The sequence below is a fragment of the Alteromonas sp. OM2203 genome (assembly GCF_048517045.1).
Taxonomy (GTDB): Bacteria; Pseudomonadota; Gammaproteobacteria; order Enterobacterales; family Alteromonadaceae; genus Alteromonas; species Alteromonas gracilis.
The window spans coordinates 2,304,893-2,362,563 of the sequence record NZ_CP183209.1 but is presented as its reverse complement, the minus strand read 5'-3'; the positions used below and the strand labels follow the sequence as shown (position 1 = coordinate 2,362,563).

Annotated in this window: 42 protein-coding genes (1 of these 42 cut by a window edge); 12 read left to right on the top strand and 30 right to left on the bottom strand. The window is 43.4% G+C overall.

Annotation, left to right across the window (positions count from 1 at the left end):
• Positions 1-41: 41 nt before the first annotated feature.
• From pyrD to ACM0P2_RS10390, 23 genes are all read right to left on the bottom strand, one after another.
• Entirely contained in the window at positions 42-1,049 is a 1,008-nt protein-coding gene (gene pyrD, locus ACM0P2_RS10500; RefSeq protein WP_159118964.1) for a quinone-dependent dihydroorotate dehydrogenase, read from the bottom strand.
• A gap of 165 nt (positions 1,050-1,214) precedes the next feature.
• Positions 1,215-6,053, bottom strand: a complete 4,839-nt coding sequence (locus ACM0P2_RS10495) for an NAD-glutamate dehydrogenase (RefSeq protein ID WP_159118962.1) — start codon at positions 6,051-6,053, stop codon at positions 1,215-1,217.
• A gap of 196 nt (positions 6,054-6,249) precedes the next feature.
• Positions 6,250-8,568 (bottom strand): efflux RND transporter permease subunit, encoded by a 2,319-nt coding sequence (locus ACM0P2_RS10490; RefSeq protein ID WP_159118960.1) that lies wholly within the window; start codon positions 8,566-8,568, stop codon positions 6,250-6,252.
• 15 nt (positions 8,569-8,583) lie between these two features.
• Complete coding sequence (locus ACM0P2_RS10485) at positions 8,584-9,630, bottom strand: WD40/YVTN/BNR-like repeat-containing protein (protein ID WP_159118958.1); 1,047 nt, start codon at positions 9,628-9,630, stop codon at positions 8,584-8,586.
• Positions 9,631-9,709: 79 nt separating this feature from the next.
• A complete protein-coding gene (locus tag ACM0P2_RS10480) occupies positions 9,710-11,077 on the bottom strand; it encodes a DUF1329 domain-containing protein (RefSeq protein WP_159118956.1) in 1,368 nt (455 codons plus the stop codon).
• Between the two features lie 11 nt (positions 11,078-11,088).
• Entirely contained in the window at positions 11,089-13,149 is a 2,061-nt protein-coding gene (locus tag ACM0P2_RS10475; RefSeq protein ID WP_159118954.1) for a DUF1302 domain-containing protein, read from the bottom strand.
• 333 nt (positions 13,150-13,482) lie between these two features.
• A complete protein-coding gene (locus tag ACM0P2_RS10470) occupies positions 13,483-13,725 on the bottom strand; it encodes a DUF2835 family protein (RefSeq protein ID WP_105931322.1) in 243 nt (80 codons plus the stop codon).
• Positions 13,712-16,321: an aminopeptidase N gene (gene pepN / locus ACM0P2_RS10465; protein ID WP_159118952.1), complete on the bottom strand. Its 2,610-nt coding sequence runs from the start codon at positions 16,319-16,321 to the stop codon at positions 13,712-13,714. The genes ACM0P2_RS10470 and pepN overlap by 14 nt, the downstream gene beginning before the upstream one ends.
• 47 nt (positions 16,322-16,368) lie before the next feature.
• Positions 16,369-17,844: a Na+/H+ antiporter NhaC gene (nhaC, locus tag ACM0P2_RS10460; protein ID WP_159118950.1), complete on the bottom strand. Its 1,476-nt coding sequence runs from the start codon at positions 17,842-17,844 to the stop codon at positions 16,369-16,371.
• Between the two features lie 71 nt (positions 17,845-17,915).
• Positions 17,916-19,250, bottom strand: coding sequence for a sodium-dependent transporter (locus ACM0P2_RS10455; protein WP_159118947.1), 1,335 nt, complete (start codon positions 19,248-19,250; stop codon positions 17,916-17,918).
• Between the two features lie 82 nt (positions 19,251-19,332).
• Positions 19,333-21,375 (bottom strand): carboxy terminal-processing peptidase, encoded by a 2,043-nt coding sequence (gene prc / locus ACM0P2_RS10450; RefSeq protein ID WP_159118946.1) that lies wholly within the window; start codon positions 21,373-21,375, stop codon positions 19,333-19,335.
• A gap of 3 nt (positions 21,376-21,378) precedes the next feature.
• Complete coding sequence (gene proQ, locus ACM0P2_RS10445; protein WP_105931317.1) at positions 21,379-22,047, bottom strand: RNA chaperone ProQ; 669 nt, start codon at positions 22,045-22,047, stop codon at positions 21,379-21,381.
• A gap of 16 nt (positions 22,048-22,063) precedes the next feature.
• Positions 22,064-22,354, bottom strand: coding sequence for a hypothetical protein (locus tag ACM0P2_RS10440; protein WP_025255289.1), 291 nt, complete (start codon positions 22,352-22,354; stop codon positions 22,064-22,066).
• 2 nt (positions 22,355-22,356) lie between these two features.
• Entirely contained in the window at positions 22,357-22,812 is a 456-nt protein-coding gene (locus ACM0P2_RS10435; RefSeq protein ID WP_120959238.1) for a GAF domain-containing protein, read from the bottom strand.
• Positions 22,813-22,824: 12 nt separating this feature from the next.
• Entirely contained in the window at positions 22,825-23,526 is a 702-nt protein-coding gene (locus ACM0P2_RS10430; protein WP_159118944.1) for an SIMPL domain-containing protein, read from the bottom strand.
• Positions 23,527-23,814: 288 nt separating this feature from the next.
• Entirely contained in the window at positions 23,815-24,936 is a 1,122-nt protein-coding gene (locus ACM0P2_RS10425; RefSeq protein ID WP_236547120.1) for a pyridoxal-phosphate-dependent aminotransferase family protein, read from the bottom strand.
• A 499-nt stretch (positions 24,937-25,435) separates the two neighbouring features.
• Positions 25,436-25,960 (bottom strand): gamma carbonic anhydrase family protein, encoded by a 525-nt coding sequence (locus ACM0P2_RS10420; RefSeq protein ID WP_159118934.1) that lies wholly within the window; start codon positions 25,958-25,960, stop codon positions 25,436-25,438.
• A 10-nt stretch (positions 25,961-25,970) separates the two neighbouring features.
• Positions 25,971-26,831, bottom strand: coding sequence for an acyl-CoA thioesterase II (tesB, locus tag ACM0P2_RS10415; RefSeq protein WP_120959242.1), 861 nt, complete (start codon positions 26,829-26,831; stop codon positions 25,971-25,973).
• Positions 26,824-28,698 carry a protein kinase domain-containing protein gene (locus ACM0P2_RS10410; protein ID WP_159118932.1) on the bottom strand — a complete coding sequence of 625 codons (1,875 nt, stop codon included), beginning with the start codon at positions 28,696-28,698 and terminating at the stop codon, positions 26,824-26,826. The genes tesB and ACM0P2_RS10410 overlap by 8 nt, the downstream gene beginning before the upstream one ends.
• Before the next feature lie 83 nt (positions 28,699-28,781).
• Entirely contained in the window at positions 28,782-29,672 is an 891-nt protein-coding gene (locus tag ACM0P2_RS10405) for a 23S rRNA (adenine(2030)-N(6))-methyltransferase RlmJ (protein ID WP_159118930.1), read from the bottom strand.
• Positions 29,673-29,886: 214 nt separating this feature from the next.
• Positions 29,887-31,563, bottom strand: a complete 1,677-nt coding sequence (locus ACM0P2_RS10400; RefSeq protein WP_159118928.1) for a dihydrolipoyllysine-residue acetyltransferase — start codon at positions 31,561-31,563, stop codon at positions 29,887-29,889.
• Between the two features lie 17 nt (positions 31,564-31,580).
• On the bottom strand, positions 31,581-32,558 hold the full coding sequence (locus ACM0P2_RS10395) for an alpha-ketoacid dehydrogenase subunit beta (protein ID WP_159118926.1): 978 nt from the start codon (positions 32,556-32,558) through the stop codon (positions 31,581-31,583).
• Positions 32,558-33,745, bottom strand: coding sequence for a thiamine pyrophosphate-dependent dehydrogenase E1 component subunit alpha (locus ACM0P2_RS10390; protein WP_159118924.1), 1,188 nt, complete (start codon positions 33,743-33,745; stop codon positions 32,558-32,560). The genes ACM0P2_RS10395 and ACM0P2_RS10390 overlap by 1 nt, the downstream gene beginning before the upstream one ends.
• A 523-nt stretch (positions 33,746-34,268) precedes the next feature.
• On the opposite strand from ACM0P2_RS10390, the gene ACM0P2_RS10385 reads away from it, so the two are divergent.
• Positions 34,269-38,237: a S8 family serine peptidase gene (locus ACM0P2_RS10385; RefSeq protein WP_159118922.1), complete on the top strand. Its 3,969-nt coding sequence runs from the start codon at positions 34,269-34,271 to the stop codon at positions 38,235-38,237.
• A gap of 43 nt (positions 38,238-38,280) precedes the next feature.
• Here ACM0P2_RS10385 and rmuC read toward each other — a convergent pair whose 3' ends face one another.
• Both rmuC and ACM0P2_RS10375 read right to left on the bottom strand, forming a co-directional pair.
• Positions 38,281-39,570 (bottom strand): DNA recombination protein RmuC, encoded by a 1,290-nt coding sequence (gene rmuC, locus ACM0P2_RS10380; RefSeq protein ID WP_159118920.1) that lies wholly within the window; start codon positions 39,568-39,570, stop codon positions 38,281-38,283.
• Positions 39,571-39,817: 247 nt separating this feature from the next.
• Entirely contained in the window at positions 39,818-41,347 is a 1,530-nt protein-coding gene (locus ACM0P2_RS10375) for a fumarate hydratase (protein WP_159118918.1), read from the bottom strand.
• Between the two features lie 315 nt (positions 41,348-41,662).
• Between ACM0P2_RS10375 and pabB the strand changes: the two genes are divergently transcribed.
• The 3 genes from pabB (at position 41,663) to ACM0P2_RS10360 (ending at position 45,278) form a co-directional block, all read left to right on the top strand.
• Positions 41,663-43,102: an aminodeoxychorismate synthase component I gene (pabB, locus tag ACM0P2_RS10370; RefSeq protein WP_159118916.1), complete on the top strand. Its 1,440-nt coding sequence runs from the start codon at positions 41,663-41,665 to the stop codon at positions 43,100-43,102.
• Positions 43,103-43,147: 45 nt separating this feature from the next.
• Positions 43,148-43,720, top strand: a complete 573-nt coding sequence (locus tag ACM0P2_RS10365) for a CoA pyrophosphatase (RefSeq protein WP_159118914.1) — start codon at positions 43,148-43,150, stop codon at positions 43,718-43,720.
• Between the two features lie 184 nt (positions 43,721-43,904).
• Positions 43,905-45,278 carry an L-serine ammonia-lyase gene (locus tag ACM0P2_RS10360; RefSeq protein WP_159118912.1) on the top strand — a complete coding sequence of 458 codons (1,374 nt, stop codon included), beginning with the start codon at positions 43,905-43,907 and terminating at the stop codon, positions 45,276-45,278.
• A gap of 118 nt (positions 45,279-45,396) precedes the next feature.
• Here ACM0P2_RS10360 and cysB read toward each other — a convergent pair whose 3' ends face one another.
• Positions 45,397-46,371 carry an HTH-type transcriptional regulator CysB gene (cysB, locus tag ACM0P2_RS10355; RefSeq protein WP_105931301.1) on the bottom strand — a complete coding sequence of 325 codons (975 nt, stop codon included), beginning with the start codon at positions 46,369-46,371 and terminating at the stop codon, positions 45,397-45,399.
• 211 nt (positions 46,372-46,582) lie between these two features.
• On the opposite strand from cysB, the gene ACM0P2_RS10350 reads away from it, so the two are divergent.
• Complete coding sequence (locus ACM0P2_RS10350) at positions 46,583-47,287, top strand: sensor histidine kinase (protein WP_159118906.1); 705 nt, start codon at positions 46,583-46,585, stop codon at positions 47,285-47,287.
• 96 nt (positions 47,288-47,383) lie between these two features.
• Positions 47,384-48,142 carry a hypothetical protein gene (locus ACM0P2_RS10345; protein WP_159118904.1) on the top strand — a complete coding sequence of 253 codons (759 nt, stop codon included), beginning with the start codon at positions 47,384-47,386 and terminating at the stop codon, positions 48,140-48,142.
• 44 nt (positions 48,143-48,186) lie between these two features.
• Here the strand turns inward: ACM0P2_RS10345 and ACM0P2_RS10340 are convergent, their stop codons facing one another.
• Positions 48,187-49,071 (bottom strand): LysR family transcriptional regulator, encoded by an 885-nt coding sequence (locus tag ACM0P2_RS10340; protein WP_159118902.1) that lies wholly within the window; start codon positions 49,069-49,071, stop codon positions 48,187-48,189.
• Positions 49,072-49,191: 120 nt separating this feature from the next.
• On the opposite strand from ACM0P2_RS10340, the gene ACM0P2_RS10335 reads away from it, so the two are divergent.
• From ACM0P2_RS10335 to ACM0P2_RS10320, 4 genes are all read left to right on the top strand, one after another.
• Positions 49,192-49,899 carry a CoA transferase subunit A gene (locus ACM0P2_RS10335; RefSeq protein WP_105931297.1) on the top strand — a complete coding sequence of 236 codons (708 nt, stop codon included), beginning with the start codon at positions 49,192-49,194 and terminating at the stop codon, positions 49,897-49,899.
• Positions 49,899-50,552, top strand: a complete 654-nt coding sequence (locus ACM0P2_RS10330; RefSeq protein WP_419226575.1) for a CoA transferase subunit B — start codon at positions 49,899-49,901, stop codon at positions 50,550-50,552. Before ACM0P2_RS10335 ends, ACM0P2_RS10330 begins: the two co-directional genes overlap by 1 nt.
• A gap of 373 nt (positions 50,553-50,925) precedes the next feature.
• On the top strand, positions 50,926-52,254 hold the full coding sequence (locus ACM0P2_RS10325; RefSeq protein WP_159118900.1) for a DEAD/DEAH box helicase: 1,329 nt from the start codon (positions 50,926-50,928) through the stop codon (positions 52,252-52,254).
• A gap of 236 nt (positions 52,255-52,490) precedes the next feature.
• Complete coding sequence (locus tag ACM0P2_RS10320; protein ID WP_159118898.1) at positions 52,491-53,024, top strand: hypothetical protein; 534 nt, start codon at positions 52,491-52,493, stop codon at positions 53,022-53,024.
• A 132-nt stretch (positions 53,025-53,156) separates the two neighbouring features.
• On the opposite strand, the gene ACM0P2_RS10315 is transcribed toward ACM0P2_RS10320, so the two are convergent.
• From ACM0P2_RS10315 to ACM0P2_RS10305, 3 genes are all read right to left on the bottom strand, one after another.
• Positions 53,157-53,405 (bottom strand): EF-hand domain-containing protein, encoded by a 249-nt coding sequence (locus ACM0P2_RS10315; protein ID WP_105931294.1) that lies wholly within the window; start codon positions 53,403-53,405, stop codon positions 53,157-53,159.
• 53 nt (positions 53,406-53,458) lie between these two features.
• Complete coding sequence (locus ACM0P2_RS10310; protein ID WP_419226574.1) at positions 53,459-54,454, bottom strand: rhodanese-related sulfurtransferase; 996 nt, start codon at positions 54,452-54,454, stop codon at positions 53,459-53,461.
• A gap of 156 nt (positions 54,455-54,610) precedes the next feature.
• Positions 54,611-55,165, bottom strand: coding sequence for a VC2046/SO_2500 family protein (locus ACM0P2_RS10305; protein ID WP_159118894.1), 555 nt, complete (start codon positions 55,163-55,165; stop codon positions 54,611-54,613).
• 121 nt (positions 55,166-55,286) lie between these two features.
• On the opposite strand from ACM0P2_RS10305, the gene ACM0P2_RS10300 reads away from it, so the two are divergent.
• Positions 55,287-56,927 carry a response regulator gene (locus ACM0P2_RS10300; protein WP_419226573.1) on the top strand — a complete coding sequence of 547 codons (1,641 nt, stop codon included), beginning with the start codon at positions 55,287-55,289 and terminating at the stop codon, positions 56,925-56,927.
• Between the two features lie 245 nt (positions 56,928-57,172).
• Positions 57,173-57,671, top strand: the start of a protein-coding gene (locus ACM0P2_RS10295; RefSeq protein WP_159118890.1) for a putative DNA modification/repair radical SAM protein. Its footprint extends 743 nt past the window's final position; 499 of the gene's 1,242 nt are visible here — the first part of the coding sequence; the start codon lies at positions 57,173-57,175; its stop codon lies beyond the right edge, outside the window.

Genomic DNA, 57,671 nt, shown 5'->3' with positions numbered 1-57,671 from the left:
TACAATTGAGCATGCACACAAGAGATTATTTTTCAGATGTATTATAACGCGTTTACGATGCGTTTAACGAGGTTCGGACCTTGATAAATAAAAGCCGAATAGATTTGAACGAGAGATGCGCCAGCATTGAGCCTTTCTTTGGCCGTCGTAGGTGAATCTATTCCGCCTACACCAATTATTGGAATCGCGCGGTCAAGTGCTTTGCTCAACTTGCGCGTAACTTCAAGACTCATGTCAGTCATGACCGAACCACTCAAACCACCCATTTCGTCCGCATATTTCAGCCCAGCAACAGCATCCCGAGAAAGTGTTGTATTTGTCGCAATTACGCCGTCCATTTTACTGTTTAAAAGAGATGCCGCAATGCTGTCGATTTCAACATCACTTAAATCAGGCGCGATTTTAATAAATAGCGGTACGTATTTTCCGTGAGTTTGCGTCAGCGTTTCTTGTGCTGCTTTGAGACCTACCAATAATTTATCAAGAGCTTCACCGTATTGAAGGTTTCTAAGACCTGGCGTGTTTGGCGAAGAAATATTTATAGTCACATAGCTGGCGTAAGGGTATACCTTATTGAAGCATGTTAGATAGTCGTCGAGGGCGTTAGCTTCTTCAGTATCTTTGTTTTTACCAATATTAATCCCAATAGGCCCTTTAAACTGCGCCTTTTTCACCTGTTCAACGAGATGATCAACGCCTTTGTTATTAAAGCCCATGCGATTGATAATGGCGTGCTTTTCAGGAATTCGAAACAAGCGAGGTTTAGGATTTCCAGGTTGAGGGCGCGGCGTAACCGTACCAATTTCAACAAAACCAAATCCCATACTGGCAAAAGCATCGATGCAGTCGCCGTTTTTATCAAGTCCTGCTGCAAGTCCCACTGGATTATCGAAGGTCATTCCAGCGACGGTCACTGGTTTTTTGATTGTGGGAGTGCTGTACATCCATTTCAGCGGTGTGTGTTGTGTCTTGTTTAACCAGTTAATGGTGAAATCGTGACTTTTTTCAGGTTCGCACTGAAGTAAGAATTTTTGCACTAAAGATTGCATGGCTAATTTTAACGCTCGCTTATTAAGGGTCTGTTGATCGCTAACATTGATAGGTTTGCGTTAAGAATGTTGATCCTAACACTGGAACTAAATTATACAGCAACGATCACTCGGCCAATAAAAAGCCCTGATAAACAGGGCTTAAATTATTAAGGTGCGTGTATTCTAATGGTTAGACTTCACGCTTAAAAGCATCAATTCACGTAAAGCGACAGAAAATTTAGCAAATTCGTGAGTTGTACTCGTCTTAAACTCTGACATCATGTGATACCAACGCTTGAGCAGTACCTGATTACTTTCAATCCATTCATCTAAAATTTGGTCAGCATTACTGATATCTTCACGTGATGCCAGCAGATTCGCGGCAATTGAACGCTGCTGCCAATCTAACTCCTCACGGTAAGATGCACGTGCAAGTGCTTGCCAGTGGTTGCTTACCGCTTGATTGTTAATTTGATCTAAGAACCAATGCAGCTCTAAACGAGAACCTAATTGATAATAAAGCTTAGCAACAACATCGGTATCGTGTTTGTCCGCTTCTACAATCTGCGCCAAATCGAAGCTTGAGAACATGTTTGAGAAGCTTGCCACTTGATACGCGATGTCTTGCGGGACACCTTTATCAATGTATTTTTGAGTCGCTGCTTCAAGCTGCACATATTCACTTTCAACAAGGTAGTGTTGTAGGTTTTTCGACAGAGTATCAAACGTTCCGCGGTAGCTAGCGATGGCTTCCTCTATGCTCTGCGCTTTGTTACCGTGGCGTATATACCAGCGTGCAGCGCGGCGCATGATTCTACGGGCTTCATCTAGCATCTTAAGCTGCAACTTCGCAGGGATAATATTATCGAGCTCTTCAATGCGAGCCCACAGCGTTTTCATATTGAAAATACCGTGCACAATCGCGTAGGCATCTGCGATTTCGCTAACACTTGCGCCTGTCTCTTCCTGCATTCTGAAAACAAAATTAAGGCCCATATCATTAACCATGTTATTGGTTAACTTAGTGGCAATAATTTCGCTTCGAAGTGGATGCTGCTGCATGTGCGTAGCAAACTTTTCGCGAAGGATTGATGGGAACGCTTCTACAAGTAACTTTCCGTGATAAGGGTTATCAGTAATTTCAGGAATATTAAGCGCGTCTTTCAACACCATCTTACCGTAGGCGATGAGTACGCTTAGCTCTGGACGAGTCAACCCTTGATCTGAAGCCACGCGATCTGAAATTTCATCATCGCTTGGGATAAATTCCAGTTCACGATTTAGTTGCCCTTCTCGCTCAAGACCGTGAATAAAGCGCAGCTGCTCTTTGAGTTGTTTAACACCAGCAAGCTCCGTGATAGAGATTGATTGAGTTTGACGATAGCAGTCCTCGAGTACAATGCGACTTACATCGTCGGTCATATCGTAAAGTAATTTATTACGTTGCTTGAGTGTTAATTCACCGTCGTTCACTAGGCTGTTAAGTAAGATTTTGATATTTACTTCATTATCCGAACAGTCCACACCACCCACGTTATCAATAAAGTCAGTGTTAACCCGGCCGCCATTGGATGCATATTCAATTCGTCCCAGTTGCGTTAAGCCTAAGTTACCGCCCTCGCCCACAATTTTGGCTTGAACGTCACGACCATTAACTCGTAAGTCATCGTTAGCACGGTCCCCAACATCTGAGTGAGATTCTTTTTTGCTCTTAATATACGTACCGATACCGCCATTCCAAAGAAGATCGACAGGCATTTTCAATATATTATGAATAAGCTCGTTTGGTGTCATCGTTAGCTGACGGGTACCCAACCACTTCTTCATTTCAGGCGTAAGCTTAATTGACTTAGACGCGCGGCTAAATACACCACCGCCTTTTGAGATGAGCTTACTGTCGTAGTCTTCCCAGCTAAGGCTTGGATTTTCAAACAGGCGCTGACGCTCTTTATAGCTCGCTGCTGCATCAGGGCTAGGGTCAAAGAAAATATGCAAATGGTTAAATGCCGCGATTAACCGCGTGTGCTCTGAAAGCAACATACCGTTACCGAATACGTCACCTGCCATGTCACCTACACCTACACATGTAAAATCTGTGGATTGACAGTCGATGCCAATTTCTCTGAAGTGACGCTTGACAGATTCCCAACCGCCGCGAGCGGTTATGCCCATTTTTTTATGGTCGTAACCTATACTTCCGCCAGATGCAAATGCATCGCCTAGCCAAAAACCAAATTCTTCTGCAATACCGTTGGCAATGTCAGAGAAGGTTGCAGTGCCTTTATCTGCAGCTACAACCAAGTACGGGTCGTCATCATCAAGGCGAACCACATCTTTAGGCGGTACTATCTCGCCATTGACAATGTTATCGGTAATATCAAGTAAACTAGTAATGAAAATTCGGTAACAGGCTTGACCTTCTGCCTGAATAGCTGCACGTCCTTCGCCTACCGGTAAGTTTTTACAAACAAATCCACCTTTTGCGCCAACCGGAACGATAACCGTATTTTTAACCTGCTGCGCCTTAACTAGCCCTAGTACTTCCGTTCTAAAGTCTTCCTGGCGGTCCGACCAACGCAAACCACCGCGTGCAACTTTACCGCCTCGTAAATGCACACCTTCTACTCGTGGGCTGTAGACGAATATTTCGAACTTCGGCAGCGGAAGCGGCATCTCAGGAATAAGCTCCGGCAGCATTTTAAACGAAACATAAGACTTTTCGTTGCCAGCGTCATCGGGTTGATAGAAGTTAGTGCGCAAGGTCGCTGACATCATGTCAAGATAACGGCGGATAATACGGTCATCATCCAAGTTGCTTACATTATCCAACTGCGCCTTGATATCTTCTAGCAGCGCTTCTTCCTTCTTCACGTTACGCTTTTTCTTAGGGTTGAAGCGAAGGTCAAAGAAATCAACCAGTAGACGGGCGATATTTGGATAGTTTGATAGCGTGTTTGCGATGTAATCTCGGCTGAACGAACTGCCTGTCTGACGCATGTATTTTGCATAGGCACGCAATATTGTAACTTTTCGGCCTGTCATGTTTGCGCCAAGAATTAGGCGGTTGAAAGCGTCATCCTCTAGTGTCTTGGTCCACACTTTAGCGAAGGCGTCTTGGAACAACAGTTGAGCCTTCTCCATGTCGAAATGCTGGCCGCTTTTGTGAAGCATGGTGAAGTCCATCACCCAGTTACGCTCACCCTCTGAACACGTTATTTTATAGGGGCTTTCATCGATTACGCGTAACCCAAAATTCTCCAGCATGGGCAGTACGTCAGACAAATGGATAGGTTCAGCTCGATGGAAAAGTTTAAGCTTAACCACTTGGCTGTCAGCGTCTTCTTCTTGAGGGCGGTAGAACAGCATGTCGAGGGTGTGATTGTCGTCAAGCATCTCTAACTTGCCGATATCGACAAGCGCTGCCGACGGGAGGTTGTGCTCCATATAGCTTCGAGAAAACGCGTTATTGTATTTACGCTCAAGCGCTTTGCCCGATGCCTCACCGTGCGCAGCAGAAATTGAAGACGCTAGTCTGTCGTTCCACGTTTTGGTCAACTCAATTATATTTTGCTCTATTTCCTTCACATCGAATTCCGCGTTGTTATCGTTGACTCTTGCAATGTAGTGCGTGCGTGCATACACAGACTCTGAGAAAAATGTCGTGAACTCTACTTCTTCCGCCGCACCGAGTGATGCCTTTAAAAGCGCTTGCGTCTCTTTTCTTAACTGGGTGTTATAGCGCTCTCTTGGCACAAACACCATGCATGAGAAAAAGCGCCCAAAGATATCTTTACGGATGAACAAGCGAGAGATACCTCTTTCTTGCATTTGAAAGATACCCATGACGATTTGCGCTAGCTCTTCAGCAGGGGTCTGAAGCAGCTCGTCACGAGGATAGGTTTCTATGATGTTTGCGAACGCTTTGTAAGCATGCGTGCCAGGCTCAAAACCTGATAGTTCACAAATACGTTTAATCTTCTCTCGTAAAATCGGAAGTTGAGTTACGCTGTTATTGTAAAACGATGCTGAATATAAGCCTAAGAAGCGATGTTCACCTACAACCTGCCCGTCTTTATTAAATACCTTCACGCCGACATAATCCATATAGGCTGGACGATGCACACGAGCACGAGAATTAGTCTTCGTTAATATTAGGGGATTTTTGCTTAATGCTTCGGCTCTTGCAGAAGCAGGTAAACGAGACAACAAGCGCTCGCGGTCGTTAATCGAGTTTTTCAACAAACCCAGGCTCGTGTCGTTTTGAGGTATCCATCTATGGTCACCTTCAATCGCTTTGACGTCATAGTAACGGTAACCCATCATGGTGAAGTTATGATCGCCCAGCCACTCAAGATAAGCTTTTGTTTGGTTTTTCGCTTCTGCCGATACCGGCCAATTAAATTTAGCGTTATTTTTAATAACATCCTGCAAGGTGTTGGTCATCCCCTGCCAGTCTTGTACCGCTAACGACACCTCATCGACAACTGAATGAAGCTCTTTGGTTAACGCATCAATATCCTTTTTTGATGTCTGTGTATCAATTTCTATGAAAATAACCGTTTCTTTTTTAGCGCCTTCTATAGTTTTTCCAGGCTCAACAAATGCCTGCACTTTATTCGTGCTGTCTCTCTTGATACCAATAGGGCTGTGGAGAAACAAGTGCGCAGTAATGTTTAATCTGTTAAGCAACATGCGCACTGAGTCAACCAAAAACGGCATGTCAGAGACGATAATCTCGACGATAGTGTGGCTTGAATGCCAACCGTGTTTCGCTATTTCTGGATTGAAAACGCGTATATAGGGCGCATTATTGTCAAATTTTGCTAGACCATTCCATAAGCTGAGTGTTGCACCATAAAGGTCGCTGTCGTTTCGGTTTTCTAAGTCATCGCTAGAAATATTTTTATACAACAGACGTCCGAATTGCTGCACAAGAGACTTCTGCTTGGTATCTACTTTCTTGTCGATAAGTGCAAATACGTTGTCTAGCAGTACTGAGTGTCGCTGTGAGGTGACTGTCATTTGTTAACCTTTTTTGAATGTCGTAATACCAATCCAACTTGGTATAAGTGTCGAGTACCAAACTATTTTCTCTAATAAATGACGCTAATGAAAGCCCATTTTTAACCTTATATTAACAGCATAGATAACTATGCAGAAAACACCCAAAAAAAAGGGCCAAAAGGCCCTTTTTTATGCGTAGCTATGCAAAAATATTTTATGCACCAGGGTCGTTTTTATTCCACCACAAGAATCGTGCAAGCGCAGGCAGTACAATTATTGCACCAAGCATGTTCACAACGAACATGAATGTCAGCAATATTCCCATGTCCATTTGGAACTTCAGAGAAGAGAACACCCACGTGCTCACGCCAATTGCTAGCGTTATGCCAGTAAACAACACTGCGCTGCCACGCTCTTTCAGGGCTGCAAAATAGGCCTCTTGAACGGTCGCGCCTTTTTTCAGCATTAGGCTCTTGGTAGAGAGAATATAAATACCATAGTCAACGCCAATACCCACGCCAAGTGCGATTACCGGTAACGTAGATACGGTGAGACCTATTTGCAGGTATGTCATTAGCGCTTGGGCCAAGACCGAAACCACGTAAAGTGGAATAACGACAACCAGCGTAGCGCGAATAGAGCGGAAGCTGATAAGACACAGCGCGATAACCGCGCCGAATACGTATAGCATCATTGGGTCTTGAGCTGCGCTTACTGCTTCATTCGTCGCTGCCATTACGCCTACTGGGCCAGACGCCAGACTAAATTTCATGTCATCAGTCTGATACTCGTCGCGATAGGCTTTCACCGCATCAACCACGCGAGAAATGGTTTCTGCCTTGTGATCTTCCATAAACAAAATGATGGGCATCACCGAACAGTCACCGTTCAACAAACCCGATGAGGTAGGTACGCGAGAAATAGCTTGCACTAACGTTTGTTGGTTGCGCGGAAGTACTTGCCACTTCACATTCCCTTCGTTGTATCCAGCGTTTACAATTTTTGCAACAGAGGCAAGAGACACGGCTGACTGTACGCCCTGCACGTTCTCCATTTTCCACTGAAAATCATCCATAGCTTTCATTACGCTGTGTGATGTACACGCTTCCGGAGTGGTCTCTACCAGTATGGAAATATAATCGACCGTTACTTCGTACTTGTCTGTAATAAGGAACGTGTCTTGGTTGTAGCGCGATGTCTCATGTAGCGCAGGTGCACCAGCATGAAGATCGCCTATTTTCATATTTTGGGCCTGGAAGTGACCGAAAACAAATAGAATAGCTGTTACGGCAAGAATAATCGCTGCTGGCTTCTTGCGTGAACAGGCTGCAATAACTTCCCAAAATCGAGAATTTGCATTTTCCTTGCCTGCAAATTTTTCTACATACTTCTCGTCAAGCTTCAAGAAGCTCATTAGCACAGGGAGAAGTAACAAGTTAGTCAGGATTATTACAGCTACACCCATACTTGCTGTAATAGCAAGTTCTCTGATGATACCGATATCGATAACAAGCAGCGTCATGAAGCCTACCGTGTCAGAAAGCAATGCAATACCACCAGGTACTAACAAATTCCTGAAGGCCGCCATAGATGCGCGCTTAGCGCCGATGCCGGTGACAGCCTGCTTTTCAACTGCATTGATCATTTGCACGCCGTGGCTCACACCAATGGCAAATACAAGAAATGGCACAAGAATCGACATGGGATCCATACCAAAACCAATAGAAGTTAGAAGGCCTAACTGCCAGACAACCGCAATTATTGAGCAAACTAAAGGAAGCAATGTCAGCATAATGCTGCGCGAGAAGAAATACACCATTACTGCCGTAATAGCGATAGCAATGGCGAAGAACAGTAGAACGTCTTTTGCACCATTTGCCACGTCCCCTATCATTTTCGCGAAGCCGATGATATGGATAGACGTATTTTCATTTTCGTATTGGCCACGAAGCTGCTCTTCGAGCTCTGCAGCTAATGCAAGCGTATCTAGGGGCTCGCCAGTCTGAGGGTCAATATCCAATAGTTGAGCCGTTACCATTGCACAGCTGTAATCGCTAGATACTTGTCTACCAACAATGTTGGCTTTTTCTACGTTGGCAGCAACAAGTTCCAATGCTTCAGGATTTGATGAATTGAAGTCAGCCGGAATCACCGGGCCGCCGGCAAATCCGCCCTCAACGATTTCTGTAAAGCGAGTAGAAGGTGAAAACAACGAAATGACCAGCGAACGATTTACACCATTTATAAAGAAAAGCTGATCGTGAACATTCTTGAGCGTATCAAAAAAGTTCTGATTGTAAATATTATCGTTTTTATCACACACAGAAACTAAAATATTGTTTGCACCACCAAAGTCCTGACGGTGCTCAATATAGGTTTTCATGTACTCATGATTTAACGGGATGTTTTTTTCGAATCCTGCGTCTAAACGCATGTGAGAAGCTTGGTAGCCAAGAAAAACCGTAGCAATGGCAAATAAGGCCACCACTATTTTGCGGTTACCAAACACTAATTTTTCTAGAAAATGGGTCATTGTTATTATACTGCCCTATTTTAAATTCAACGTTTTAACGCCATTCGCGGTAACAGCAATTGTTTCGCCGTTAAATTGCGTTGCGTTTAGAAGCGCTGCTTTATCTTTAATTTGAGAAGCAACAATTCCTTCATCCGCTACACAATCGGAAGGGTTAGCATAAGGGTCACGCATACTGGTTGGTAGCGGGCGCTGTGCAGTTATCATCATGCCATTATTTCCTAGGGCATATACTGTCGAACCAGAACCTACTAAGATAGAATTGAGCGTACTGTTAGAGCATGTTTGCACATACTCCCACTCGCCAGCATTTCGATTAACGAAAATGTTTCCGCGCAAACCTACCGCTAACACCGTATTCTCATCTAACGGTTTGATATCAAAAAATGACCCCGTGTAATCAACATAATAGCGCTCCCATGATTCTCCCATGTTAGTGCTTTTTGCTAATAAGCCTGCCTCGCCCGCCATGTATAACGTGTTTCCATCAAGCGTGACGCGATTTAAATGTGGAAGAATTGACTCTAATTCCTGCTGATAAAAGGCCTCGTCTTCCTTTCGAATATCTTCTAGGTACTCTTGGTCCATAGGATCCAACAGACTAGCATGCCTCTCAGCATTCCAAGACTTTCCGCCATCTTGCGTACGATAAAATAAGCCATAAGCACCGGTTGCAATGCCATGCTGTTCATCAAAAAACAAAACATCTAAAAATGGACGCTGTAGTTCTGGCTGATAATTTTGAATCTCCCACGTTTCGCCCTTATCTGCAGAATGCAGAATAACGGCGTCGTGACCAACTGCCCAAACGTGATTTCCCACAACGGTAGTGGCCGTGAGCGTTGAATGTGTAGGTACGTTTTTCTGACTAAACGTGTTGCCATCTTCTGACACTAATATATGACCGCGTTCACCGACAATAACGACAAATGAATCAGCGTCTATGTCCAAAAGAACAGATTGCTCTACCAATGGTGCCATGAATGCTTCTTCGGCGAATGCAGTGGTTGAATAATTTACTGCGAATGTGGCGGCAATGCACGCTGCAATGGTTTTTTTCATAATTAACCATTCCCCCTATTTATAATTGTCTGCATACAAAAACGGTTGGCAATTGCCAACCGTTTGTTGTGTAAGGCGATTAGCGCATACCTTCTCGTCGTAACGCTTGAGGTGTGAATTCCACGTCTCGAGGGCGTACGGTGAAGTCGTACATTTCCTCTTCGTTATCAAGGCCTATTGCCAAGTAACGACGAGAGTTCAAATCGTAATACGCATCAAGCGTTGACCACTGTGTTGGAACTTCGTAGTAGTTCACACCATAAGCTACACCAACACGGTAAAGTTCGCCACGATTATCATACATATCAGCAACTTGAATTTGCCAGCTGTCTTCATCTATGAAGAAAACACGTTTTTGATAAATATGACGGAAACCTTCTTTAAGCGTTGCTTCGACTACCCAAACACGGTGCTTCTCCCAGCGTGTGAGATCTGGATTAACGTGGTTAGGCGTCAGAATGCTCTCGTAAGAGGCATTGTCTGAATGAAGTGCGTAATTGTTGTAAGCAACGAACATTTCTTGCTTGCCAACCAATTTCCAGTCATAGCGGTTTGGAGAACCGTTGAACATATCGAAGTCATCGGTAGTTCTTAAGCCGTCAGCCGCAGTTCCTGGCGTATCGTATGCAATGTTAGGAGCTAAACGAACACGACGTTGTCCCGTGTTGTATGTCCATGCTTTACGAGGCTCTTTAACTTGGTCAACGGTTTCATGTACAAGCAGCGCAGTACCAGCAAGACGCGCAGGCTTAGTTACCTTTTGCTTAAACATAAACAAAATGTTGTCTTCTGTTAGCTTCTCAGGCGTCGCGCTTTCTTCGGCATACTTGATTAGCAACTGCTCATCAAAACCAATGACGTTGTAATCACCGCCGGTAGTAACTGCAGCCTGACCACCATTACGTTGTACCGCTTCGCCACGATAACGAAGAATATGGTTCCAGATTGCCTCTAATCCGTTCTGTGGAACAGGAAACGGAACACCTAACACAGCACCTTTGATACCATTACCGTCGTCAAGTAACTCTGCTCTGGTAGCATTTACTTTAGTCGCATCGTAAATGGATTGAGGGTTAGACGCAGAGCGTCGAGTTTGGTACACCGGCATACGGAATGTGTCTGGATAAGTTTCAAATAGCTTCTTCTGACCCTCAGACAAGTACTCAGCATACTCTTTATAATTTTGTGCCGTTATTTCAAAAAGCACTTTGTCATCTGGATACGGATCTTGGTGATGATCTCCAACTGTGTATCCGGCTGGTGCAGACGTTATACCACCAGTCCAAGCTGGGATACTGCCATCAGCATTACCTGCTTTTACAGCACCCAGTGGTGTTAGTTCATTACCCAGTTTATTTGCTTCTGCTTCAGACACTTTTGCTAATGCGCTTGTACCTGATAATGCAAGTGACAATGCAGCAGCGACAATTCCTATTTTTCTAATCATAAATACCACTCTTAGATTGCATATTTGATGTTAAATGAAACGAAGTCTCTGTCTGAAAGTGCGTTGGTTGTACCAATACCCCCCCAGAAAGCGCTGTATGACGCAGTTGCAGACCATTTACTTAGATAATCAAATGTAAAAGATACAGCAGCAGACTTAACATCTTCAGTGAAAAGGAAAAGTGGATCTGGTGTTGTACCATCCACATCGTGAGAGAACGTTGCACGAACTCGTAAGTTCATACCAGCATAGATTGAGTTGTAATCGGCAACGGCCAGTAAACGATAACCCCATGCATCATCAGTGGCGAACGGGTTAGTTTCTGGACCGTCTGAAAGAGCATTCAACAAACCCTCACGAGAATTACCATTAAGCGGCTCAACCGAAGGAGTTCGTGCGGTACCTGGCGCGTTCAAGCGGATTACGTCCGGATCAGGCATATCAACGATATTTACGTAGCCCACTTCGCCTAAGAAGACAAAGTTATCCGCACCAAATTTGGGGCCGAACACATGAGAAGCAGTAAACTGCATTTGCCATGTGTCAGAGAATAGGAAGCCTTCAGCAGTCTCGCCTGGACCAACTGCTCTGCCAATGTTGTTTAGCTGTGAAATACCTTCCAAATCTGGGCGTAAACCTGCATTAGCAAGCTGCTCCGGCATACCCATATATAGCAACTCAACGTCATCGATTTGAAGTGGTTCATCGACTCGGTAAGCGAATTCACCTGCAAGGGCTGTAGTGCCGATGTTAGTGTTAAAGCTCATACCATATAGTTTTATATCTTCAGGAAAGAAAAACTCAGATTTGGTGAATGCTCTTAAGTCAGTGATATTGTCTCGCGTGACCTCGTTTGCCGCAATAAATGCTAAGTCTGCACCTATGCCCGCCTGAGTAAAGTCAGATGTTACGCCTGATATAAGTGGACGTTGGCTGTGGTAATTGATGTGATAAAAACTAAATTCAGTTTCATTAAAATCTTCGGCAAACCATGTCAAACGAAGACCGTATTGCCCTTGGTCGTCAGCATCATTGCGAACTTCATCACTAAAACCACGTATAGCTACCTTGGTTGGGTAAGCTAGGTATGCTTGTGAAAGCGCTGCCGCATCAGCGCCTGAACGAAGTGCATCGCCGAAGCCATTAAGCGCAGACAAGAGGTGATCAAGGTCGATGTCTGGATTACCACTAAAGCCAAGCTGAATATTGTTGCGTTGTCCGCCTTCGCCTGCGAAGTCGTTAGTTGCAAAGTAACTACCAGCAACAGGTAACCAGCTTTCTTGCCACTCGTATTGGTAGTAACCAGATACACTTAACGTGTCAGAAAGGCCGAGAGACGCGTAAACCATACCAACAGGTAGAAATACTTCGCGTAATTCAGCACCTGGTGCACGTGCGCGGGTAACGTCAACTGGATTAGTGGTGTTGATACCGTGTTGGATAAACGTACTTTCACCCCAACTGATAACCTGACGACCAACGCGAAGTGTAAGTGGCTTGTCGCCAATCCACCAGTCACCGTAGAAGAATGCATCGTATAAACGGACGTCGGTACACAGAAGGTCTTCAGCCTCAGGGTCTTGACATAGGTCGTATTGATTGCCCGTTATTGGATTTGAATAAGGACGGTCGCCATCCATTTGCTCGAAGTCATAGAACCAAAAACCTCGGGCGAAGAAACCATAATCACCGAAGTTTACATCTAACTCGTGCGTGCCAGAAACTTGAGTTGCGAAGGCATCTCCTGGATCGTGAGCAAGGTTGCCAAGGTCACCATTTGTTGAATACGCGCCATCTGCTAATCCCCAGACATCGCCGCTTGGATATAGAGGATTAAAAGCCGCATGGTAACCGCTCCAGTCAAATTGAGGATGGTTACTGTTACCAATAAGGTCGTAATCTCTTGCCTCTGTTCGAATGCTTGTAGCTAACGTAAATGTTGAATCTAAAGATATACTTACATCACCTACTTGCCAATTGGCAGCGTGAGCTGGTACTGCAGCAGCACCTAGCAGTGAGAGAACTCCCGCTGCTACCGGTGATATCTTAAAAGCGCTAGGCCCGTTTTTCATATTTTTATACTCCCAAGTCGATGTGACTTAATACGTGACATCATGACCAACCATAACGATTAACAAAATCATTACATCATTTTGCCATAACCGCAAGAACTAATCCTACCAGTTAACAAAATTTACAACATTAATCGTATCAAATAGTTATTGCTTTATTGTGAGTATAAAAGGCATTTATAAACTTGCAGAAAAATTGTACGAATTTTTGGGGGGAAATCGTTTTTTAGGATTTTTTAAGGGCTTTGGACATACTAAAGTCCCCTTTCGTGCTGTTGAGATGTGTAAAAGGTAATGAGTTAAGGTAATAGATTTTATTCAAATATAAAGGCTCTATGAGAGCCTTTCAAAAGACTTAATTTTTTTGTTAGCGTCGACGACCATCCTAAAACGACCTTTGATGCCATCAGAGGTAACAAACTGTCTGAGACGATTAGTAGGCACTTGAACGCTCAGACCAGATTCACTCACCATAACAACATCTGGCATAGTAGGAATGTAAAGCACCTCACATTGTTTGTAAGGTGCGTTTATAGAAAAATAAAAAACCGAGTCAGTCGGGCTAGTGCTTGTCATAAGCAAGGCTTTTACTTACTTTTTCGAAGACATCTTTGCTCAGCCCTTTATGATTTAATAAACGACCGAGTTGTTGTTTCATTTGTTGTTGATGCTCAATAGCAAAACCTTGCCATTGAGTTAAAGGCGTTACTATGCGAGCTGCAACTTGAGGGTTGACCGCATCAAGTTTGAGCAAGTAATCGGTCACAAATTTATATCCGCTACCATCTAATGAGTGAAACTTTTCACTATTGTAGAAAGCAAAACTTCCAATAACGGAGCGAACGCGATTCGGATTACTCATTGCAAACTGTGGGTGCTCACACAACATAGTAATAGTGGCGAATATATCGTCACGGTTTTGCGTAGCGTGGAGCGCGAACCATTTATCCAATACAAGCGGATCGTGATTCCAGGTTTCTTCAAATTGAGCCATCAGGCTATCGAAAGTTACTGAACTGCAGTGCTGCGCACTTCTAAGTGCCCCTAGCGTGTCGGTCATGTTATCTGCGCTATCAAACTGCGCTATTACCATGCCTTCGTGTTGAGGTAACCTTGCTAGGTGTGCAAGTACGACATTTTTACAGCGGCGTCTGTTTATCGCGTCCTGCGTGTAACTATAAGCACTCAGTTCAATATTATTGAACACGTTCAATAATTCTTGCTCTAACGAACGAGCATATTGGTCACAGAACGCTTTTCTTGCCTTTGAAAGTGCAGCCACATTGATATTGCTTCTGCTTTGGCACAATGTCTCAAATGAGGGAATAACTAAACATTCACCTAGCAGTTCAAGATTATCTTGTTCTTGGGCAATAGCTTGCTTAATACCGTTCCAGATATCGTTGCTGATTTCAGCACCCGGCGACGCTTCTAATTGCTTAATACAACGATCGTAAAGCGTTTGCATTGCGTCCCAACGATTAAACGGGTCTTTTGAATGTTTAAAAATGGTAAGCAGAGCGTCTGTCTCCAGTGGGTTCTCTACTCTCGCTGGCGCTGAAAAGTTTCCTAATACTACAGGTGTCAGATCAGCACTTTGAGCATCTACTGTAAAACGCACGGAGGCATCTTTTAAAACAATCATGCCGTTTTGAATGAGCGATTCGTTGTCGGTGTAAGTATTACCCTGTTTATCTATAATCTCGATATTAACCGGAATATACAGCGGTTGCTTCTCGCTTTGGTCAGACGTTGCTGGCGTATGCTGAGAGAGCGTGAAAGTATGCTTAAACGTGCCGTTTTCAGCAGACTCAGTGCTATGCTCAACGGTAATTATCGGCGTGCCAGATTGGCTATACCAGCGTGAAAACTGGGTTAAATCCAAGTCCGTTGCTGATTGCATTGCCGATATAAAATCGTCACACGTGACTGCCTGACCGTCATGCCGTCTAAAATATTCATCCATACCTCGCCTGAAGCCTTCTGGCCCTAGCAACGTATGGAACATACGAATAACTTCTGCCCCTTTGTCATAAACCGTTACTGTGTAGAAGTTATTCATTTCAATCACTTCTTCAGGGCGAATTGGATGGCTCATCGCGCTGGCATCTTCAGCAAACTGGTGCTCTCGCATAACGCGAACATGTTTTATGCGATTGCTTAACGCCGAAGTCATATCTGCGCTAAACTGCTGGTCCCTAAATACCGTCAGCCCTTCTTTAAGGCTTAGCTGGAACCAATCGCGACACGTGACTCGGTTACCCGTCCAGTTGTGAAAATACTCGTGCGCGATAACCGATTCAACATTAAAAAAGTCATCGTCAGTTGCGCTTTTTTGGTCGGCTAGGACAAACTTGCTATTAAAGACATTCAAGCCCTTGTTTTCCATCGCTCCCATATTGAAGAAGTCGACAGCGACTATCATATAAATATCTAAGTCGTACTCTAGACCGAAAATATCTTCGTCCCATTTCATTGCTCGCTTAAGCGATTCTAACGCGAATACGCCCTGAGACTTTTTGCCTTTATCGACATACAACTCTAGCGCAACCTCTTTACCGCTTGTCGTTGTGTAGCTGTCGGTAAGTAAATCGAAATCACCGGCAACCAATGCAAAAAGGTAACAAGGTTTGGGATGCGGGTCATGCCATTTCACGAAATGGGTGTTCTCGCCTACGTCGCCCTTGTCCACTGGATTGCCATTGGCTAAAAGCATCGGCACTGATTTGTCTGCAACTACCGTAACTGTGTAGACCGATAAAACATCGGGGCGGTCCATAAAATAGGTAATTCGACGGAATCCTTCAGCTTCACACTGTGTGCAATAGGCGCCGCCCGATAAATACAAGCCTTCAAGGGCTTTATTTTGCTCAGGGGCAATGGTGTTGGTAATTTCTAAGACAAATTCATCGAGATGAGTGGAAATGCTTAACAACGTATCAGACACTGTGTACTTGTCATCAGATAGAGCATTACCGTTAATGGCAATAGTGTTAAGTGATAAGTTATCGCCATCAAGGATTAAAGGGCTATCGTGATTGCCATTACGTGTGACAGATAATGTACTGATAACCTGAGTTTGCGTTGGATGTAGCGTAATATGTAGGTCAACTGTCGCTATTGAAAAAGCGGGCGGCTGATAATCCGCCCGGCGTTTAGCTTGAACTGACATAGATCCTCCTAAAAGAAAGCCTACGTGGATTTATTTGGAACGTTTGGTTAAACCGTTTCTTTACTGTTAACTTCAACGTGTGGTGGTGTAATACGTAGAATCTTAATACCTAAATACGCGTACACAACAGCAAGGATCGGGTTGATTACGTTAAAGAATGCATAGAATACATAATCAAATGGGTTTACCAATAATACACTGTGCATGTAGGCACCACAGGTGTTCCAAGGAATAAGTGGAGATGTAAGTGTACCGCCGTCTTCAAGACTACGAGAAAGGTTAAGCTGGTCTAACCCTCGCTTTTTAAATTCCTCTTTATACATGCGGCCAGGCATGACGATAGAAATATACTGATCGGCCGTGACTAAGTTCGTACCAAAACAGGTAAGAATGGTTCGGCTTACCATATCACCTGCTGATTTTGCGCCTATTAATATGGCAGAAACGGCGCGCTTTAGTAGCCCAACACGCTCAAGTACTGCACCGAAAGACATCGCACAGATGATAAGCCAAATGGTATTGAGCATAGAAGACATGCCGCCGCGGGATAATAAGCTGTTCAAATTCTCATCAGGCGTAGAGAAACTTACGCCGTCAAATAGCGCCGTCCATACGACTTTTAGGGCACCGATATTTGCAGAGTCATCGCTACTTGCCATAGACGTTACAACGTCCCATTGAAAAACCACAGCCCAGATGCCACCTAACAATGCACCTATGAAAACCGCGGGGAACGCAGGCATTTTTTTGATTGCTAAAGTAAGTAATACAACAAGAGGGATAAGCAGGTGCCAACCTAAATCAAAAGACTCATTGAGTAAAAGCTGCATCTGTTCAATGCGCTCAGCTTTTGCCTCGCCTACTTCACTAAACCCAAGAACGGTAAATAGAATAAGTGCAATTACAAAGCTTGGGATTGTGGTCCATAGCATGTAACGTATATGTTCGAATAAATCGGTTCCTGCAACTGCTGGGGCCAAGTTAGTTGTTTCTGATAATGGTGAAATTTTATCGCCAAAGTAAGCACCAGAGACCACAGCACCTGCAGTAATAGCCGCCGACATCTCCATGCCTGCGGAAACGCCCATTAGTGCTACACCTACCGTCGCTGCCGTGGTCCATGAACTACCAATACTCATTGCCACTACAGCACAGATAAGACATGCAGCTGCATAGAAAAAAGAAGGATTGAGGAGTTCTAAACCAAAGTAGATTAAAGTAGGTACTGTTCCAGCTAACATCCATGTACCAATAAGTGAGCCTACCGCTAATAATATGAGGCACGCACCTAAAGACATAGAGATGCCGTCTACAATCCCTTTTTCAATGGTCTTCCAACTATAGCCGTTTTTCATGCCGATAATGGCGGCTAAACCCATAGCCAGAAGTAACGCAATCTGGTTTGGCCCATATGAAGAATTATCTGCAAACAGATATACCGCGCTTCCCATCATTACCACTAAGGCAACGATAGGAAGTATTGCATCGAGGAGTGACGGCGTTTTTATTTCTTTATTCGTCATTGTCGTTTTTAAAAACCTTATTATTGTCGTTTTTACGCGTAAAGCGTGCTGTTCGCTGTTTTTTGCTCGCTTTAGAATACTGAGCGATAGAACATTAAGGCGATGATTACCGGGCACACGAAGCGCACATACCACGGCCAAATTTTCCAGAAAACGCTGTGTTCCGCAAACTCGTCACCTTCTTTTAGTTCATCGAGTATCGCGTCTCTACGCCAGACCCATCCAGCAAAGATACAAAGCACAAGACCTAAAAGCGGCTGGCTATACTCAGTGGTTAATGCGATAACAAAACCGAACAGAGTTTCAAAGTTCAATATGATAATGCAGCTTAGCGCAAAGATTATTGAAGACATGAGTACAACCGCTTTTTTGCGTTGTAGCCCCTTGCTTTCAACCATGTAAGCGACAGGTACTTCCAGCATTGATATAGAAGAGGTTACTGCAGCTATTGCCATAAGAGCGAAAAACGTGAAAGCAACAAATAACCCTACAGTGCCAATGGTATCGAATAACGCCGGTAGCACCTTGAATATAAGCGTGTCGCCCTGGATTAATGCACCCTCTGGTGTAAAAATCTCAACACCATTGTTTAGTGCAACGTACATGGCCGGAATGATTAGCATACCAGCGATTACCGCAACACCGATATCGACTAGCGCTACAGATGCCCCGATACTTGGTAGGTTTTCATTTTTACTTAAGTATGAGCCGTAAACCAGCATAGTACCTACACCTAACGACATGGAGAAGAATGCTTGTCCCATTGCATTGATCAAAAGGTCTGGGTCCAATACACGGGAAAAATCAGGCACTAGGTAAGCTGACCAACCCTCTACAGCACCTGGCTGCATACTCACATAAACGATTAAGGCAAGGATAAGGATAACTAAGGTGGGCATGAGACGTACTGACCACTTTTCGATACCCGACTTTACGCCGCCAACCACAATAAATGCAGTTAAGCCCATGAATAAAAAGCAGAAAATAACGTTACGCGTAACTGATGATGTAAGCAGCCAGTCACTTACATTGGTCAATCCCACCATACTTACTGCAGCATCGGCAAAATAAACAAGCATCCAACCGCCCACAATCGCATAGAACGCGAGGATGAGCGATACGGTGATGCAGCCCCAAATTCCCGTAAGCCTGCCGGCGAAATTACCCGAGATTTTTCCTAGCGCATCGACCATATTTGAGCGTGTACTGCGGCCTATAATAAGCTCTGCCATAAGTACAGGATAGGCAAGAACAAAAGCAAGTAATAAGTAAACAAGTACAAATGCTGCCCCGCCGTTGCTTGCTACCTTTGTTGGAAAGCCCCAAATATTGCCTAGCCCAACTGCTGAGCCTGCCGCTGCTAGCACGAACCCAATTCGAGAGGAAAATTCGCCTCTGATAGCCATGTTATTTCCCTTTATTATTGTTTTAATAATTTATAGACACAAAAAAAGGGCTGGCCCTAGACCAGCCCTTTTTTCTAATCACTTAATTTCTTGTGATAGCGTAACGGCCTGTTTCAATCATATCGAATGTGATATTCGCCGCTTCATCCAAGAATGGATCCAATTCTTCCATATCTTCAGGTAAGTCGTCCAATGTTGTCACAGTTTCCATGCCCATACGCTGTAAACGTTCGTTAGCACGAGCAAGGGATTTCTCTTCCGCTTCCTTTTTCTCGGCTTCACGTACAGATTTCACAAGAGAAATGAAATTTTTATCTTTGTTCTTTTTATACTCTTCAATATCGTCATTAATGTACGAAAATTCTGGGTCTTGAAGAATGCGCTTATTGTGTTTAGCCGTTAACACGTCCAAGGCTGCGGTGCCATCAGCGAATGTCGTGTAGTTCGCACGATTGATGCTATCCCACGGTAACGCATTCTCAGCTTGGGATTCGCCCCACTCTGCTGGCTCTACCGCAGACGGATAAAGAATGTCAGGGATCACCCCTTTATGCTGGGTGCTTCCTCCATCAATACGATAGAACTTAGCTATAGTGAATTGAACACTGCCTAATGGGTTATCGTAAAGATCGTAAATTTTACCTAAACCGCGATGCTGCTGAACTGTACCTTTACCAAAGGTTTGTTCACCTACAATTAAAGCTCGGTTATAGTCTTGCATAGCCGCTGCAAAGATTTCCGAGGCAGACGCGCTATATCTATCAACCAATACGGTAAGCGGTCCATCGTAAGCTACTTCCCCGTCAGTATCGCGGTTTACGCTTACTTTACTTTGACCGTAGCGGATTTGCACAACTGGGCCTTTTTCGATGAATAAGCCAGTGAGCAGTGTAGCTTCTGTGAGAGAACCACCGCCGTTACCACGCAAATCTACGATTACCCCTTTTACGTTTTGTGCTTTTAGGCTTTCGATTTCCTTTGCCACATCCATGCTTAAATTATTATAAAAGCTTGGAATAGTGATTACGCCAAGAGGCTCACCGGCATGAGGACCTGTTTCGGGCACATATACTTCAGATTTGGCGGCGCGATCCTCGAGCTTGATTTTATCGCGAGTAAGGCTGACAACTGAAGTTGATTTGGATTCTGATGCGCCTTTCTCAACTTGAAGGCGAACGGTACTACCCTTTGGGCCTTTTATTAATTCAACGACCTCGTCAAGACGCCAACCGATTACGTCAACAAACTCTTCATCGTCTTGGGCAACGCCCACAATCTTATCTTCTGGCTTGATAGCTCCTGATTCATCAGCAGGGCCACCAGGCACAACACTTTTGATGACGGTATAATCGTCTTCGCTCTGCAGTACAGCGCCTATGCCTTCAAATGATAGATTCATGTCCATTTGAAAACGCTCTGCATTACGGGGGGATAAATAACTTGTATGAGCTTCGATTGTTCGAGCAAACGCATTCATTGCGGTTTGAAAAACATCTTCGCTTTTTGCTTGCTTAGTGCGTTTAATCGCTCGCGTGTAACGTTTGGTAAGAAGCTCTTTTGCTTCGTCCCACGTTTTATCGGCAAGAATTAGGTTCAACGCATCGTACTTAACACGCTGACGCCAAATTTCATCAAGCTCAGCTTTGCTAGCAGGCCATTCCGCATCTTCTCTGTCGTAGTAGAATTTATCGCCTTCCTTTTCGAAGTCGAATGGGCCCTTTTCTAGTAGCGATAGTGCAAACTCGTAACGTTCAATACGACGTTTCGCACTTACGTTATACATATCATAGGCTACAGAAAGGTTGCCTTTACTCAGCGCGTCATCGAATAACGTTCGGTACTTCTCAAAACCTACTACATCAGACAACAACAGTACTTGTTTATTGTGATCTAATGAATCAATAAAGCGCTGGTAAACCCTGGCAGAGAGTACATCATCCAACGATATTTCCTTGTAGTGCGCCCTTGTGAAAAGTGCACTTACTCGCTTTGCAGCAACACTGTGCTGAGATTCCTGTTGCAATATAGGAAGCTCGTCTACTTCAGGTGTTGATGTAACGGCGCCTGCACCTACCCCAACGGTAAGAAATGCACTGGCGATGGAAATTCGAAGGATGTCTCTCATATTTTACGACCTCTTGGAGCGTGCCAAACGTAAAGCGTCTGCGTTTACTTTAACCACCATACCCGAGTCTAATTGAACGTGAACGCCATCTTTAGCAACCTCAGTTATCACTGCCGGCATAGGTGCCTTGCCTAGCTTAACAGTAACTTGTGTACCTTGCTGTAGATCGCTGTCCGTCAATTTCGCAGGTGGTGTAGTGTTTGGTCTATTATTTTTCGGTTTAGTTCCGCGTTTAGCGTCAGCATGGTCCGAATTCGCCGATTTTTCACCCTTTGGACGATTAAATTGGCGTTTATCTTTGCGCTTGGGCTGTTGAGCTAGCTTAGCTTTACGCTTTTCAGCGGCTTTAGCTTTGCTTTCTTCAAGCTGCTGCTGCGCATGGTCAGCGTGTTCTTTTTCAATAGCATCGCCTTCTACGCCGTCTAAATCTACGCGATTAGCACCTTCTTTGATGCTATGAAGATAGCGCCAGCTGTTGGTGTAATGACGTAGCGTAGAACGAAGAAGTGTTTTGCTTACGCGTTCCTCTTCTTCTAAACGAGTGGCAAGATCTTGAAAAATACCGATCTTAAGTGGGCGGGCCTCGCCTTCAATGCTAAAGCATTTCGGAAAGGTCTCTGCAAGGAAAGCTATTACTTCCTTACTATTGGTAAACTTCTCTGGTGATTCCATTAACTTTCTAAATTATTCAGGAGATTTCATCGTTACTTGCATCATCCCAAGTTGCCAGCGTGTGGTCAACCCAATCAAGCAATTCGTCGTCATCTATTTCTAATAAATGCTTATCTTGTTGCCAAGATTCCCATGCGTAGTGCAAAATTTGCTCTAAACGCTGTGTTTCAATATCTTCTTCAGCGTTGTCATAAATAGCATGTAAGATAAAATTTAAACGTTCAGATGCCTCATCTGGGTCATCATGAAAATCTTCCATATCTTCAAACGTAGATAAAACAACATGAATATCAACACTGGATTTCATAATTATTTCTGCGAATCCATAAGAATTTGAGCAATTTCCACAAGCCCTTTTTCGTCTTCTGCAGTGAAACGTTCAAATGCAGGGCTATCGATATCTAGTACACCAATAAGCGTGTCGTCTTTTACCAGAGGTATAACAATTTCTGAGTTCGACGCAGCATCACACGCAATGTGGCCATCAAATTGATGAACATCAGCAATACGCTGAACTGTTCTGGTGCTTGCGCTCGTGCCACATACACCCTTCCCAAGAGGAATTCTGATACAAGCGGGTTGACCTTGAAACGGCCCTAACACCAACTGTTCTTCTTTATGAAGGTAGAAACCAGCCCAATTAACTTCTTCAAGATTATTGAACAGAAGCGCACTGATATTGGCCATGTTGGCAATCAGGTCATGTTCACCAGACACCAAACTCTTCGCTTGGCTAACTAGCTGGTTGTACTGTTGTTCTTTCAAACGATTTTCCTGCTATTGAACGATTTTAAATGAAACATTAATGCGAGCCTCAACCCGTTCTTGCCCCGGTAAAGACATAGACATGTCTTTGGCAAACGCTTCAGCGCGCATTACTGGAATCGGCATATTGCCACCAGATTCTGAGATTGCAACAACTTCGCCAACTTCAACCTCTAATTCTTTTGCTAATAAGTGTGCACGTTGCTTTGCGTCTTTGACCGCAGCGATCAATGCTTTTTGATACGCTTCTGCTTCGCCGATAGCAATAAAATTAAATTGTTGGATACGATCAACGCCTCTTTTAAGAACGCCATCTAATACTTTATCGTAAGTTTCAAGGTTAGTAGATGTCACGTTGATATCACGTGAGAGCGTAAATCCCGATTGCTGACGACCTTGTGGTGTATTGATATATCGCGGTTGCAGACGAACTTGCATGCTCTGAATATGCTTTTCTTCGATGCCTTGATTGAGCAGGAACTTAACAATAGACCGTAAATCTGCATCAAGCTGACTATTTAGCTTGCCAACCGTATCACCTTCTTCTTCAACAACGAGTGTTACCGAATAGGCGTTTGGTGTGACGTCTATCGCACCTGCGCCTTGAACATTTATAACGGCATTCTGTGCTGCTTGCGTTGTTAGTAAAGGGGTAGACAGAGCAACAATTACTGAAGCCAACACCAAGTTTTTGGTAAGCGTGAGTATTTTCATGGCATTTCCTTTCTTAATAGCGTTTTCGAGTACGTTGCACAAAAGGTACGTGTTTATAACTGAATGGATTATGAATCGATACGATGTAGAGATACTAGCACTGAACCACTAAGAGAATAGATATAACTTCGCCGAGATGCGGTTTTTATAAGGCAAGACTGAAGTGAGGCAAGAACGTTACGTCAGCTTATTTTGTTTGTGGTTTTTGGAACGCCCAGGCGAGATGACAACTGAGCGTTCAGTACGGTTGCTTTAAAACTATATTCGTCGGTTTTATTTAAGCCTACTTTACTTAAGTACAGTGCGCAATGCAGCGAGACAATGGTCGATATTACGCGGCTTACACGCATAGCCCATAAGCCCAATTCTCCACACTTTGCCAGCGTGCTCACCTAATCCAGCACCTATTTCCAAATTGAAATCTTCGAGTAGTTGTTTGCGGATGACTGCATCATCTACTCCATCTGGGATCTTCACCACGTTAAGTTGAGGCAAACGATAAGCGCTATCAACAGTAAGATCCAAACCGAGTTCACTCAAACCCGTTGCAAGTTTTTCATGACCTGAAGAATGACGTTTCCAAGCGTTTTCTAAACCTTCTTCCTTTAATATAAGAAGTGCTTCGTACATGGCATACATGCTGTTGACCGGGGCGGTATGATGATAGGCACGTTTCGCGCCCTGCCCCCAATAGCCAACAATTAAGTTCATATCTAAAAACCAGCTTTGCACTTTTGTTTTCCGATTTTGAATGACATGTACCGCTTTGTCACTGAAGGAAACAGGTGATATACCTGGTACACAGCTCAAGCATTTTTGCGAGCCGGAATAAATAGCGTCAATGCCCCACCCGTCTACGTCTAACTCAATACCTCCGAGGGAGGTAACTGCATCAACGATGCTCAAACAATCGTATTTCTGCGCCAATTCACAGAGCGCTTTTGCTTCGTTTCGAACACCTGTTGAAGTCTCTGCATGCACAAAAGCAAGAACTTTGATATCAGGATTAGCTTTAAGTGCGTCCTCGACTTGGTTCAAGTCAGTTTGTTCTCCCCAAGTATTGTTTACGGTGATGGCCTCACCCCCGCAACGTTCTACATTTTCGACCATGCGATTACCGAATACCCCATTTATACAGACGAGTACTTTATCGCCCGGCTCCACTAAATTAACGAAGCAAGCTTCCATTCCTGCAGAGCCCGGCGCTGAAATTGGCATAGTTAAGGCATTTTCAGTTTTAAACGCATACTGAAGTAACTGCTTAGTCTGATCCATTAACTCTATGAAAAGCGGATCTAAATGCCCAAGCGTTGGTCGAGACATAGCATTTAGAATGCGGGGATTTACATCGGATGGTCCTGGTCCCATCAAAGTTCGTTCAGGGGGAATAAAAGTAGAAAACGAATGCATAATCCATCCTTATTTAAATGAGAGGGCCTTGTTAGAATATTTGTTATCGTCTTATGAAGTGACGCACTCGACATACTACAAGGTTATAAAAATGGGACAAGCATCTGTTGTGAAGATAAATGCTGTGAATGACTAAGTCTAGTCAGAGTTAAATTGGGAAATAAAGGACGCTTTGTAACGATGAAAAGATTGATGGTATAGCTTTTGAAAACCACAACTTTATCAATAATCACTCATCAGACCAGACGCTAAACTTTTGAAATAATAGTGAATACTAAACTAGCAGCGGATTTTTTAACGCTGAAAGATAAAATTCACAATGAATTTGTTTATAAAATAAACAAAGTTATCCTATAATAATTGTTCGTTTAGTAGATTTTACTTAAACTCTCCCTGTAAAAGTTAGCGCACGGCTCAGCAATGAGCCATTCCCCTAGGCCCGGAACGTTTGTTCTGGGCATTTTTTATGGGGTATGAACAGCGATTTACCGCACATCAGTTATGCTTCAATCACCTCGAGGGACGTTTTATACATTTTAGCGTTTTCCACATAATGTTTTGCAGAAGCTTCTAATTTGGGCTTCACAGTTTCATCCATTGTTCGAATGACTTTGCCAGGCGCGCCAACAACAAGGCTGTAATCTGGAATTTCCATATTTTCTGTAATGAGTGCATTAGCGCCTATGATGCAGTATTTACCTATTTTCGCACCATTAAGTACTACGGCATTTATGCCCACTAGCGAATAATCGCCAATTTCACAGCCATGCAGCATTACTTTGTGACCCACCGTTACACCATTTCCTAAAGTTAGTGGAATACCTGAATCTGTGTGCAGCACACTGCCGTCTTGTATATTTGTGTGCATTCCAATGGTTATTTTGTCCATATCGCCGCGAATTACTGCGTTAAACCACACGCTGGCGCCTGCTTTGAGTTCTGTGTTCCCGATAACATGAGCGCCTGGCGCAATAAAAACGCTCTCGTCTATTTGTGGTGATGCTGAACCTAATTTATAGCGCATAAAAGTCTCCCTATTCGTCTACCTTTCTCATTAATCCTTCTTGCATGGTTGATGCAACAAGTTCACCAGTTTGGTTGAATATTTGCCCGCGGACCAAGCCTCTAGAGCCGCCGCTAAAAGGACTTTCCATTGCATATAACAACCACTCATTCATGTTAATTGGGCGATGGAACCACATAGCATGGTCAATAGTTGCGATACGCAAAGACTTATCGGTTACCGCCACGCCATGAGGCTGCAAAGACGTACTTAGAAAATGATAATCTGACGCATAGGCAAGTGCAGCTTGATGGACAGATAGCTGGGCATTCATGTCATCTCTTGCTTTTAACCAGATGTAACGCGTAGGCTCACGTTTGGTTGACTGATAAGAATTAGCCGCATCTACTGTTCGAATATCTACCGGTTTATGGTAGCTCAACGCTTCTTGCATAGGTCGAGCAATCTTATTGAAATTCGCTTCGTAAAACTCAATGTCTGACTGCACTTCCTCTGGTGGTGGTACCTCTGGCATGGTTGGGTTTTGATGCTCCATCCCTTCCTGAGGAACTTGAAAAGAAGCCGTCATGTAGAAAATATTTCTACCGTCTTGAATGGCTTTAACTCGTCGGGCCGAAAAGCTTCGACCGTCCCGCACAATTTCAACATCGTAAACGACAGGTTTTTTTGCATCACCAGGCAATAAAAAATACGTGTGAAATGAATGCGCGACTCTGTCATCAGCTACGGTTTCGTAGGCAGCGGCCAATGCCTGGCCCAACACTTGTCCGCCGAATAAAGCTCGGAAGCCTAAATCCCAGCTTTGTCCGCGATAGATGCCAGCTTCCACTGTTTCTAATTCAAAAAGTGATGATAATTTAATCTCAGACATGTTGTGCGTTCTCTTCAATAACTGCTTTTGGGTTTCGCGGGTAATACTTTTCAGGCAACTTGGCTTTGTGCTCGAAAAACCGAGTATCTTTATAGGGTAACTTCATAAACCCAGAAATGCCTAGCCCTTTTATACTTGGGATCTGCTCCACTAGCTTGGCCAGCAAACTTTTAAAGCGTTCCTCTTGTGTGTGATCGAGTAGCGTGTAGTAATTGTGAATTTTTAGGTGCTTAGGTAGTGCTTCAAAGATAATACACCCCGTGTGATGAATTGAATTTAGCTCAATTATTGTATCAATAATGATTTGCGGTAGTTTTAGTAACTCATCAGGGTCATCACCATCTTCGAAATAAGAATGTGTTCTACTCTGGTCTTTTTGAGCCGACACTCTAGATAGTTCGTAGGGTATAAACATCCCTTGTTCCGGGAAAAATTCTACTACTTCGGACTGTCGTTCAATATGAAGCGTGTTCTTGGCATTAAACATACAGCACTTAAACACGGCAGGTTTGTGGATGGCTCTTGCTAGGTTGATTACATTATTCACGGCCATTTCGAATGCCATTTTTAACGATTCATCATATAAGTTTAAACTGGAGTCCACATATACTCCTTCGGGCTCCCAGCGCAAAGCCATGCCTCCGACAACTGGATATCGACCGAGTCTACTGATAGCGGATACAAACGCCTTTTCTGTATCGCCCATACCTTGAAGGTAGTTTTTGTAATAGCGATCAAATTGAGCGTCGTCGATATACCGCAATTCTTCAACGTCCCTTTCATCTATGGAATCGGAAAGTCGTGCTTGTTGTCGTAAATAAGATTTTCTAGAACTGTATACAACCGTCTCAATATCGACATGATTACGGGTTATCCATGTTGGGATCAGTGGCGTGTATTGGTGTGGCGTGTCATGGGTAAATACCATATTTTTAAATACGTGAAGATGATTAAACAAGTAATCTCCTCCCTGCCTTCTTTTTACTGGATCTTCACTGAGCATGTACTCCAATATATTTGCCAACATTTTTGGAAGCCCTAGCGATGACGGCGTAATTACTTTGCTTCCATAGCGACAAGACTGTCCAGATGCTAACGCATACAGGGTGCTCGCTAATCCTTGTTCATCGAAACGAGGGCTTGAGAGTGCGCCGTTGAGCTGTTCCTCACCAATAAAATAAACATCGCCGAGCCTAGCGTTGGTTTGATGCAGTTCACCTGACATCAAATCCATCACATTGTTGCCCACATACTGCCCTGTTATATCCGTCTGCGCGAAGACCGATGAGCCCCAGTCAATTAAACCTACAGTCTCCGTCGATTCGTCCCATACTAAGTTAGATGGCTTGATGTCTCCGTGAACAATAGGTTTGACTTCACCATTTTCGCTGTATTGCCGAAAGCTTGATAGCAGCTCTCCTACTTGGACCGCTAGCTTGACGATGATCCGTGGCGATAACGGACCAGTTTTTAGACTAACTTTTTCTAAGTCTTCACCAGGCGCACGGCCCATAACTAAAATTGATTGTTTTCGAATTTGCTGGTATTCGATGAATCGCGGCACGAATTCATGATTAACGTGAGAAAGCATAAATGCTTCCTCCTCTAGCCTGTCTTGAACATGCTGAGGTAATGTTATCCGGGAGAATTTAAATACCCTAGCGTCTCCGTTGGGCGCAGTGCCCGCGAATGCGAAGCCAAATGCGCCTTTCCCCAAAAGTTCTATATCATCGTACCCTAAACTTTCAAGCTGAGAGATACAGAGGTTTACCCAGTCTTTTAGCTTTTTTGCATCCGCGTGAGACAGAAGATAGATTGACTGTTCGTCAGGTATGTAAAAGTGCTTAAGACCTTTGAGTTGAGACATTATTCTTTGTTCGCTTTAATTATCAATAGGGTTTAGTTATTGAAGGTAGCAAGGATAACTCTACCTTGAGCTCTTAAAGCTGTTTAATTATCTTCAATAACCCATGTAACTCGCGCTCTGGCGTTGATACCCTCGTCGACTGAGCCGAGCCTTGAAACAACGCAGTCAAGCGCCTTTTCAAGCTGGGTATCAAGTTGCCAAGGTGGATTTAGCACAAAAACCCCTGACCCATACATGCCTGCATCAGGTGTATTCTCAGCGACACAAATTTCCGCTTTGAAACATGATTTTCCCAGTTGAGCCAGCTTTTCGCACATGATTTCGCTTGCGCCGTGCTTTGCTCCGGCCCGCTCTGACAGTAAAGGGTACCAAACAATAATTTGTGCCTGCTGCCAACGTTTGAAGACTTGCTCTACGCCTTTGATCACATCACTGTATTCATTAGCACGTTCGTAGGGGGGGTCGATTAAGATTGCACCGCGATTGGGCTTTGGTGGTGTCAATGCGCGCAATCCCTCATAACCATCGCGCTTGTGCACGTGATTGTTCCTTGCCCCTATTTTCGCAATGTTGCGCTCAAGTTTTTCGAACTCGCCGGGGTGAAGTTCCATGAGATGCAAAAAGTCAGATTCACGTTTTGCTTTCACACTAATAATTGGAGAGCCAGGATAAGCATTGTCTGCTAAGAATGGTTCACATAGCGCTAAGTAATCTTCTAAAAGAACGGGCAATGCTTCTTTTGCGTTCTGAACCTTGAAGTCTTCGCTGGTTAAGCGCGAAATCCCAGTTTCATATTCTTTATTTTTTGCCGACATTGCATCAGTTAAGTCATAAACACCTGCTCCTGCGTGGGTGTCAAAAAGCGTAAAGGGCTTTTCTTTTTTCTTTAATGAATTAATTACGCCTATCCAGCATAAATGCTTGATAACGTCAGCGTGATTGCCCGCGTGGAAAGCGTGTTGATAACTAAGCACAAAACCTCTGTGAAATTCTTTTTAACATTAACTTTGGGTATGATAACGCCTACACGCTATTAGGTACATAAAACAAAAAAGGTCGACACTAAAAAGTATCGACCTTTTGTTTTAACCTCGCCTCGAGCGAAGGGAATTAACTTGAACGATTTTGTGGGCAAAGACGAACACATGGATGTTTATCTTCACCAACTATTCATCATTCTTCACTCAGTTATTTTAAGTGCATCAACATTTTTTCTGGCTGTATTAAATAGCTCATCCATAAATTATTGAAGCGAACCATGGTTGCGCCATCAATAATTCGATGATCACCCGACCAATTAACCGCCATAATATGTTGAGCACTCACGTTGCCGCTGTCATCAAACCGAGGTAATTTCTGCGTTTTACCCAGTGCAACAATTGCCGCTTCGGGTTTGTTAATGACAGGGGTGGCGGTAATCCCACCAATGGCGCCGATATTAGAAATGCTAATAGTCCCGCCTTTCAAGTGTTCACCCGATACGCGCCCTGCTCTTGCCTGCTCAATAATGTCCTGCATTTTAACCGCGATATCTAAAAGTGATAAGTCTTGAACACGTTTTATATTCGGCACAAGCAATCCAATCTTAGAGTCAACAGCAAAACCAATATTATGGTCAGAATAATAACTTAGCTCGCTAGCATCGTCGTTTAATTGGCTATTTACAACAGGGAATTCATTTAATGCAAGAGACATCGCTTTCACAAAAAACGGCATGAAACTTAGCTTGGCACCTTTTGCTTCAAATTCAGGTTTAAGCAAATTCCGAAGCGACATAAGGTTGTCCATTACAAGTTCATCACTTACCGTAAAGTGAGGAATGGTGTAGACCGACGCAGACATTTGCTTAGCCATCGCGGCCTGAATGCCACGAACCTTTTCTGTTCTGACCTCACCTTTCTTACTCGCACTGGGGTTTTCGTTTGTGCTTGCGTTTGTAAGAGGCTTGTTTGAATCTTCAGAAGGTGACTCTGTTTTAACCGATTGCTGAATATTCAATACATCGGCTTTCAAGATGCGCCCTTTTTTCCCCGAACCGTTCACCGCCGAGAGATCGATATTATGCTCTCTGGCAATACGTCTTACCGCAGGGCTTGCAAGCACTTTTCCTTCAATAGCAATGGGTGGCTCGAACTCACCGTCACTGAACTTAGACGACGTTAGTTGATCTGAGTGCTTATTTGAAGCGTTTGATGGCTCTTTTATTATTGTTGCGCTCGTTGATTGCGACGCTTCATTTGTACTGCCTTCAGTATCGTCTGCAGGGTTGCTATCACCCTCAACTTCAAGTGCAAACAACGCGCTATGTACTTTGGCAATATCACCCTGAGCATAATAAAGACGGTGAACCGTTCCTGCGTTTTTAGCGGGGATCTCGACCACCGCTTTGTCAGTCATAACTTCTACAACAGCTTGGTCTTCTTCAATTACATCGCCCTCTGCCACATTCCATTTAACAATCTCACATTCAACAATACCTTCACCAATGTCAGGTAAAATAAAGTCTTCTATGTGTTTGCCGCTAGCAGCCGCCACCGGAAGCTCATCATTTTTCACATTCTCAGATGCAGTCTCCTTTGTAGGCTTCTCGGGATCTTTTGCCTGTGGTTCTTCGTTTACATCAGCATCGTCTGGCGTCATTGAAAATAATGGCGCATGCACTTTTGCGATATCACCAACAGCATAGTGTAATTTATTTACTACGCCCGCGTGCATTGCAGGTATTTGCACTGTCGCTTTGTCAGTCATTACCTCTGCAACAGGCTGATCTTCTTCAATGTGCTCACCTTCAGAGACTAACCATTCTAGTAGTTCACATTCCACAATACCCTCACCGATGTCCGGTAAGATAAATTCAATCGTCATATCATTGTCTCCCGGAATTAGTAATGTAACGTACGCTTAATGGCTTCATACGTCTTTGTTTCATCTGGCATGTATTCTTTTTCATGAGCCAACGGATAGGGTGTATCTAGGCCACATACTCTTGCGATTGGCGCTTCTAGATACAAAAAGCAACGCTCCTGAATTGTGGCAGCAATCTCACTCGCGAAACCGCCGGTTAAAGGTGCTTCATGGTTTATCAGTAGGCGACCTGTCTTCATAACAGACTGCATTACCGACTCTACGTCCCATGGCAGAATGCTACGTAAGTCAATGATTTCACAAGAGACACTATCTTCTAGCGCCATTTCTGCCGCTTTTTGTAGAATCTCTATCTGTGCTCCCCAGCCTAGCAAAGTAATGTCGCTTCCCTCTTGAACAATATCTGCTTTACCAAGCGGCAGCTCGTAGTCCTCTTCTGGTACTTCAGAGACAGAGGCACGATATAAACGTTTTGGCTCCATAAATAGCACTGGGTTTTTATCGCGAATTGACGCGAGTAACAAACCTTTGGCCTGATATGGATCCCTTGGAATTACGATCTTTAATCCAGGGCAGTGAGCAAAAAATGCTTCAGGCGATTGGCTGTGATAGTGGCCGCCAGCAATACCGCCGCCATATGGCGTACGTATAGTCAGCGTACCTACGTCGAACTGCCCACCTGAACGATAGCGCCATTTAGCGGTTTCATTCACGATTTGGTCGAACGCTGGGAAGATGTAATCTCCAAATTGTATTTCAGCTACAGGCACTGAACCTTGTGAGGCCAAGCCATTTGCAAAACCGATAATTCCTTGCTCAGTCAGTGGTGTATTAAAGCAACGAGCTTTGCCAAACTTTTCTTGAAGATGACTGGTTGCACGGAAAACGCCGCCAAAGTGGCCAACATCTTCTCCAAACACCATTACCTTTTCATCTTCGGTCATGGCTGTGATGAGCGCATTATTTATTGCTTGTAGTAGGTTCATCTTAGCCATTACTTTATTCTCCCTGCGGTTTTAGGGTACATCTTAGGATATTTCTTGATATGCGCTTTCAGTTCGTTTAGTTGCTCTTTCAAATGCCACGGTGGTGTGTCGTAAACATCTTCCACAATATCGTCTATTGCACACACATCCGTTTTCTCACAACTTTTCATGGCGGCGAGCACGTCTTGTCTTGCCTTGTCTACTCGTTTTTGGTTTTCAGCTTCGTCGTACCAGCCTTTGCTGTCTAACCAATGCGCCATTCGAGCGATAGGATCTTTTGCTCGCCACTTATCTTCTTCTTCTCTAGAGCGGTAGCCTGTCGGATCATCTGATGTGGAATGCGCTGCTAAGCGGTACGTCATCGCTTCAATAAGTACAGGGCATTTTTCTTCTATGGCTATGCGACGAGCTTCTTTCGTTGCAGCATAAATGGCAAGCACGTCGTTACCGTCTACGCGAATGGTTTTAATACCATATCCAAGACCGCGGGATGCAATACCGTCTCCGGCAAATTGTTCCTCAGCAGGTGTTGAAATAGCGTAGCCGTTGTTTCGGCAGAAAAAGATTACGGGGCAATGTAGTACAGCGGCCATATTCAGACCTGCATGAAAATCACCTTCAGACGCAGCGCCTTCACCGAAATAACAAATCGTTACGACATCTTTCCCTGACATTTTTTGCCCATAGGCATAGCCAGAAGCCTGCGGTATTTGAGTGCCAAGGGGGGATGAGATAGTCATAAAATTAAGAGGTTTATCACCATAATGAATCGGCATTTGACGTCCTTTATTAGGATCATCCTTATTGCTGAACATTTGGTTCATGAATTGCTCTGTCGAGTAACCACGGTATGCCAACGCACCTTGCTCACGATACTGAGACATAATCATGTCATCGTCAGATAGCGCTGCAGCGCTTGCTACCGACGCCGCTTCTTCACCAGTACTGGCAAGATAGAAACTGATACGTCCCTGGCGCTGCGCACCCACCATACGTTCGTCCAACACTCGTATGTAATGCATAGTGTTAAAAATCTTTAACGCTTCTTCTTTACTTAGCTCTGGCTCAACAGCCTTTTCAAGAAGTTGGCCTTCTTCAGAGAGAATTTGAAGCATAGGGATATCAACTACCCCTTTTGCAATGATTTCGACCTTATTTGTTGTTTTTACTTCGGCCAAATGATTTCTGTCTTTCACGTTTTGTTCCCCTCAGAGATTAGGGTTGATAGCGACTTATTTGCGTATGTATATGCTAGTAGAAGATTCGCGGGAGCGTCTTTCTTATTAAAATGGATTTTTACAAAGCGGTGAAATAGTCATACTCAATAAATTGAACTTAGAAGGATAAGCGTCCTAAAAAAGTAAACCTTATGTAAATTTAATGATAATTGCCTAGGATGAGTATTTCGCGCGGCCGTTTTATCCTATCGTTACAGCCGGAGGGAACACTGGTTTAATTACGTAATTTTATTACCTTTTAGGGCTGAAAAACGGGCTAGTTTTTATGAATTTGTCTAGTTAATTTTCATAACCAACTCGTGTCACAAATGTAACAAAATGTGTAATTTATGTATTACAGAAACATACGTTACAAAACGATGAAAAGTGTGCTAGTAATAAATAGTCACAGCGCAATGGACGTTTATAAAAAGGCGATTGACCTTTAATTCGTATCCAAAAAGTCGCTGGACTCCAGGGAACTATTCACACGAGAATAATTATGAAAAAAACAATTATTAGCACGGTAGTCGCTACCGCCTTAGCAGGTTCTGCTTTTGGCGCGTTCGCACTATCAAATCAAATTTCCGGTCATAGCGTTGAACAACAAAACGCAATCGAAGCATCTTTCGACAAAAAAAATATCCTTGCGAATGCCATCCAAGTAAACAATGATAGCGTTCGCGTAATTATCCAATTGAACGACGCCCCAATGGCGCAGTTCAGTGCAGTAAACCCGAGTGTTAGCAGTATGGCTGCGCACAAAGGTCAGAAGGTAAACTTCGCGTCAAACGCTGCCAAAGAATATAAATCATTCCTTGAAGCTCAACAGCAATCTGTCATCCAGTCGATTAAAGCTTTTGATAAGTCATTCAAAGCTGACCTATCTTATACAGCAGCATTTAACGGTTTTGCGGGTATTGTTTCTAAAAGCGCGCTCGATAAGCTCTCAAGCCTATCTACAGTTAAAGCGGTATATCCAGACGTTATTCATCACGCACAAATGGATGCAAGTTTAGACCTTATCGGGGCTATCGAAACTTGGGAACAGTTTGGCGGTAAAGAAAACGCTGGTGCTGGCGTAAAAGTGGCTATCATCGATAGTGGTATTCGCCCAGAAAACCCACTGTTCAGTGGTGAGAATTTCGAAGCGCCAGCTGCAGATACGCTACCTACAGATGATTACTGTTCAGAAGTTCCTGATTTTTGTAACAACAAGCTTATCGTTGCACGTGCAGCTGACATCGTAGAAGGTTTCGCAGTTGTTGAGGAAGAATATGAAAGCCCGCTAGGTTTTAACGGCCACGGTACTCACGTTGCTGGTACTGCCGTTGGTAACTTCGGCGTTATGGCTGAGCGCGACGGTGCTGAGGCAGAAATTTCTGGTGTTGCACCAGCTGCTTACCTAATGGCTTATAAAGGCCTTTATGCTACACCGGCAAATCCTGCTTCTTCTAGCGGTGCATCTTCAATGTTGCTTTCAATGCTAGAAGCTGCGCTAACAGACGGCGCTGATGTTGTTAACAACTCATGGGGCGGCGGAGCTGGCGGTAACCCTAACGGCTCTGTATACGAAGACGTACTTGAAGCTATGCACGATGCTGGCGTAGTGACAGTATTTGCAGCAGGTAACGATGGCCCTGGTGATACGACTATCGGCTGCCCTGGTTGCTCTGATGACGTAATTACTGTAGCAAACACGACAACGGGTCGTTTGTTTGCAAATGAAGTGACTATCGAGGGTGATACCACAATCGGTTCAATCCCAGCACTTTATTCAGTGGGTAACCCTGCCATCGTGTTCGACAGCCCAATTACTGCACCGGTTGTTTATGCTGGTGAAGTTGATGCGGAAAATGTGGAAGGTTGTGATGCATTCGACGCTGGCGCGTTTGAGGGTGCGATTGCACTTATCAGCCGTGGCACTTGCGGCTTCGTAACAAAAATTGAAAATGCAGAAGCGGCTGGCGCTGAAGCTGTTCTCATCCACAACGTAGATGGTCGCGGAGAAGCGCCAATCTTAATGAGCGGCCTAAGCGACGCGCAAACTATCCCTTCACTAATGCTCCCTGCTACGCCAGGACAAGCGCTTGCTGCACTAGCGGAAAGTACTGAAGAAACATTGAACGTTACTATTGGCAGCGAAATCGTTCGTGTGGTTTCAGATAGCCTTGCTGACATCATGAATGAATTCAGTTCTCGTGGGCCAAATGGCGACCCAACGTTCCTGAAGCCAAATATTGCTGCACCTGGTACTCGTATTTTCTCGGGCGAATCACCAGATGCTCCTAATCACGAAGGCGAGAACTTCTCGTTTAAAGATGGTACGTCAATGGCGTCTCCACACGTAGCTGGTGCAGCGGCTTTACTTAAACAAATGCACCCGGATTGGACTGCACAGCAAATTAAGAGTGCCCTTGTAACTTCTTCTATCCGTGATGTACTAAAAGAAGACGCCGCTACACAAGCTGACAACTTTGATATGGGTGCTGGTCGTCTTGACCTTCCTCGTGCTACTACCGTTGAACTTACTTACAGTGATTTAAGCTTAGTTGACGGTAACTGCTACCTAAACTGTGAAATGTCTATTACTGTGACCAACACCAGTGACGAAGACGTTACTGTTGATGCGACTGTAATGTTCAATGACCCAGCTATTGTAGCAACCGTTACACCACAAATGGCTACCCTGCCAGCAGGTGCGTCTGCAGAAATCATGGTTGCGGTAGACGTTACTACAGCCTCTACTGGTTCATGGTCTTTCGGTGGGATTAACTGGGCTGACACTGACGATACAACAACTGATTACTTTATCCCCGTTGCGGTTTATCCGATAAGCAGCGATGAGCCGTCTTTATTTGATAGCGACGTAAGCAATCAGTTCGCAGCTGAAGGCGAGCTAGTTGTTACCGAAGCATTTGCAACTAACACTGACGTTACAGGTATGATTAGTATTTCTGGTGAAATTGACCACAAGTACGACATCAACCCGTCAACTATCTCAGCAGTTAAAAACGGTAACCAAGAACCAGTAAGCTACGACGCCGATTCAGGCACCGTGTATTGGGAAGGTGCACTAAACACCGCATCATTATCAATGAATGCAGATACGTCAATCGGTGATTTACTTGAAAGTCTAGGCGCACCACGTTACCTACCTATGTCGGCTATCGATATAGCTCCACTAGAGTGTTCTGGTTCATGCGATGATGCATCGATTGAAATTAGCTTACCGCGCACTATCACTTATCTTGGTAGTGAATACACAACCATGCAGATTTCTTCGAACGGTTTTGTGTCACTAGGTACAAGCTCTGGCAACATCACTACTCCGTTTGCTGAAGTGCTGCCAAGCTTAAATGAGCCAAATAACGTTATTGCTCCGTATTGGACTGACTTCGATTTAGCTGGTGGTGGAGCTGGAACTGGTAGCATTTATGCGGTAAGCCTAACAACAGGTCACTTTGTTGTTGAGTGGGAAAATGCTCAGATTTGGAATGAAGATGGTACAAGCTTTAACTTCCAGCTATGGTTTGAATACGAAACAGGTAACGTGAACTTTGTTTACGGTCCGATGGACACGCCAGTTTACGCAACCGTTGTTGGTGCAGAGAATTCATCTGGTAGTGTTGGTACTACTTTTGCCTCACTGACGTCAGCAGGCCTTCAAGGCACACTTCCAGTTGAAGGTGATGAGTTCGTACTAACGGCTAATGCAGGCGATGAAGTAACAATCAGTTATGCAGGTACTGTTGTTCCTTCAAGTGAATATATGGACGATATGCTATCTGTTAACGAAGATGCTTCGGTAACGGCTAACATTCTCGCTAATGAAATGGATAGCACAATCATCAATACATTCACGATGGAGTCACTTTCTGGTGATTTCCGAACCTTTACACCAATTACTATCGATAAAGAGCCACTTGACCCGTCAACGGTTACAGTAACAACTGAAGCAGCTAACGGTTCAGTGACGGTTAACGACGATGGTACAGTAACTTACACGCCAAACGCAGATTTCTTCGGTGAAGATTCATTTACCTACACTGTTCAAGTTGAGGGCACCACCGATGATGCAGGCGAAGTTGTAGAAGGCGACATCATTGGCGAAGGTACAGTAATGGTAGCAGTTGCAGGCGTGCAAGATGCACCTGTACTTTCAATCTCTGCACCATCCAGCGTAGATGAAGGTGAATCATTCACTGTAACTGCATCAGCGACTGACGCAGACGGCGACGACGTTACCATCACTATCAACGGTGTTGAAACCACGTCATTTACTGGTACTGCACCAAGCCACGAGCAAGCTAATCGTGTAACGGTTCAAGTAACAGCAACTGATGGTATTGATACAACTACAGACAGCGTGACTATAACGGTTAACGATAAGTCTGGTGGTTCTATGGGTTGGATTGCATTGCTACTAGCACCTGCAGTTTACCTACGTAGACGCATGAAACGTTCATAACGTTTTATATGATATTGAAAGGCCGCTTTGAAAGCGGCCTTTTTTATTCGTCCTGAGAAAGCTGTTTTACATGTTGAGACATTTGCTTACTCGGCTGAACGCCAAGCTCTCTAAATTTCTCAATTTGCCTCACCATATTCCCTCTTCCACTCGTTAATTTGTTCATTGCTTGCTCGTAACTTGCATGCGCTGAATCCATCGATTTCCCAACTTTTTCCATGTCAGAAACAAAGCCAACAAATTTGTCATAGAGTTTGGCCGCTTGCTCAGCAATAAGCTGCGCATTTTGATTCTGATACTCATACTGCCAAATATTGTTAATTGTTCGAAGTGCAACCAATAGATTCGTGGGGCTCACTAGCATGATATTGTGATTAAGCGCCATGGTGACTAACTCAGGCTCTTCTTCTACTGCGATAAGAAATGCAGGCTCTATTGGAATAAAAAGCAGCACATAATCCAACGTTTTTAAGCCTCTTAAGGTTTGGTAGTCTTTCGCTCCAAGACCTTTTATGTGCCCTTTGATGGAAGCCACATGTTGACTTAAAAATTGCGCCTTTTCAGACTCGTCATCACAGTTATAGTAGCGTTCATAGGCAGCTAGACTTACCTTCGAATCAATTATTACGTCCTTATCATTAGGTAAATGCACTACTACATCGGGCTGGTAACGTTTCCCTTGCTCTGATGTCGCAGACATCTGGGTTTCAAACTCGTGCCCTTCGCGTAAACCTGATTCCTTAAGAATACGCTCTAGAACCACTTCGCCCCAGTTTCCTTGCTTCTTGTTATCACCTTTTAATGCGCTGGTAAGTGCTGCGGCTTCTTCGGTTATTTTTTGGTTTAGGGCCTTAAGACCTAGTATTTCTGTTTTAAGTGATGCCCTCTCTTGACCCTCACGAATATGTTGTTCTGAGATTTGTCGTTTAAACCCATCTAGTTCATTTTTGAACGGCGCCAGCACAGCCTCTATGTTGTGTTTCGTTTGTTGCGTATATCGTTGCTGTTTTTCTTCAAAAATTCGGTTTGCCAAGTTTTCAAACTGGATTTGCAAACGCTGCTCAGAAGCGTTCATCGCAGCTAATTTGTCTTCATGTGCCGCATGAAGTGCCTGAATTCTAGCTTGGTGTGCATCGCTTTGCGCTTGGAGCTTCGCATTCGTAACCCGCTCATTATTAAGTTCATCTAGCAACTGCTCGTAATCTAGCGCTTTCTGCGTAAGTTGTGATGAATTAGCGCGACTGCGAACAAATAAGTAAAGGGCGAAAGCACAAATACTGATAAAAGCGATCAAAAAGGCAAGAGGTTCGTTAGAGATAAGATTGATTAGCATAGTGCACGTTCATACTGTTGTTTTGTACAGCACTATAAACAAAAACAGGAAAATATACCAATGCACATACAGTATGGGCGAGATGGAAAAGTTAAAACATGGACTAAAACGCAGATTAAAATGACAACCAGAACGAAAAACGGGCGCTCGCGCCCCCGTTTTTTAGTTTCTAACAGAAGCTATAGTCACTGATGGTGATGATTCTTTCAATACACCATTTCGAGACTAAAGTTCCGGACACAGTTCTCTATTTAGAAAGAGACGCATCCAGTTCTTCAATTTTCGCTTTCCAAATGGCAGGACCATTTTTATGCGCATTAGCACCCGTGCTATCTACCGCTACGGTTACTGGCATATCAACAACATCAAATTCATAAATAGCTTCCATACCTAAATCTTCAAAGGCCACTACACGTGACTTCTTAATAGCTTTAGAAACCAGGTATGCTGCGCCGCCCACCGCCATTAAATAAACAGCTTTATGCTTTGCAATTGAATCAACCGTCGCTGGCCCACGCTCAGCTTTACCGATCATCCCGATAAGGCCTGTTTTCTCTAGCATCATGTCGGTAAACTTATCCATACGCGTAGCCGTTGTAGGTCCGGCTGGGCCTACTACTTCGTCACCGACAGCGTCAACTGGCCCTACGTAGTAGATAAAACGATTAGTAAGGTCTACGCCTTCTGGCAAGCCTTCACCATTTTCCATCATAGTTTGAATACGCTTATGCGCTGCATCACGACCAGTAAGCATCTTACCAGATAGCAATACTGTCTCGCCTACTTTCCAATCTTGGATGTCTTCCTTGGTAACTTCATCAAGGTTTACGCGGCGAGTGTTTTCGCTCACTTCCCAGGTTACCTCTGGCCAATCTTCTAGCTTAGGTGGTGTTAGCTCTGCTGGGCCTGAACCATCTAAATAGAAATGAGCGTGACGTGTAGCTGCACAGTTAGGGATCATCGCAACTGGTTTAGACGCTGCGTGAGTTGGCAATGATTTGATTTTGACGTCTACAACCGTCGTGAGGCCGCCAAGGCCCTGAGCGCCAATACCTAATTTGTTTACGCGCTCAAAAATTTCTAAGCGAAGCTTTTCATCTGTGGTTTCTGGGCCACGCTCAATGAGCTCTTGAATATCTACAGGGTCCATAAGACTTTCTTTAGCAAGCACTGCTGCTTTTTCTGCAGTACCGCCAATACCTATGCCCAACATACCAGGTGGACACCAGCCTGCCCCCATTGATGGCAAAGTTTTCACAACCCAGTCAGCGATATCGTCACTTGGGTTAAGCATTACCATTTTTGACTTGTTTTCTGAACCGCCGCCTTTTGCCGCAATCATTACTTCGATTTTCTCACCGGCTACCATATCGATGTGCACAACTGCAGGTGTGTTGTCTTTTGTATTTTTGCGAGCACCAGCTGGGTCGGCAACGATTGACGCACGTAATGGATTATCTGGATTTAAATAAGCACGACGGGTACCCTCATCAACCATTTCTTGAACGGTCATATCAGTTTTATCCCACGAGACACCCATTCCTACTTTAACGAAACACGTTACAATACCTGTATCTTGGCACAATGGACGTTTGCCCTCTGCCGACATACGAGAATTGATAAGAATTTGTGCCATAGCATCTTTCGCAGCTTGGCTTTGCTCTTTGTTATAGGCCTCTTCGACTGCTTTCACGTAGTCTAGGGGATGGTAATAAGAAATGAACTGAAGGGCATCTTCAATGCTGTCAATGAAGTCTTGTTGACGGATAACGGTCATGACATCCTCTTTTTATTTGGCTTTCGTGGTCTTAGCTAGCTAAAAAAGCGTATACTAGCGCATCTAAAGACAACGCACCACGTAAAACCATGCGCTTGGCGCGAATTCTAGTTATTTTTTAAAACAATGTTTAAAGCATCGTTACCCTAGCCTCTGTTGACGAGTTTAATAGATTTAAATTAAGGGCAAAAATAGCTAGTAGTGCAGGAATGCGTGGTCGGCAATTCAGTAATAGATTTCAACTCAGTAATAAATTTCAACCAGCGATTTGTGCAGCGAGCGCTGCATTTATAGTTAGAAGTATTAAAATAATTTATGTCACACGCAGATTCAATCCACGTAAATGTAAGTCGCTTTACTAAAGATCAAATAATAGACTTAATGTCGTTAGACAGTAATGCAGGCGGAGCCATCCTAAACGCATTATTTACGCACATTGCAACACAACCCTACTCCATTTTATTTGATACATCTGGCTCATCGAAAAGTGAAGGCCGCTTTAACATCATGGCGTTCTCCCCCTCAGCCATTATCGAAGCTAAAGATAGCACTGTTTGTTTGATTGATACGGTATCGTCTAAGCGTACTCCCCTTTCTCTAAGCCCTTTTGAAGCGGTCGAACAACACTTACACGCTCGCGTTAAGTTAGTTGAGGTACATGCGAATTTTGAGACTGAACATCTTCCCTTTATCGTGGGTGTCGCCGGGATGGCAGGCTATGATACAGGCCGTTTTTACGAGACGTTACCCACTATTGCCAAGAATGACTACAGCACGCCGGATTTTACCGTAGGTCTCTATACGTCTTCGCTAATTGAAGACACGCAAACTGGATATGTATATTTCTGTACCGCTGATAACCTAACGCTGCACGAGGTGTTTTCGAACAACAAGACCAATAATAAATCCCTTGGTTTCAAACTTTCCTCTCCTTTTGAATCAAACCTATCTAAGGATGATTACGAGCAATGTTTAGAGAAAATTAATGCGTATTTGAGAGCGGGTGATTGTTATCAAGTAAACATGGCGCAAAGATTTACTGCGACTTATGAGGGGAGTATGTGGCACGCGTACTGTCATTTACGCGACCATAATCAAGCGCCGTTTTCAGCGTTTTACAACTTACCGCAAGGTTGTATTGCCTCTATTTCTCCAGAGCGTTTCCTTCGAGTAAAGGACGGTATCGTTGAAACAAAACCGATTAAAGGAACCCGTCCGCGCTTCCAGGATGCAGACAAAGACGAAGCAAGTGCACAAAGCCTTCTGTCTGCAGAAAAAGATCGCTCAGAAAACTTGATGATCGTTGATCTTCTTCGAAACGATATCTCTAAACACTGTAAAGCTAATTCAGTAAAAGTTCCCGCGCTTTTCGCACTAGAAAGTTATGAGGCCGTTCATCATTTAGTTAGCACAGTGACAGGTGAACTCAATGAAAATGCATCCCCTCTTGAACTTCTTGCTTCAGCGTTTCCTGGCGGTTCTATTACTGGCGCCCCAAAGATACGAGCGATGGAAGTTATTGATGAGCTGGAGCCTCATCGGCGGAACATCTACTGTGGAAGTATTTTTTACATGGGATACCGAGAGGATATGGACTCAAGTATCTGTATTAGAACTGTGTTAGCAGAGAAGAATCAATTACATTGCTGGGCCGGCGGTGGTATTGTTTTAGATTCGGTTCCAAGTGAAGAATATCAAGAAACCTTGGATAAAGTGTCGAAAATATTGCCTGTACTTGCTTCAATAAATTGGTAAAAGGGTTCTAATTAAAGTCGATAAGTTATTGAGTTAAAAACATATATGACGAGAAATGAATTTCTATCGCAATTTCATCATTTAAGACAAACCTACAGTGAACCAGACTTTCCTTTGAGAAAGACCGGGCGTCCTGCGGCTGTCTTAATTCCGTTAATTGATTATGGAGATTCTCTTCAACTTTTACTTACCGAGCGAGCGCACCACCTAAGACACCATCCAGGCCAAATCAGTTTCCCTGGTGGGGCTGTTGATGAAACTGACAATTCTTTTTTTGATGCTGCCCTTCGAGAAGCACAAGAAGAAGTGGGGCTGCCCGCAAATAACGTTGACGTGGTTGGCATGCTTCCAAAATACCGTACCATCAGTGGCTATGAAATAGCCCCCGTTGTCGGATTTGTTAACCCCGATTTCACCCCAATTATTGACAAAAACGAGGTAGAAAGCGCGTTTGAAGTTCCTCTTTCACACGTGTTAGATAGAAAGAATCATTTAATTCACACCACACACCGTGATAAAAAAACGTTTCCAATTTATTTTATCCCATGGAAAAACAGAATGATTTGGGGAGCGACAGCAGCGATGTTGAGGAACCTGTCTCATCATATTCATCCTTAAGCGTCCTTCCGTATGTTCATTAGGAGCGCTTATGCCTACTGTTGATCGACTTTAGTTACCTCGCTATAAATTTATCTTTACAGTGTATTAGCAAAACTAATCATCCTATTAGCTTTTCTGTATTGTGGTTTTCACTTCGTGGATGCATGATCCCATTATTACTTTGTTTTAATTTTAGAAGTTTATGATAAGCGTATTTGATATGTTCAGTGTGGGCATTGGCCCTTCAAGCTCACACACGGTAGGTCCAATGAAAGCAGGTGCTGAGTTTGTCGCTGAACTCGCTCAAGTTACTGAGAAGTTTGACGCTGTCGATAGCGTAAAAGTTGAACTATTTGGCTCACTCGGTCAGACGGGTATCGGCCATGGTACGGGAAAAGCGGTCATTTTGGGGTTGCTTGGTGAGCTTCCTGATGAAATCGATGTGGATACTATTGAATCTAAGCTAGAAGAAATAAGAAATAGTGAGAAACTGTGCTTAAACGGCAAAAAACTGGTTCGTTTCCCAAGCAAAAATGCGATTGTATTTCATCGTCGAAAAACGCTGCCGAAGCATGCTAATGCACTGACGTTTTACGCTTACGCTCAGGATGAGCTGGTAAAACAACAAACCTATTACAGTATCGGCGGCGGCTTTATCATTAAAGACGAAGACTTCGATGCAACCAAGGCACACGCAGCGAGCCTGCAAGCTTCTGTTCCGTTTCCTTTCAAAACCGCTGAAGAACTTCTTTCTTTGTGTAAAACAAACGGGCTAAGCATAAGCTCACTTATGTTGCGCAATGAATCAACCTTTAGGCCTAAACACGAGGTTAAGCAACAACTGCATAATATCTGGCTTGTGATGAAAGCCTGCATACAGCGTGGTATCGAAAGCGAAGGTATTCTTCCTGGTGGCCTAAAAGTAGTTCGCCGCGCTCCGGGTCTTTACCGCCGACTCCAAACTGAGCACACAAACGATCCTATGCAAACAATGGATTGGGTAAACCTTTTCGCACTAGCAGTTAACGAAGAAAATGCTGCAGGTGGTCGTGTCGTCACTGCACCTACAAATGGCGCAGCTGGCATAATTCCAGCTGTTCTCCAATATGTTGATAAGTTTATTCGCCCAGTCGATGAAGAAGTCGCCAGCCGTTTTCTCTTAACGGCAGGTGCCATTGGCATATTGTACAAAGAAAATGCGTCAATATCCGGGGCTGAAGTTGGCTGTCAGGGTGAAGTAGGTGTAGCCTGTTCCATGGCAGCGGGTGCGCTTGCTGAAATTATGGGCGGCACGGCTGCTTCTGTCGAAAACGCAGCAGAAATTGGTATGGAGCATAACCTAGGGCTGACCTGTGACCCTGTCGGTGGCCTGGTTCAGGTACCCTGTATAGAAAGAAATGCAATGGGTGCCATCAAAGCAATAAATGCATCTCGCCTTGCGTTGCGAGGAACAGGCGAACACAAAGTATCGCTGGATAAGGTAATTAAAACCATGCGCGATACAGGAAACGATATGAAAACAAAGTATAAAGAAACAGCCAGAGGTGGCCTGGCAGTCAATATCATTGAATGCTAAGGCAAATTTTAAACTCAAAATGGGGCTTAACTACGCCCCATTTTTGTCTGCATTCCCACGCTTCGCTAAGAAACTTGCCAGCGCCTTCTGAGTGGGCACTTTTCTATGCGGAATGGCATTATTTAACTGGTAACGTCACGCCCTTGAACATCTTTTCCACTTCTTCATTGTTTTTAAGCATCATCGCTTTCTCAACTTTATCCTTGGTCAGATGAGGAGCAAAGCGCTCAATAAAGTCGTACATGTAGCTTCTTAAGAACGACCCTTTTCTAAAACCAATTTTAGTGGTGCTGTAATCAAATAAGTGACTGGCGTCAATTTTAACTAAATCGTCGTCTAAATCTTCACTCACCGCCATTGATGCAATAACGCCAATACCAACACCAAGTCGTACGTAGGTTTTTATAACGTCGGCATCTGTAGCAGTAAACACTATCTTAGGCGTTAGCCCTGCTCTCTCAAATGCCTGATCTAATTCAGAGCGACCTGTGAAGCCAAACACGTAAGTAACCAGCGGATATTTCGCGATATCAGAAATGTCTATGGTGCCTTTTTGAGAAAGTGGATGGTCTTTATTAACAATCACACTGCGATTCCAATGGTAACAAGGTAACATTACCAAATCGTTATACAAATGAAGCGCTTCGGTGGCGATGGCAAAGTCAGCCTCGCCTTTCGCGGCTAAATCACTGATTTGAGACGGTGTGCCCTGATGCATATGAAGCGATACCTTTGGGTACTTCGTCATAAAACCTTGAATAACGTCAGGAAGTGCGTAACGTGCTTGGGTATGTGTTGTCGCTATGTTTAACTTTCCCTGATCGGGTAAGGTATGCTCTCTCGCGACAGCTTTTATACTTTCAACTTTTGCCAGAATTTCTCTGGCAATATTTACAACATCATTTCCGGCATCAGTCACGTGTGTCAGGTGCTTTCCACTGCGGCCAAATATCTGAACGCCTAACTCGTCCTCCAGCATGCGAACTTGCTTGCTAATACCGGGTTGTGAGGTATACAAGCTCTCTGCAGTTGCTGATACATTTAAATTGTTATTAAGGACTTCTACGATATACCGTAGTTGTTGAAGCTTCATATTTACACCGATTCTATAGAGAAAACTGACATTGTTCTTTCACCGTTATAACTAAAACGACTCATTTTTACTAGTTGCTATTACAAAAATCGCATTATAAAGTTGCATTTCGTTCATTTTCTTAAGATTTTAAGTAGTATTCCTTTGCTCTAAACGGAATTGTTCTACATTATGTTTTAGACAAAAAGCAATGTGCGGCAATACAAGGGTTATGACAAGTAGTAAGCAAGTGACATCCACAATAGACTTTTCCTCGGTGCTCGCCGCTGCAGTGCACGATATGAAAAACTCCCTGTTTTTACTCATACAGTCTATAGAGTCGTTAAGCGAAACACTGTCAGCAGAAAATGTGGAAGCACAAGAACAAGTTTCACGTGTTCACTACGAAGCCTCAAGATTAAATACCAACCTTGTCCAAATTCTTTCGCTTTATCGAGCAGAACTAGAAAGTTTGCCTATTACAGTAGATGAAAGTTTTATCAAAGATTTGGTAGAAGACGTCGTTGGTTCAAATACGCTTTATGTAAAACAAAAGAAAATAATGATTACCATAACTATCGACGAAGACCTAAGCTGGTATCTAGATGGTGAGCTTATTTACTTATTGCTAAATGATGTCATTATCAATGCAATGAGATACGGAACGTCAAAGATACATATATCGGCCAAAGTAGATAAAAGCGAAAAGTTGGTGATTATGATTGAAGACGATGGGCATGGATATCCTCAATCTATGCTCGATAAAAGTCATGAAGACTTATCTGATTTCGAGTTGAGCCAAGGCCGCACGGGGCTAGGTTTGTTCTTCGCTAAATTGATAGCCCGAGCACATTCTCAAGATAATAAAGAAGGTACGATTGCACTTTCTAATGGCGGGTCACTCGGTGGAAGTGTATTTGAAGTAAAAATACCGTAGTATTGTGCGATAAACGCATGTAATTCAAAAAGTAATGCCTAAAAATGTGAACGAGATGGCGTTACAAAAAAACAAAACATAGACGGAAACACACGCATGTACGTGATAATAATCATTTCAATTGTTGTTTTGCTCATCGCGGCGATCTTTATCAATGCAATGCAGCAACATCGTCAAAAGCAAGAAGCTGAGCGCAGAACAGAATTAGCCAAACAGCGCGTTATTGTTGATGAAACTGAAAAAGTCATAACATCAAGTATTAACATGCCGGTGTCATCCAGAATAATGGGCATCTTGCATAATCGCATGCTCAACGCACTGAAAGCTATGAATGAATTAGCGAGTACCACAGATTTAAAGCAACGAATTGTAAGTAGCGAACAAGCGATGACAGCAGCGCTTTCTGACAACAGCGGCTCTCTGAATGAATTTACGTTGCCGGATAACGACAAAATGATTATCCAATATATTCAGTCGGTGAAAAAGCTTCGTATTATGCTTCGTTCTGAGCATAGTAAAGGTCAAATTGACGCAAAAGTGTTTTCAGATGAAGATAAGCAGCTTGAGCGTTTGCAAGTAAAAGTAAATGTTGAAACCTTAATTAAGCGCGGTCGCGCAGCACTTCAAACCAATATGCTTGGCTCGGCGAGGCAATATTTCGAAAAAGCAAAAGCTGCGCTTGAAAACCAAAACCCGCAAGATGATTACTCAACATCTAAGCTTGCAACATTAAATGAATGGCTAAATGAAATTCAGAATAATTTGAAAAGCGTCAACGAAAAAGACCGTGTTAGAAAACAAGAAGAAGAAAGAGACGAATTGGACGAATTATTTGCGCCTAAGAAAAAGTGGTAACGCGCTGGTGTAAAAAATAAACGATGCTATACGCGTTTGGTCATCTAGGCATAATGCGCAATAGCCAAGTTCCACAACGACTGAGCAGGTATTGAAAGACTCTTCCTGGTATTTCTTATAAGGCCAATATTTTTTATCAGTGGTTCGTCGGATACCTCTTTGACCACTAATCCCAATCCTTCCATTTGCTTTTTACATATGGAAGGCATTATGGAAATACCTAGCCCATTTTGAATAAGCTTGCCAAGCGTTGATAACTGTCCAGTCTCTGCAACAATGTCAAGTTCTCCATGGGACGCTAGTTTTGTTTGCGTCCAATGCCTCACCGCAGAGCCTCTATTCATCATAACAAGGGGCAGCTTAAGGCAGTCTAACCACTTGACTTTCTCGGGGAGCAAAGACGCCTGTATTTCATTGGCCACCACAACAAATTGATCATCAAAAAGACGTTCAAAAATTAAACCGTCCTTCCGCTCTGGCTCAAACGAGAACCCAATTTCAGAGCGCCCTGTCGTAACCTCATGAATAACTTGTTCCATTACCACATCAACGATTCGTAAATTCACATTAGGGGCTCGTTGGTGAAATTGAAACAATATTTCAGGTAGATGAGCCTCTGCAAAAGAAGGCATTGCGCAAATTGTAAGATGCCCTTTCGCCATAGCAAATAAGTTTTGAATATCTGAAAAGGTGTTGTCCCAATCGTGTAAAAGCCGTACCGCATTGGGAAAAAGAACCTCGCCCTCTGGGGTGAGGCTTACACTACGAGTATTTCGCAGAAACAGTTTCCCACCAAGCTGTTCCTCCATTTTCTTTATAGCGGATGACAAAGCTGGTTGAGTAAGGTGAAGACTGACTGCTGCTTCAGCAAAAGTAGACGATTTCGCTACTTCTACAAACGCTTTTATTTGGCGATAAGACACGTCCATTGAATGAAAATAAACTCAACTATTAATAAATAATATTTATTAATAGTAAGAATAATTCGATTTTACAAATGTAGCAACAATGCTGATACTTATTTTTAACAAGAAAAGTGGAGAAGAAGTATGGCAGGATTTAACAAAGTTGTGTCGTCTTACGATGAGGCGATGTCCGGCTTAGAAAATGGCATGACCGTCATTGCCGGCGGCTTTGGTCTTTGTGGAATTCCAGAAGGACTAATAGGTCAAATCAAAAAGATGGGCACTACAGGATTAACGGTTGTATCAAACAATTGCGGCGTAGATGGCTTTGGCCTAGGCCTACTCCTTGAAGATAAGCAGATTGCTAAAATGGTGTCATCTTACGTTGGAGAAAACGCACTTTTTGAAAAACAGTTGCTTAATGGAGAGTTAGAAGTAGAGCTAACGCCTCAAGGCACACTAGCGGAGAAAATGCGCGCTGGAGGGGCAGGCATCCCAGCATTTTATACAGCAACGGGTTATGGCACCCCTGTGGGAGAAGGCAAGGAAGTAAAAGAATTTAATGGTCGCCCTTATATTCTTGAACATGCTATTACCGGTGATTTTGCTATTGTAAAAGCATGGAAAGCAGATACCTATGGCAACTGCGTTTATCGTCATACTGCGCAAAATTTTAACCCTATGGCGGCTACCGCAGGCAAAATAACGGTAGTAGAAGCAGAAGAGATTGTAGAGCCTGGCGAACTATCCCCTAGCGAAATCCACACTCCGGGTATTTATGTAAATCGCGTTATTAAAGGGACGTTCGAAAAGCGTATTGAGCGTCGTGTAGTTAGTAAGGAGACAGTGTAATGCTTAGCAGAGAACAGATAGCAATGCGCGTGGCCCAAGAGTTTAAAGATGGTGATTATGTTAATTTGGGTATAGGCATCCCTACCCTGGCTGCTAACTACGTACCTAATGATATTAGCGTAATGCTTCAGTCTGAAAACGGTCTTCTGGGAATGGGCCGCTATCCAACAGAAAGTGAAATAGACGCTGACATGATTAACGCCGGTAAAGAGACAGTTACTGCCATAACTGGCGCGTCTATATTCAGCAGTGCTGAAAGCTTTGCCATGATCCGCGGTGGTCACGTAGATTTCACCGTACTTGGCGCCTTCGAGGTCGACGTATCGGGAAATATTGCGTCTTGGATGATCCCTGGTAAATTGGTGAAAGGTATGGGCGGCGCTATGGACCTAGTAGCCGGTGCAAAAAATATAATTGTTACTATGACCCATACAGATAAGCACGGTAACCCCAAATTACTTAGTGAATGTACGCTTCCATTAACAGGTGTGAATTGTATTACGCGTATCATTACAGACTTAGCAGTACTCAGCGTTGAAAACGGCGCTTTTGTTCTTCAAGAGCGGGCACCGGGTGTTAGTGTTGACGAAATCAAAGAAAAAACCGGTGGAAAGCTTGTTGTTCCAGAAAACGTGCCTGAAATGAAGTTTTAACGACCACTATAGGTTTTGCTTGCATCAAATCAGTACACAATGGGTGTGGCTGATTAGTAGATGGTGTAAACGAGGTTTCATAACAGAAATGTATAGCTAACAAGCGTGTACAGCATGTCACCTGTTTTCTTGATGTGATATCTAATCTTACATGGCGGCTATGCCGCCATCCTATCTATTTCTTTAAATTACAATTAATTAGCTTCAGCTTTTGTAGAAATATAAACTAAAACGCTATTGCAAAAATGAGCCTTTAACGAAGAATTATTAACAACTGTTGCTCCCTTCTATTGTGCCATCTAATAAGCCTTTCATTAACCAGGGCATTAAGGGATAATATGCGCGTCCATCATTTAATTAAGGCCGTATCTTCTTGCTAGTTTCTGATTTACCTGTAAACCACAAAATTATTTCAAAGCTCGAAACAAAAAATATTTCGACGCTAACCGAAATTCAAGAGCGCACCATGCTTCCCGCAATTCAGGGGAAGGATATTATTGCGTCCTCTAAAACCGGGTCAGGTAAAACCTTCGCCTTTTTGGTACCTGCGATAAACAGGTTAATGTCTCAGAAAGCATTAAGTAAACAAGATCCACGTGCGTTAATTTTAGCACCAACCCGCGAGCTCGCTAAACAGGTATTCATTGAAGCTAAATCAATGTGTACCGGTTTAAATTTGACTTGCTCGCTTATTGTGGGCGGTGAAAATTATAACGACCAGGTAAAAGCTTTACGCCGCAATCCGCATATTATCGTCGGTACAGCTGGTCGTGTTGCAGACCACCTTTTAGATAAGAGCATGTATTTAAACGGTTTAGAATTGCTGATATTTGACGAAGCAGACCGAATGCTTGATTTAGGGTTTTCAGCGCAGTTAAAAATGATTAATGACTACGCTGACCATAGAAAACGCCAGACAATGCTGTTTTCTGCCACGCTTGACAATATCGAACTCAAGCACATGACGACTCAGTTAACCAAAGGAGCGGTACGGGTAGCGGTGGGAGACTCTACCGCAGAGCATGGTGATATTGTTCAGCAGTGTTTCTTTGCCGATAACGTTGAAAATAAAGATCAAATCTTACAGTTTGAATTAAGCAAACGTTCATACAATCAAGCCATTGTTTTTACCGCAACTCGCGAAGATACGGACAGGATTGCTAACCTATTAAATGAACAGAAGTTGGAAGCAATTGCCCTTCGTGGTGACATGCCGCAAAACCAGCGTGCCGCCGTAATGAGTGCATTTGCCCGCGGACAACATAGCATCCTAGTTACAACAGACCTTGCCTCTCGCGGTTTAGACCTTTCAAAAGTAGGTTTGGTTGTTAACTTTGACCTACCTAAAAACGCCGACGAATATATCCACCGAATTGGGCGTACAGGCCGTGCAGGACAAAAAGGTGAAGCTTTTTCATTAATCGGTCCTAGAGATTGGAGCAGCTTTGAAGGGCTTAAAACCCATCTTCAATATGCACTTGAGTGTTCAGCCCACGATGAATTTCCAGCAAGTTTCAAAGGTTTTACTCCTAAGAAAAAAGTCTCGAAAAAACCAGGCCTTTCAAACGGTAAAAAGCGAACGGCGAAGCCGGCTAAAAGTGGCGTTAAAAAGCGCGTTGATACTATGTCGGGTGAAGATATTGGTATGGTTCCCGTTAAACGTAAGCCAAGAAGTATCCAGTCGGATGACGACGACGAGTAGAGCTTATAAAAAGAGGCTTATACACTCGTAACCGCTAAGCATGGTTCTTCTATGCTTAGCGATGGCCGGTATATCATTCAGTTTTACAGAACATTTTTTTACATTCTTTTTCTGTAATCCGTCTCCAGTAAATGCTGTACTACGCGTTCAAAATAATTAACTTAGTAAACTACTCCACTAATACAAGCCAGTGACTTTTAAGGCATTGAAGCCTTATATAAACGGATTTTGAAAACATGAAATTTCTTAAAGTTATGTCGTTATTGTTGGTTGCTATATTCCTTATTACCGCACTTTTTTATGAAAAGATAATAGCGAGCGTGCTATTACCCCAATATATAGATTGGGCGCAGGAAACAGATGAGAAAGGGATTGAAATTGGTACACCGTTAAATAACAAGGAACGGTCGTTGGCGAAAGAAATTGGCATCAAACACCCTGAAAAAGTCAGAATTGTTTATGTTGACGATGTCCCCTATCCTTACGAAAATTTTGCTCTTAAAGTATTCGGCCAGGCGGTTGGACTCGTTGGTGAAGGCATCACAAACAATGCACAAGTTTTCGGTTATTCGATTTACGCTCGTAAAGACTTCGAACTGACCAGGCCAAAATTAGCCCATGAACTAGTACATGTACTACAAGTTGAAAGGGCCAGCCTAGATAAAGTGGTTACCCAACACTTTTTTGACATGGCTGAGTATGGTTACGATAAAGCACCATTAGAAGTGGAAGCGGCAAAAGCTAATAATATATACAGTGCTGATTGGTAACATAAAAAAACGAGTACTTTTTAAAAAGCACTCGTTTTTGTTTATGTTCTGTGTACGATTTTAAGTTTCACTTGCGCATTAAAAAGAGCGTAAGGAAACCTCTGGCAAATGATGGCAACAGTAAGCCTTGGCCTAGTACTCCCACCACCCTTCTTGCCACCACTCCAAAAACTCTTCAAAGTCGATGTAACCGTCGTCATTACTATCGATAATCTTGAAGCCCTCTTGTACGTGGCTCGCTTTAGTTTTTGGCGAAATAACGGTTAGAAGCTCGATGAACTCTGGCAAATCGATTTGGCCATTGCCATCACGATCGAAAAAGCTAAAGTCCTTCCTAATTTCTTCAATTTTAGATTCTGAAAGTTGAGTGCTCACTCGCATTCCTTAATTTCAACTGCAATAAACACGAGTGTAACGCCCTTCTTTCTGGCTGTCTATGCCTGATTTTCTTTCGCTTTAAGTGCGCGTAAACGTTGAGCTTCCGCTTTTTCTTTGCGTTTTTGTTCCATGGTTAAACGCGCTTCAGTTCCAACGTGTTCCTGTTGGCGTTCTTTCGCTAGCTGAACTTGTTTTTCACGCTCTCTAAATCGAGCAATTTGATCTTCAGTATGTGTACCATAACAATGAGGACAGCTTACGCCTGGCTCGTATTTATCGCTTTGCTTGTCTTCTTCCGTTATAGGGAGTCTACATGCGTAACACTGCTCGTAATGGCTTTTCTCTAAGTCATGATTAACGGCTACGCGGTTATCAAATACAAAACAGTCACCTTCCCACAGCGACTCTTCTTTTGGTACATCTTCAAGATACTGAAGGATGCCACCTTCTAAATGATAGACCTCTTCAAACCCCTGTTCTTTCAAATAAGCGGTAGATTTTTCACAGCGGATTCCACCAGTGCAAAACATTGCAACTTTCTTATTTTTAGACGGGTCTAGTTCTTTTGCTACGTATTCTGGAAACTCGCGAAAGGTTTCAGTTTTTGGGTCAACCGCGTTTTTGAACGTACCAATTTCTATTTCATAACCGTTTCGGGTGTCGATTACCGTTACATCTGGGTCGCTTATTAGTGCATTCCAGTCCTTAGGCTTAACGTATGTACCTACGGTTTGGCGAGGGTCGATACCTTCAACGCCCATAGTCACAATTTCTTTTTTAAGCTTTACTTTAGTGCGGTAGAACGGCTGCTCGTCGTGAAGTGACTCTTTAAAGGAAATTGGGTTAATACGTTCATCACTGTTCAAATAAGCGAGTAAAGCGTCGATACCTTCACGGGTGCCCGACACAGTGCCGTTTATACCCTCGTGAGCGAGAAGAAGAGTGCCTTTGATGCCATTTGCTTCCATGGCTTCAAGTAGCGGTTGACGTATTTCTTTGAAGTTTTCAAGCGCAACAAATTTATACATTGCGCAAACAATATATTTAGACATAGTTTTTTACCTTTGCTGATTGGAGCGTAAGACCAGTGCAAAAATGCGGCGCGCAATATAACAAAACTAATGGTTAAAAACTAGGACAGATGTAATTATCTGTGCGGACTGGTACTAGTGAATGCTTTTTGAGTGTTCACGGTGCACGGTGTTGTGCTAAGCCATACTTCTAAAGGACGTTGAATTTAGGTGTTCAGGATTTGCAGAGTCAGTTTCACCGTGTTGTGAAGAGAGAATATCATAGAGTAATGTATTGTCTTCTTTAACTGAATTAGCATATTGTTTTTTCAGTCTTTTTTGCGTAGCGAGGCTGCAGTTGTGTATTACGTCATCGGGAAGACGCTTTTCATCGTTGGTTTGTGCTAAAGGTGCGGGTTTTAATGCCATGTACAATCGCGCTGTGGCATAGTCCTGTGCAACAAGCAAAGGCATAACGTGCATTGTTTTCCATTCACTTTCGCTCGCAGCGAGTGACGGCCGTCTGTAATGATTTAATGAGGCAAGTTGTGCCTTTACGCTATTTTGTTGTTCTAGGCCTGAATTTGCCGATTCAATTTGAAACGGCTCCGCAACACTGTGTTGCTGCATGGCAAGGTATAAGGAAAAAAGTGCACCTTGCGCTGATGCGCGAGCAAGCACCCCGCTTCGCTCCCAGTAAATACTGGGGTCGATAGGCGTATTGTCGTTAGCAGCGGGGGTGTCTAATGGCATCCATTTTTATTACTTAATTTGCATACTTATGTTTTCGGCAAGATAATGTTTTTCTTAAGCTTATTTTCTAAAGTTAGATATACTTCTACTAGGCCTAGGTGTGCTCATTCACGGATGCGAAATGCAATTTAGCAACAAACAAGTATTGATTGTTGAAGATCAACGACCTTTCCTCCTTCTCCTCAAGGGATTAATGCACTCTATGGGCGTGTCTGACGTGGTCACTAAATCGTCAGCAGAACAAGCGGTATCACTTTGTAAAAAGCATAAATTCGATATCATCATCTGTGATCTTCATCTAGGCGCAGACAACAAAAATGGATATGAATTAATCGAGGAGCTGCGCACGGCCAGTCTCATTAGTCCAACGACCGTGTTTATTCTAATTAGCGCCGATAGCGCACGACCGATAGTGTTAGGCTCAATAGAGCGTCGTCCAGATGACTTTCTTATCAAACCCTTTTCACAGGTACAGTTAAAATCTAGAATTGTACGTGCTTTTCAAAAACGCGAGTTCTTAAAAGAAGCTTATACACTGATTAATAAAGGAGAACTCAATAGCGCTATCGACCATATTGAAGCGCTCCTAGATGCGCCGTCTCATTATAAAGGTCACTGCGAGCAGCTCTTGGTAGAGTTATATTGGCGAATCGATCAGCCTCAAAAAGCCCTTGATGTTTTAAATAGCTACATAGATGGAAAGTCTGTGCTCTGGGCTCAAGTCGCGATTGGTAAAACCTACCTTCAATTGAAAGATTACGAAAAAGCTATTTCAGTGGCTAAGAAGACCCTCAAGCGCAACAGATTTAATGCAGATGCACACGATATTCTTGCTCAGGCCTATCAAGCTATCACATCTGGTGAAAAAGCATTAGAGGCTATCAAGGAAGCAATTAAACTTTCTCCCTATTCGCTGCCAAGGCATTTTAAAGCCTGCGAGATTGGCAGAGATAATGAGGATTTGCTACTCGCAGCAAGCTCTAGTTTAGCTATTTGGGATTTATCAAAACGTACCGTTCACAAAAACAGCCTTCATTGGTGCGGCATTATCAGAAGCTATTTAGACATTGCGGAATTTGCAGAAGATAAAAAACAGCGCAACAAGTATCAACAAGAAGCCCTTCTCACACTGCAGCGGGGAAAATTTGATGATCATCTTCAAAAAATAGACCGCGACTTTGACATAAGTATCTTTGGAAAAATTGTTAACGCCAGAATAAGCGCGATAGATGGAAAGTTAATAGACGCAAAGCGACATTTAGCCTTGTCTCAAAACTTACTAGATGAAAAGTACACTGACGTTCCTACAGCATATATCCCTGATAGTATAAATGTAATGTTTAAATTGGGTGAGTTCGATGACGCGGTTCAGTTAACCGCATTACTAGAATCACGGGACGATGAGCTCGACCAAAATAGTGCGAGTATGCTAAGAAAACAGTCTCAAGACGCGCAAAAAAGCCTAGCTAGCTATCAGCAGTTCAATCGCGAGGGCATTCAACATTACCAAGAAAAGGACTATGAGCGAGCTAAGGCTTCATTTGCCCTTGCTCAAGGCTTTGCACCTGTTAATACCGGTGTTGCACTCAACCTACTTCAATGTCTTCTTCAAATAGCGGTGAAAGAGGGTAAAGCCGATGCAAACTTGATTAATGAGTGTAAGCGTCTATTTAAGTTAATAGACGACATGACGCTCAAAGCAACCTATAAAGAGAAATACGTCAATCTTCGAGACGAACTCTCACAATACATCGGTTTTTAGGCTATTCATCAATCCCTTGCCTTTTATTTCACTAGGACAATCTTAAGCCCACTTATCAACCTCTATTACTAAACATTCGCTCAACGGGTTTTACTGCTTTCCCTCCAGATAAACATAACACATTTGTACTGTATATATATACATGTTATAACGCGAGTGGTTATTTCTTAAATAAAATATGTCAGCAAAATGTTTAGGTGAGATATCTCTACATCTGCTTTTGCTAAGAGGAAGTTTAATCTGCAATGCATGACAAACTGATACAAAAACTCGAAATTCTTTCAGACGCCGCTAAGTATGATGCGTCCTGTGCAAGCGGCTCAGCAGGTAAGCGTCAGGCAGGCAAAACTGATAAAACCGGTATAGGCTCGCTAACTGGTGGCTCAGGTATATGCCATAGTTTTACCCCAGATGGACGATGTGTATCACTATTGAAAATATTAATGACGAATTATTGTATCTACGACTGCCACTATTGCATCAATAGAGTATCTAGCAATGTACGACGTGCCCGTTTCTCAGTGAAGGAGACGGTAGATTTAACCCTTAATTTTTATAAACGTAACTACATCGAAGGCTTATTTCTTAGCTCCGGTATTGTTGGCTCACCAGATTTAACAATGGAAAGTATGGTGCGCATTGCTAAATCCCTGCGTCTCGATCACGGGTTCAAGGGCTACATACACCTTAAAACCATTCCAAACGCCTCGCCCGAATTACAGGCTGAGGCCGGTTTATATGCAG

Excerpts from the sequence above, each read along its gene's own strand:
- ACM0P2_RS10420 (WP_159118934.1), bottom strand. The coding sequence starts at position 25,960 with ATGCGCTATAAATTAGGTTCAGCATCACCACAAATAGACGAGAGCGTT.
- ACM0P2_RS10320 (WP_159118898.1), top strand. The coding sequence starts at position 52,491 with ATGAAATTTCTTAAAGTTATGTCGTTATTGTTGGTTGCTATATTCCTT.
- ACM0P2_RS10330 (WP_419226575.1), top strand. The coding sequence starts at position 49,899 with ATGCTTAGCAGAGAACAGATAGCAATGCGCGTGGCCCAAGAGTTTAAA.
- rmuC (WP_159118920.1), bottom strand. The coding sequence starts at position 39,570 with ATGCTAATCAATCTTATCTCTAACGAACCTCTTGCCTTTTTGATCGCT.
- ACM0P2_RS10400 (WP_159118928.1), bottom strand. The coding sequence starts at position 31,563 with ATGACGATTGAATTTATCTTACCGGACATCGGTGAGGGTATTGTGGAA.
- ACM0P2_RS10485 (WP_159118958.1), bottom strand. The coding sequence starts at position 9,630 with ATGAAAAAAACCATTGCAGCGTGCATTGCCGCCACATTCGCAGTAAAT.
- ACM0P2_RS10395 (WP_159118926.1), bottom strand. The coding sequence starts at position 32,558 with ATGGCTAAGATGAACCTACTACAAGCAATAAATAATGCGCTCATCACA.
- cysB (WP_105931301.1), bottom strand. The coding sequence starts at position 46,371 with ATGAAGCTTCAACAACTACGGTATATCGTAGAAGTCCTTAATAACAAT.
- pyrD (WP_159118964.1), bottom strand. The coding sequence starts at position 1,049 with ATGCAATCTTTAGTGCAAAAATTCTTACTTCAGTGCGAACCTGAAAAA.
- ACM0P2_RS10315 (WP_105931294.1), bottom strand. The coding sequence starts at position 53,405 with ATGCGAGTGAGCACTCAACTTTCAGAATCTAAAATTGAAGAAATTAGG.
- ACM0P2_RS10300 (WP_419226573.1), top strand. The coding sequence starts at position 55,287 with ATGCAATTTAGCAACAAACAAGTATTGATTGTTGAAGATCAACGACCT.
- ACM0P2_RS10410 (WP_159118932.1), bottom strand. The coding sequence starts at position 28,698 with ATGTCTCAACTCAAAGGTCTTAAGCACTTTTACATACCTGACGAACAG.
- pepN (WP_159118952.1), bottom strand. The coding sequence starts at position 16,321 with ATGTCAGTTCAAGCTAAACGCCGGGCGGATTATCAGCCGCCCGCTTTT.
- prc (WP_159118946.1), bottom strand. The coding sequence starts at position 21,375 with ATGAGAGACATCCTTCGAATTTCCATCGCCAGTGCATTTCTTACCGTT.
- ACM0P2_RS10305 (WP_159118894.1), bottom strand. The coding sequence starts at position 55,165 with ATGCCATTAGACACCCCCGCTGCTAACGACAATACGCCTATCGACCCC.
- ACM0P2_RS10340 (WP_159118902.1), bottom strand. The coding sequence starts at position 49,071 with ATGGACGTGTCTTATCGCCAAATAAAAGCGTTTGTAGAAGTAGCGAAA.
- ACM0P2_RS10475 (WP_159118954.1), bottom strand. The coding sequence starts at position 13,149 with ATGAAAAACGGGCCTAGCGCTTTTAAGATATCACCGGTAGCAGCGGGA.
- ACM0P2_RS10310 (WP_419226574.1), bottom strand. The coding sequence starts at position 54,454 with ATGTCTAAATATATTGTTTGCGCAATGTATAAATTTGTTGCGCTTGAA.
- ACM0P2_RS10385 (WP_159118922.1), top strand. The coding sequence starts at position 34,269 with ATGAAAAAAACAATTATTAGCACGGTAGTCGCTACCGCCTTAGCAGGT.
- ACM0P2_RS10375 (WP_159118918.1), bottom strand. The coding sequence starts at position 41,347 with ATGACCGTTATCCGTCAACAAGACTTCATTGACAGCATTGAAGATGCC.
- ACM0P2_RS10430 (WP_159118944.1), bottom strand. The coding sequence starts at position 23,526 with ATGAAAATACTCACGCTTACCAAAAACTTGGTGTTGGCTTCAGTAATT.
- ACM0P2_RS10455 (WP_159118947.1), bottom strand. The coding sequence starts at position 19,250 with ATGGCTATCAGAGGCGAATTTTCCTCTCGAATTGGGTTCGTGCTAGCA.
- ACM0P2_RS10425 (WP_236547120.1), bottom strand. The coding sequence starts at position 24,936 with ATGCATTCGTTTTCTACTTTTATTCCCCCTGAACGAACTTTGATGGGA.
- ACM0P2_RS10350 (WP_159118906.1), top strand. The coding sequence starts at position 46,583 with ATGACAAGTAGTAAGCAAGTGACATCCACAATAGACTTTTCCTCGGTG.
- pabB (WP_159118916.1), top strand. The coding sequence starts at position 41,663 with ATGTCACACGCAGATTCAATCCACGTAAATGTAAGTCGCTTTACTAAA.
- ACM0P2_RS10345 (WP_159118904.1), top strand. The coding sequence starts at position 47,384 with ATGTACGTGATAATAATCATTTCAATTGTTGTTTTGCTCATCGCGGCG.
- ACM0P2_RS10470 (WP_105931322.1), bottom strand. The coding sequence starts at position 13,725 with ATGACAAGCACTAGCCCGACTGACTCGGTTTTTTATTTTTCTATAAAC.
- nhaC (WP_159118950.1), bottom strand. The coding sequence starts at position 17,844 with ATGACGAATAAAGAAATAAAAACGCCGTCACTCCTCGATGCAATACTT.
- proQ (WP_105931317.1), bottom strand. The coding sequence starts at position 22,047 with ATGGAATCACCAGAGAAGTTTACCAATAGTAAGGAAGTAATAGCTTTC.
- ACM0P2_RS10490 (WP_159118960.1), bottom strand. The coding sequence starts at position 8,568 with ATGACCCATTTTCTAGAAAAATTAGTGTTTGGTAACCGCAAAATAGTG.
- ACM0P2_RS10440 (WP_025255289.1), bottom strand. The coding sequence starts at position 22,354 with ATGAAATCCAGTGTTGATATTCATGTTGTTTTATCTACGTTTGAAGAT.
- ACM0P2_RS10480 (WP_159118956.1), bottom strand. The coding sequence starts at position 11,077 with ATGATTAGAAAAATAGGAATTGTCGCTGCTGCATTGTCACTTGCATTA.
- ACM0P2_RS10365 (WP_159118914.1), top strand. The coding sequence starts at position 43,148 with ATGACGAGAAATGAATTTCTATCGCAATTTCATCATTTAAGACAAACC.
- ACM0P2_RS10335 (WP_105931297.1), top strand. The coding sequence starts at position 49,192 with ATGGCAGGATTTAACAAAGTTGTGTCGTCTTACGATGAGGCGATGTCC.
- ACM0P2_RS10360 (WP_159118912.1), top strand. The coding sequence starts at position 43,905 with ATGATAAGCGTATTTGATATGTTCAGTGTGGGCATTGGCCCTTCAAGC.
- ACM0P2_RS10495 (WP_159118962.1), bottom strand. The coding sequence starts at position 6,053 with ATGACAGTCACCTCACAGCGACACTCAGTACTGCTAGACAACGTATTT.
- tesB (WP_120959242.1), bottom strand. The coding sequence starts at position 26,831 with ATGTCTGAGATTAAATTATCATCACTTTTTGAATTAGAAACAGTGGAA.